Source organism: Paenibacillus sp. HGF5, assembly GCF_000204455.1.
Taxonomy (GTDB): Bacteria; Bacillota; Bacilli; order Paenibacillales; family Paenibacillaceae; genus Paenibacillus_AQ; species Paenibacillus_AQ lautus_A.
Window position 1 is genome coordinate 1 of the sequence record NZ_AEXS01000124.1, and the last position, 44985, is coordinate 44985.

The following is a 44985-nucleotide window of genomic DNA, read 5'->3' on the forward strand; positions in this document are numbered from 1 at the left end:
GGATTGAGAAATACATACGGTTTTATAACCGAGAGCGACCACAGCGGAAACTAAAGAAACTGACGCCGGTAGAGTACCGACGCCAGTTTGCAGCCTAGGTGTTTTTTTAATGTCTACTAAATGGGGTCTTGACCATCATGCGGATGTGGTTTTTTTGTCTAGATACTATCGCTTGCGGAATGCAGAGGTTTCGCTAATGCCCTCTCCTTCCGCTTACAAGTTCGGAATCTGCCAATCCACTTCCTGAAGCCCCATACTGCGTAGAAATTCGTTAGCGCGAGAAAACGGCTTGCTGCCAAAAAAGCCTCGATGCGCAGACAACGGACTCGGATGCGGCGAACGAATCAGTTTATGCTGCCGGTTCGTAATGAGCTCCGCCTTCTTCTGGGCGTGGCTTCCCCATAACAGGAACACGACAGGTTCCTTTTTCCGGTTGATCGTCTCAATAACCTTATCCGTAAAGCTTTCCCATCCCCTGTTTTTATGAGAATTCGCTTCATGGGCCCTTACGGTGAGCACCGTATTTAGAAGCAGTACCCCCTGCTTCGCCCATGTTATCAGATGGCCGTTATTGGGAATGAAGCAGCCCAGATCATCCTGAAGCTCCTTGTACATATTTTGCAAGGAAGGAGGCGTGCTGACGCCCTCTTTGACAGAGAAGCTTAGGCCGTGGGCCTGTCCCGGTCCATGATAAGGATCCTGGCCCAAAATGACCACCTTGGTGTCGGCCAGCGGTGTATAGTGCAGCGCGTTAAAAATATCGTATTTATCGGGAAAAATGGTCTTCGTCCGATATTCGTCAATAAGAAATTCCCGCAGCTGTAAGTAGTATGGCTTCGTAAACTCCTGCTCTAAATATGTCGCCCAGTCATTCTTCAATATCGCCATTTCGGGTTCTTTCCTCCTGCCATGGTCATAAAAATAAGATATAACTAGATTATATCATACGGATTATTTTCGGTATTTTCCTGACACCTAACCCTCACGAAGACGCAAAAAAGCGACCGATTACGGTCGCTTTTTCACCATTGATTCCCTAATCAAGTCATGATGACCGGCTCAATCTTGCCGTTGCCGATCCGCATCCGATCCATGCATAACTGGCGGTGTCCCGGCTCGGTGTCCCCAATGATTCGGCGGTGGTATACGATAAGCCATTCATCCCTCTCCTGCAAATGCAAGTAGCCATGGTGGCCGGGTCCTTCGGCAATCGGCTCCTGACGCTCCAGAATCGTGCCTTCATTCTTGAATGGACCGAGCGGACTGTCGCTTACGCCATAGGCTACGCGATAGGTTCCATTCGTCCATCCGCCCATGGACCACATCAGATAATAAAGTCCGTCCTTCTTAATCATACAAGGACCTTCCACGTATCCCTCCGGCGTAATGGAACGGAAAATTTCATTGCCTTCGTCGGCCAATGGGACGAATCCCGTCATCTCTTCGTTCATCCGCGCAACGTTGCAATGCCCCCATCCGCCATAATACAGATAGATCGTTCCATCTTCGTCCTTGAATAGATGCGCATCGATCGGCTGTGCCTGATGAATGAACTTATCCACGAGCGGCTTCCCCAAGTAGCCTCTGTACGGCCCCTCCGGACGGTCCGCAACGGCAATTTCCAAGCCGCCGGCTTCCTCGTTCGATTGGATATCGTTCGATGCAAACACGAGATAATATTTCTCTTGGTGCTCGATATGGGTCGGTGCCCAAACCGCCCTCCATATCCATGGGAAATCCGCCATTTCGATAATGCCTTCGTGTTTCTCCCAATGGATCAGATCGTCGGAACTGAATGCGTCCAGATTCATCTGCATCGTATATTCCGTGAAGGACCGCGTTGCATAAATCCAGTGCTTCCCCTCATACGTTCTGGCTTCGGGATCTGCATACCAGCCGGGTATGATCGGATTGTTGATGTTCAATGGTAGACACTCCTTTCCTGTGCTGGGCATGTCGAGTTCGAGCGAGAGGGCATCGCCCGCCGACCAATGGCGCTCGATTGAGCGATAGCCTCGTTCTACCATTGCTTCTACAACGGATAGCCAATCTCCTCCCGCTTGCAATCCTTGTAACTCGTTGAACTACCCTCCGAATCGTTCTCAATAACCCCGGGAATATTCCGGGCTTTCTTTGAGATGGACGATATCGTGGCCGGTTGGATTTTGGAAGGCACGAAGCCCGAAGGTCGGCGCAACGGCAAAGATATGGTCAAAGATATCCGCTTGAATCGATTCATACACACCCCAGTTGGTATCATTGCTGAACGCGTAGATTTCCAAGGGCAGTCCGTTATCTCCCGGCGCTAACTGCCTGACAATCAGCGTCATATCCTTATGGATTTTTGGATGATTCCGCAGGTATTGATGGATATACTCCCTGAACACGCCCACATTCGTAAGCTGTCTGCCGTTCACGTTGCTTTCCGTATTGATCTGATGCTCGATGTTGTATGCGTTAATTTCGTGTAATCGGGTCGTGACATAATCGGTAAGGTAGTGAATCTTCTGAAATTCCTCAATCATCTCCTTGGTGCAAAAGCAGATGCTGCTCGTATCGACATAGAAGCTTCGCTTAATTCTTCGGCCGCCGGATACCTGCATGCCTCTCCAGTTCTTGAACGAGTCCGAGATGAGGGCATAGCTGGGAATCATCGTGATCGTTTTATCGAAATTCATCACTTTTACCGTATTCAACGTAATGTCGATGACGTCGCCGTCCGCATTGTATTTCGGCATTTCAATCCAATCGCCGACACGCACCATATCATTGGATGATAATTGAACGCCTGCAACCAAGCCCAATATGGAGTCCTTGAAAACCAGCATCAGAACGGCCGATAGAGCACCAAGCCCACTGAGAATGATCAAAGGATTCTGCCCGATGAGGTTCGAGATCACCACAATGCCGCCGATGATGAACAGAACGATTTTCACCACCTGAATGTATCCCTTAATCGGCCTAATCTTGGAAACTTCAAATGAACGATAAATGTCATCAAAAGCATTAAGCAGCGCATTCAACACCGTGATGGTGACGATAATCATGTACGTCATGGCCGCTTTTTCAATCAGAATTTGGTACGCCGGAAAGATGGACGCCGAAAAATAAATAATGATTGCCGGCACAAGATGCGACAGCTTGTGGAACACTTTTTTCTCCACGATGATATTATCCCATGTGTACCGATTGTTGTTGACGATATGAATAATCGTCTTCAGCACGATTTTTTTGGTAATAAAATTAGCCAGTATGGAGATCACCGCGATAAAAACGACCATGATCATATTCGAGAGATATCCAATGGTTTGTTCGCTCATGCCATATCCGTCTAGTTGATTTCTGATAAAGTCCATTGTTTCCTCCTGACGCAGTTTAAGATTAGCCTATTATTATAGAGGAGATTCTAGTACTGCGCAAAGTTCAGAATCAGACATCGCTGGGTTGATTTGGAAGATGCTTGGTGTAAGACGGTCTGTTTGAAAAAGTCGATCAGATCTATTTCATTTCCTTTCCGTTACGGCTGATCAACCCCCGCAGGCGCTTCATGACAGACTGAACTTCGGTATCGGTCAACAAATAATACGTATTCACCATCCAGGTTTCTCTGTTTTTCAAATGAAAAATCAGCTTAGGAAATTTCGGAAGCAGCCACTCCCGAATGGAAGGGCCGCTATAACTGATACTTGCAATCTCCTCCCACGCTACGATCCGCTTTCCATCCGAAATGGAATTTTGATCGTAGGTTAGGAGCTGCGTGTCTGATTTCAGCGCCTTTGGCAAGCTGACAAACAGATAACCTCCAAAAAACGGAATCCCTATTATGGCTGATGTGATACAAAAAAACTTGCGAATAAAGGAAGTATCCATAAAAAAGGCCGCGTACAGCAGAAACAGGCAAGCCAGCACAAACAGTAAACTGCCAAGTGCTTTGCCCCATGCCACAGATTTCCGATAAGATATCGCGTTCATGATTTAGCGCCTTTCTAAAATTATTTGAACAGTCCTTTAATCCAGCTAACTCCACTTTCGACTGCTTTAGCTGTGTCGTGGTGATATCTCTATTGTATCAAAGAGCAGTTTTTTTGTTTTGCTAGATGAAAAAGAGGCCTTGTCTCAGTCATTTACGATGACTTTTGAGACAGCCCCTTTTAGTAAGTATGATGGCGAAGCGTGGCCTCGAAACCACAGTTCGCCGGATCGCATTTTGATTGAATTGAACATATGAAACTTACGGAGAGAGTATCCGTTTTTGACCGGTAAGCTCCTGAATCGGCTTAATGTTTTGAGTGAATTCCAGCGTGCCTAAATAGTTTCCTTCTTCATCCCTTACGGCAAAATAACGAATGTAGACAAATTTATCTTTAACCGGGATCCAGAAATCTTCTGTATCTTTGACACCTGCTTTGAAATCAGCAAGCAGCTGATTGACGACGTGAACGCTTTGCGGAGGATGGCAGTTCTGAACACTTCGGCCGATCACCGCTTTGGTACGAACGAAGATTCGTTCTTTGCCCTGTGAAAAATATCGAACGATATCATGTTCATCGATAAAGGTTAGGTCGACCGGTAAATGATTTAAGATGGATTCCATCTGTTTGACCGATAAAATGCCTGTACTCATTCGGATATATCCCTCTTGCAGCGGAGAAGACCCCAATCCCTGACCTGCCCCAGGTTCAGCTGCTCTTTCAGGAATCCATGGTTGATCCGGTGCAACCAAGCAATAACCGACTTCTTCGCTTTGGGCAGCAATTTGAAGCCATTCATCTTCCGTCAACTTCTCCAGAGCCATAGGCAGTAAAATATGTTCCTCTTTATAGATCATTTCTGTTACTTCGTTTAAGACGCGTTTGGCAAGGTCCACTACGCTCTGCGTATTGCCCTCATCATGAGCGAGTTTGGATTTCACTTCTTTTATTCCCATTCGGATACCGTCATCTACCGCCCACATCACCTTGGTCGGTCCATAAATTCCGTATTTTTCGAGAAATGGAAAGAGCAAATTTTCTTTGCGGCTGTAGTGTTTGTCTACGTCATAGAGGAGACTGAAATCCTCCAGCAATTTGAGGCGATTTGCCTCCCCTTGATCCTTCAGAAATTGATCCAGATGCAGCGCGATTTTGAAATTTGCCAGTCGATCGATTTCTTGGTTCTCCCTCTTAAACGTAAACACAGGATGTCCAGGCTGCTCTTCGGGTTTATGAGTTCTGTGAATGTCTTGGATGGAACCTTTGAATACGGCAGCATGCACGCTGCACAGTCGCTGTACTTCGGTTACCGGTATTCCTTCCTCCTGCATCAGCACTTGTTCCAGCTCCGAAATTTCATCAACCGATATTTCGCCCACAGCTTGATTGAATTTTGACTTCACTTCTTCCACGCTTTTTCCATGGTGCAGCTCTTTCATGATTTCCTTGAGCAAATGTATACGGGCCGTTCGATGAGCAGAAAGTCCTTCCTCACGGTTATTAATGAATTCACTCATGTTCATCACCTCTGTTTTGTTTCAATATATACAGATGAATTTCTATTCTGTTTACATCTCTAAACTAGCATCCTCATGCTCCATGACTTGTGATTAAAAGCACAAAGGGAATGAAAATTCATTGAACAAAGAAAGGACCCGTCTTCTTCGAAAAATTTTTGTCCGCTTGACGATATGGCCCGCACGACTGACGCGAAGCCCGCTCAGCCATAAATATGTAGCAACCCTTGTTTCCGAATTGTATTGAGCTGGCACACAAAAAAGCGACCGGTCACGGTCGCTTTTTAATTGAATGTATGGAGGGTAATCAAACCCCTATATTGAAAAATCCGGAACACAGGTGATGGCGATTACATAGATTTTCTAGACACTTCATACTTCTGAATCAGCAAAAATACGGCGCCGCCCCAGGTTTAATACCGGAGCGGCTAGCCCGCGTCTTTTCACACAATCGCCCCTTGGGCGTACAGCATCTCCCTGAGCTGCGATGCATCGACTTCCGCCGCGGTGATTCCCGCCTTGCAGGCCAGGGCCGCCGCCGTGCCCGCCGCTTCTCCCGTAGCCATGCAGCTTGGCGTCAAGCGCGTGGTCGCCAGTGCTTCATGCGTGGTGGAAATGCAGCGCCCTGCCGCGAGCAGATTTACTGGCCCTCGGGCCACCAGGCAGCGGTAAGGAATGCTGTAGGAACCGTCATTCTCGATGGTAGCCTCCATGATCCCTTTGCCTGACGGATCATGTAAGTCAACCGGATAACCGCTCCTCGCAATGCCGTCCTCAAAATGTCGTCCCGTCACCACGTCCTCCATCGTTAACCGATACAGACCGTCGATTCGGCGCGACTCCCTAATTCCGATCTGGGGGGCAACCGAGGAAATGGAGGCCTCGGCAAATCCGGGCACCCGCGATTTCAAAAATTCCGCCATCATCAGCACCTGCTTGCGCCCTTCCTCCTCCGCCAAAGTCAGTTCCTCAACATCGGTCGCGCTTAAGCCTTGTACCCGCGTACAGTTAATCAGTACCTCATCCTTCTCCGGTCCGATAAACAACAGAACCTGATCGCGGTTGATCGGGACCTCGGCAGCCTTCCACTCCTTATAAAAGCCGGAAACCCCCGTGAGCGGAATACGCTCCTTCTCTAGTTCGGCAAACGGCGTCTTGTGATAAAAGTTGTCGGGATCAGCAAGCATCGCCTTCCGAATCGCGTCCACGTCAACACCCCGCATCCGGAATTTCATCGTCATCGGCTGCGACAGCCCGTCGCTTTCGCGCCCCTGAAGTGTCGGCGCTCCCGCCAGATAAGCGACGTCCGCATCCCCGGACGCATCGACGAACATCTTCCCGTCCACCTTGATTCGCCCCGATTTACCAGTAAGGGTCACAGACTGGATGTATTCGCCTTCACGTTTGACTTCGTCAACGAAGCTGTGCGAGACGAGCTTCACCCCCGCTTCGCGCAGCATATCGACGGCAAGCACCTTATATATCTCTGGATGGTACGGCGTCAGCGTATGCACGAAACCGACGGTATCGCGAAGATGGCCGGGCGAGCCCCCGCGCTCCATCAGGCGCTCCACAATTTCCTGTGCAATGCCGCCGATGACCCGTTCCCCTTGCTGAGTATGAAACGTCATCCAAGGATAAACTCCGGCAGCCGTAGACATCCCGCCGACAAATCCGTACCGCTCAATCAAGATGACGCTTGCCCCCTGCCTGCCGGCGGCAATGGCGGCGGCAATGCCTGCCGGCCCTGCACCTATAACTACCACGTCCGCCTCCATGATCCGTGTCCTGCTGTCCATCTCTTTTCACTCCTCCTTTTAAGCGTTATTTACCCTATTCCTTGAGACCCGTCATGGATACCCCTTCGACAAACTGCTTCTGCGCAAAGAAAAACACAATGAGCAGTGGTAATGTCGCCATAACCGAAGCGCTCATCAGCAGATGCCACGATGTTCCCGACTCATCGGTAAACAGCGATAATCCCAGCGGCAAGGTCATCAGCTTACGGTCATTAATAAAGATGAGCGGATCAAAAAAATCGTTCCAGCTCGTCAAAAACGTGAAAATGATCAGCGTGGCGATCGCGGGTTTTGCTAACGGCAACATGATTGTGGAATAAATCCGCAGCCGCGAGCAGCCGTCGATCATCGCTGCCTCCTCCAGCTCCTTCGGAATCCCCAGAAAAAATTGCCGCATCACAAACACCCCGAACACACCGCCCGCGCCGAATATAGGCAAAATAATCAGCGGTAAATGCGTATTGATCCAACCCAGCTCACGCATAAACAGAAACATCGGAATGGCAATGACCTCGTTCGGAATCATCATCGTGCTCAGCAGCAGCAGAAACACCAGGCTTCTCCCCCAAAAAGGAATTCGTGCGAACGAATACCCCGCCATGGAAGAGAAAAGCACGGTGCCCACGGTAACCAGAAGGGCGATATATACGCTGTTGCCATAAAATAGATGGAACGGGATCGTCTCCAGCACTTCTGCATAATTCGCCCATCGTATCGGCGATGGAATCAGCTGCGGCGGAAAAACAAACACATCGGCCGGCTGTTTGAGCGAAGTAGAGACCATCCACACGAACGGGGTCATCATGACCACCGAAACGGCAAGCAGCAGCAGATAATGGAACAGGTTCCCGCCTGCCGGGTTGCCCCTTTTAGCAAATAGACTAGCTTTCATTCAGAACCCACCTTTTTCTCATCTGCCATTGTGCCAGCGTAAGCAGCAGGGTGATGATAAACAGCACATAAGCCAGCGCAGAAGCATATCCGAACTCGAACAGCTTAAAGGCTCGTTCCCAAATGTTGTAGACGAGCACCTTGGTGCTTCCGGAAGGCCCCCCTTGTGTCATCACGTAAATTTGTCCGAACACCTTCAGCGAACCGATAATGGTCATCATCAGGGTCAAAAAAATCGTCGGCGTGATCATGGGTACGGTAATTCGGAAAAAAATCCGCATTCTCCCTGCGCCATCGATCCTGGCCGCCTCGTAGAGCTGCGCCGGAACCTGCTGCAGTGCCGCAATGAACAACACCATATTCAAACCGACATTTTTCAGGAGACTGGTCACGATAACAACGGGCATGGCAAGCCGGGTATCGTACAGCCAGGCCGGGCCGGTAATGCCGATCATACGCAGCAGCTGGTTAATGAACCCGGAATCCGTGGCAAACATATACTTCCAAACAATCGACCAGACCACCAGCGAGGTCATAACCGGAATAAAGATCAATGTTCGGAAAAAGCCGGCTCCGCGAATATTTTTGGATAACGGGATTGCAAGCAGCAATGCCAAAATAATGTTCAGCGGAACAAGTCCGGCGGCAAAATAAAGCGTATTGCCCAGCACGCGCCAAAATTCTGCATCCCCCGCAATCGTGCGGTAGTTCTCGAATCCGATGAGCTTGGCCTCACCCAGCAGCGGCCAATCGGTAAAACTCATATAAAGCGCCATCATGAGCGGGACAAGCAGCAGCAGAACGAACCCCAGCACCATCGGCAGCACGAACAGCCAACCCGCCAAATGGTCACCGCGGTTTAAAGGCCTGGTCTTCCTTGCCTTCCTTCGGAATGGACGGCCGGGCCCTTCAGATTTTATCGTTTCAAGTGTGGTCATGTCGCTTTCCTCCTTGTGGGGCACCTCTACAGACGATCGATTGCATTCCGTAAAGCGGCAACCTCCCTAAGGATGCCTTCCGCTTCATTGCCCGTGACCACCGCTCCGACCAACAGCACCTTGACGCCGCTATCGGCCAAGGCCGGGATATCCTCCGGGCCGATTTTACGCTGCGTTGGCACAATGACCGGCAAACCGCCGTGTGCCGCCAGCCAGCGGTAATGAAGCAGATCGGCAAGGGTAAGCCTGGTACCATATTCATGGCCGGGAACGATGGAAGCCTCAAGCGCGCTGATGCCGAAGGTCCGGCCTCCTTCCACGACGCCCCGGTCGAACTCGCTATCGATCGCAAACGTTCTTGCCAATCCCGGGGCCTGCAGCAGAGAAGCAGGATGATGAAAGGCATAAATCGAGTAGAAATCGACGCCAAGCTCAGGGAGCCGGTTGATTTCCTCCGCGTTTACCTCTTCCACCGAGCCTCCGGGCACAATTCCAAGGGGGCCGTCAAAGCGGGAGCGAATGTCCTTGAAAATGTCGGCATAGCTGTCCAGCGTGCCGAAGCGATTGCCGCTGGCCCGGTGCCCTACGTTGATATGGACTTTCAAACCGTCGGCGCCCGAAGCCAAGGCTGCCTCTGCAAGCTTGATGTCATTGGCCGGGAGGCTGACGAACAGCTGCAGCCCCGGCGCTTCGTTTAATGCTTTATCCAAACGATTCATGCCCGTTCCTCCTAACGTAACTGCCTCTATTTGCTCAGCAGAGCATCCACCTTGCTTTTTACCTCATCCTGAATTTTCTGCGGTTCGCCCCGCCCGGCAAATAACTCGTCAAAGCCTGTCAAAATCTCCGTGTCGATGTTTTGCCAGCGGATATGTCCCGGCTGCACAACCGCTTTAGGCATTTCGTCGATGACCGCCTGCTTGATGTGCCCGGCATCCGGATTGCCCTCCACGCTCAGGAACTCATCCGAGTTCAACACCGATTGGCGCGGCGGCACAAAGAAGGCCGACGTTTTCTGTACACCCTCTTTGCCGGCAAGGAATTTCAACAGTTCCTTGGCTTCCTCCGGATGTTTTCCCTCTTTAAATAGCACGTAACCCGCCTGACCCATCATCGGAACGCTGCCTTTCGAGCCCGATGGCATTGGCGCAATGCTCCATTTGAAATTTTGGATCTCCCTGGCTTTGGATACAAAGCTATAGTTGTCGAAAATCATGCCGATTTGCCCGGATTCAAAATTAACCTGCTCTCCCGCCTTCGGGTGCGAGCCTTCCGTAAACATCATGCGCTTCAGCATGTCCAAGGTTTCAACCCCGTATTGATCATTCCAAGTGTATTCCGTCATCTCTGGATTAAAAGGTCCGCTCCCGTTTGACCAAGAATACGAAGCGAGAATAATCCATGTCTTCCAGTCGCGGAAAAAGTTAGCCCCGTAAACGTTCGATGAAGCAGCGCTCGTCTTGATCGTTTTTGCAGCTTCTTCGAACGTTTCCCACGTCCATTCACCTTTTTCCGCAAGCTCGTTCGGCGTACTTAAGCCCGCTTGCTTGAACAAATCTTCGTTGTAGAACACCACGCTGGGCGGAGTGGAAAACGGCAGTCCGTATAGCTTGTCGTCCTGGCGAAACAGTTCAAGCGTCGAAGGTATAATGTCATCGATGTCAAAAGCGTCATCCTGAACGATATCCGTGACATCGGCCAGAATGTCGTTGGCCATAAATTGCGGTACCATCCGCTCCGATACCCAGGCAATGTCGGGCAGCTCCTGGCCTGCCGCCAGTACGGACATTTTTTGCTGATAGTCCGCAAACGGGATCGTGTCAATTTGCACCTCAATATTCGGATGCTCCTGCGTGAAAGCGTCAGTCAGCCCTTTGTACAGCTCAAGCTGCGCTGGATTTCCCCATGTCGCGAATTTGAGCAGTACCTTCTCGCCACTGGCTTCGCCTGGCGTATTCTTCGGCTGTTCTTTTCCGGCGCAGCCCATGAGCCCCACACCAAGTGTTAATGCCAATAAACCGGTCAACCATTTTTTCATATACCGCTTCCCCCTCTGCATTGTTCAAGTTAAGGTTGTAATGAGGTTAATTATATTTACATATGGTCATATAAAAAATCACTAAACGTTCAGAAAAGGTACGATTTTTTAGGTTATTTCCGTTTTAGTCCATAAAAAAGAACTACATAACATAATTTGTTATGTAGTATTACACACTGTATTGCTCCCGGTAGGTTCCCGGCGTCATTCCGGTATGCTGTTTAAATACCAGCATAAAATGCTTCGGACTTTGATATCCCGATAAACGGGCGATATCGTAAACCTTCAGGTTCGTCGTCTCCAGCAGCTTGCAGGCTCGCCGGATGCGCGTTTCGGCGATATAATCGGACAAATTGCCGCCCCCTTCCTGCTTAAAGAGCTGGCTTAGATAGGAAGGATTTAAATGCACCATCTCCGCTAACGTCTGCAGACGCAAATCACCGTCGGGGTTTTCAGCGATATACGCCTTCAGCTTCCGGATCATCCTGCGCCCCTCGCTGGACGACGGCCCCCCGTCCGCCTCGCTATGCGGCTCAGCCCCGCCCGCATATCGATTTGAAGAATTCAAGGTTAGCCGAATCTTGTCTAAGGCAACCGTAAAATCCTTACGGTCTATGGGCTTCAGCAGGTAATCGGCGATCCCGAATTGCAGCGCTTTTTTGGCGTATACAAAATCACCATAGCCGCTGATAATGACAATCGGCATCTCATGGCCCGCGGTCCGCAGCTTTTCCACCATCTGAAGCCCGTCCATCTCCCGCATTCGAATATCCGTAATGAGCACATCCACCACATTGCGTTCCAGATAAGCCAGCGCTTCCTTGCCGTGAGCGGCTTCGTATACGACCTCAACATCAGGAGCTACACGGCCGATCAAATCGCGGATGCCTTTACGGATAATATCCTCGTCCTCCACTAACATGAGCTTGATCATGGATGACCTCCTACCTTTCTTGTTTCGCGAACGGCAGCGTCACGGTAAAAGCCGCACCTTGTCCCACGCTTCCATCGATTTCGAAGTCGCAGTCCCGGCCATAAATCAAACGCAACCGCTGATTAATATTTTTTAGCGCCACTCCATGACCGCGTAATGGCATTGCCGGAGTTTTTACTGCCACATCATCACCGGCCTCTTCCAATGAAGCTTGCAGAGCCGCCAATTCATCCTCCGACAAGCCCCGCCCGTCATCCCGAATGGTCAACAGCACCTCATCCTCAAATCGCGCCACCGTAACGTATACCGTGCCCCCTTGCTCGCGGTCTCCAATCCCGTGCATAATCGCATTTTCAATGAGCGGCTGGAGCAGCAGCTTCGGAACCAGGCAATCGTCCAACCCTTCTTCGATATCGAACATAGCCTGCAGCCTGGAACCATGGCGCATTTTTTGAATGCGAATATACGACTCCGCCGTCTCAAGCTCCTCGCCAAGCCGGATGAGGCTTCGGTCCTGCTCCACTGCGCTGCGGATCAGTCGTCCCAAAGCCGTGGCCATTTCCGAGACGTCCTCATTATTGCGCTGCCGGGCAAGCATGCTGATTGACTCCAGCGTATTATATATAAAATGGGGTTGGATCTGGCTTTGCAGTGCGGCTAGCTCCGCCTCTCTTTCCCTCATGCCGAGCACGTATACTTCATGGACGAGCCGGTCGATTTCCTCTACCATCCGGTTGAAGCCGGAACCAAGCCGACCGATTTCATCCTCAGTTACCGGCACACTCTGCTTGAAATCGCCGAGCTCCACAAGTCGCATTTTTCGTACCAGCGTCCCGAGAGGTTGGGTCAGCCGATAAGAGAAGTAGATGGCTAAGGCCCCGGCCAAAACGAGACATATCAGGCCGGCTAGAAGCGTAAAGTTGCGAAGTTCCTTGGTCTCCACAAGCAGGGATGCCACCGGAATATAGCTCACAATATTGATATCGGAATATCGGGAATAGTTGGAGACAACCAAATACTTGCTGCCCTCCATATGCAGAATCTCGCTGGCCGTTTCCGAACGCCCTGAAAGCCCGAGGATCCGGTCCGATAGCAGCTTGGAGGCTTCCGTTTCCCCATCTGCGGTCGCCGTGTAGAAAAGCTCTTCCCGGCTATTCTGCACGACGATGCCGCCGTTCTCTTCCAGCCTGACATTATCGACAAGCTGCTTGAACAAGGTCTGCTTCAAATCGATTTTGACTAACCCGAGCGTCCGGTTGGTATTGGGCTCACGGATCAGCCGGGCTACGGAAAAATAGCTTTGATTGCCGTCCAGATAGTAAGAAGGCCGATGAGGCGGAAGCAGCACCCAAGCCCCTCTCGCTTCCACCACGCCGGGGTACCAGGGCTGCCGCTCCACGTCCGTATATGCAGCGATCGCGCTAGGAGCCAGGCTTGAGAAGGTGTAACCGCTTCCGGCGAAAATCTGGATACTGTCAATCTCTGGCCTGTCGAAGGTCATGCTGGCGATATAAAGCTGCATTTTGGAGCGTTCTTCCACCGTAGGCTGCTGATGCAGGCTATCCTCCTCCCTGTACTTGCGCAAGATGGACAATACCCCCGAATCGTACAAAGGCATCAACGTCAATCTCTGCATCTCCATCAGGGTCCTGTCCAAATTCCGGTTGATCTGGTCCACCAATTGAGCGGTATAATCGGAGGTTCTTCGTTCAACGGAGTTGGAGAAACCCACGTAGGTAGCCACGCCCTGCAGGCTGAGCGGAATCGAAATGAGCAGCAGGAAGATCAGCAAAATTTTAGCACGAAGACTCCAGGACTTAAGCGGTTTGAACCTGAAAGACACGCTGGCCACCCCCTTCCGCCAGTCCCGTTTATTTTCACTTCATTGTACAGGAACATGGTGGGGATGACTACGGGATACGAAATCGAATTCCGAAGTTGGCTAAAGTTAGACTGTGAAACCGATTTCATAATTGTATAATTGTTATAACGATTGAATGCGCTGATAAGGAGTGAATCTTTATGAATAGGATGGTTGGGATGGATTTTACGGGAGATGTGGTTAATCATAAATATCAGTTTCCCGACTTAGCAGCTACCATTCAGATGCATGGTGTCCCAATAACCAAATCAACAGATAAAATATAAAAAGCGACCGAATCACGGTCGCTTTTTATATTCGTATGAGAGACGCGCGGGAGTACAAACCCTGTCCCGCTCTACTCCAACTCCATATAAAAGAGATTCGTCGTATGATCTTTTGTAATCGTATGCGTTCCTGGAGCAAGTGGCACACTGACCATACCATTCGTCATGGGATAACTCGTTCCATCAATCTTGATCTTGGTTCCGTCTGCCGAATTAAACACTAATGTTAATGTAGCGGTTTCCGTAGAGGTAAAGGTAATGCGGGTTGAACTCTCGATTTTCAAACATTGGGTTAGCGTTAAGCCGTTATACGCCGCAGTTCCCTTGGTTGTGGAGAGATTCCCTACAATATGAAAGAAATCGCTTGCCAATCCGGACGTTGTAAAGTTGTGAACTTGTTCTCCGGTGGACGGCTCTGGTTCTGGTTCAGGTTCCGGCTCCGCCCCGGTTGAATTCCCGCCTACGGATACAAGCCCGCTGGTGTAGCTGCTTATTTTAGCCATAAGAGCTGTATTGAGGGCATAGGATGTGTCGTCAACGGCATCATTGAATTCCCAAGTGAAGTCCCCGTTATTCAGGCGTCCGGCTTGTGCGGTAACGATCTGTTCCACATCGCTCACGTTATCGATGTCGGCGCTATCTACTCCCGTATCGACGGTTGTATCGAAGTTATTATAAGCCGTTCCTCCCACGAATGCTTTGTATGAGCTTGGTACGGTTTCAATTCTTGACGAAGCCAAGTATGCATCGAATGAGGTTGCATTTGCCGGAGCTGTTCCGGTATTGGAATTTGCATAAATCAGGCTATCCGCATCTACGATCCTATTGTTATAGGCCTTAATCACGCCTCCGTCTTCGCCCGAAAAGGTCCCTTCCCCTAAAGCATCCGTACCTTGCAAGGAACTCAACATCGGGTATTTGGCATGTCTAAAGTAATTGGATTCCACGAAGGCCGAAGCTCCCGTTGTCACACCCACCCCATATTTTGAGACTCCGTCATAGAAGTTATTGTAGATGTGAACCGATGCCAATCGGATTCGCGGATGGCGGGAGTCCGAGTGATCAAACCAGTTATGGTGGAAGGTGACAAAGAATTCCTCCGATTCGCTCAAACCGACCAAAGCCGCTTTTCCCGAATCCCAGTAGTGATTGTAAGAGATGGTAATATAGGTCGACCCTTTTTTCAGGTCCGTTGAACCATCGCCCTTGGCCTGGTCGGCATCTCCTCCTGCGGTTCCATAAAACAGATCGTTATTATGCACCCACACGTTGACGTTTCCTGTATCCATGGAAATTCCATCATCAGGGAACAACATGAGCCCGAGGTTTCTTACTTCCACATTCCCTACGTATCTAAGGAGCAATCCCCACTCATAAGCATAAGCGTCGTCTCCGATCCCTTCGATCGTCATATTCATTTCCGAGTAATTGTTTTTGCCTTTTACTTGAAGGTAGCCGCTGCTATTCAGCTGTCCGCTCATGTCGTCATCGGTAACTTTTCCAATAAACCGGATCGCAAGAGGGGTTGTATCATAGCCTTTTTGTCTTAGCGTCAAAATCTCGCCGATCCCCACGCCCGTTTGAACCCCGCCTGAGCTATTGATTTTCACATCAAGGGTTACGGTTCGTGCCGTCTCGGAGGTCACATAAATAACTTGTGCACCATCTTTAAGCGTACCGTCATCATTGTAGGCACCCGAGCCAGTCCCGTATGGCGAGTCTGAGGAAAAAGCAAATCCGGATCGATCATGCAGCGCTACGGATAGGTTATTCGAAACGACACTTACCGTTGAACCGTCCGTCAGCCTGGCTTCAACCCTCATTACATAGTTGCCGGGCGCAAGGCCTACGGCATCCGCTCTCCAATAGGAAGGGTATTGTCGGATCAGCTCATTATCCAGTTGTTGATAGCCGGAATCCGGCGCATTGGCGTGTTTCACGTAGACATTGTATCCCTCCGCATTACTCACGGGTGACCATTCTATATACGCCGTTTCATTCCAGCCCCCGCCGCCGATAATCGAAAGACCGGCAGCATGGACCGTTGTCTTATTCACCCATCCTCCCGCTATGAGAGATAGCGCCAGAGAAAACAACAACACCATGCCGGTTACCTTTGCAACGCTGTTCTTCATTTCATCTCCTCCTTTTTTTATTCACTTGTGCTTTTGTAACCGCTTGCAATAAATTGGAGCTTTCTTATCAGCCTCCTCGCTTATGGACCATGTTTGTCAAAACCAATCAATGTCCTTATTTAAAATCAACAAATTTTGGAATTCCATCCACAGCTTATCAGCTTCGAAAACAGTTCCGAAACAATCATTTTGTTATAACCTGCGCATTCCGCGATATTCTGAGTTAATGATTATAGGTCGTGGAAATGACACTTACTCTGGACAACCTCCATGCCGGGCTGGTCGTGAACGGCTGAAAGCTGCAGATACAAGGCGTAGAGCGGGCTATATTTCAGGCTTAAACCGGACGCAAAAACGAAAAAGCGACCGGTTAAGGTCAACTTCCCGGTTGTATGGCTTCTGCTGACTTCTCTCAGCGAGCTGTACTCTGTCTTTCGGGATCCTATATCCTACTCCACGTCTGTGATATCTCCCCGGGTAAGAGTGGTAACCTTCCCCTCATCCATCTGCCACATCTAGCATGATGGAATTCGGGCAGTACTGGACTTTACTTTGCATTGCAAGCTCGTCCGTCCCATCACGCCCTCTATGTGGATTTCTGTTCGTCAGACGGAGGATTTGCCTCCGGCCTCCTTCAGATTCGGCCTAACGGCCGACACCCTTGCTTTTTTGGCTAACAGTTCCTACTGCCAAGCCTGTAGCGGACTTTCACCGCCAAGCTCTCGCCCATGCCGGGCGCACAATGAAAAAGCCACCAACCCGAACACGGGCTGATGACTTGCGCATGATTTTATGAAGAGCCGTGGCTTGGCAGGATATACGGCATGCCGCATTAAAGCTTACCCGCTATGTAACGGCGTAAGCTTTTTTGTATTATTGTTATTCAGTTCGGCAGCAATTAGCCGCGTACAGATTCCATCATGATGATACCGCCATCCAGCACTATTAAAGTCCATCGATTTGCGTTATTTGAGGACACTGGTTCCGCTATTTCCTTGTTTATACCGATCTCGCAGCAATATGCGGACAAAAGATCCGTTATTCCGGGATTTTTCGCGGATTAATCCGTGATCATGATACAATAGCGGATCCTCTGTCCGCGTGAACTCCAGAATAGGCCGATTCCCGTAAAATAACGAATCCTCCGTCCTCGTGATCTTCTTAATGTGCGAATTTCAGCATTTAGCATGCCTCTTCCGTCCGCATAAAGCGAGAATGGGCCGATTCCCGTAAAATAACGGATCCTCTGTCCTCATGATCTTCTTAATGGGCGAATTTCAGCATATTGCAGGGCCTTCTCTGCCCGCATAAACATGAGAATGGGCCGATTCTGTAAATAAGGGATCTCCATCCACTTGCCCACGGAAAGCGATGCTTTCTTGTTCAGGCAGTTTAACGCCACCATTCGTGATCTCTTGTACCTGCGCCCAAGACGGCTTCGCCGTTCCAGCTGTAATTCCGGACCTCCCCGGCAATCTTCCACAGAGAAGGACAACTGTTATACATCCAGTCTAACGGCTCCGCTGCCGGAAGCGGACGGGAAGCAGCCTCAAAGGCCTGCCGCACCTCCCGCTTCTGCAGCAAGCTTAACTCCTTCTGGTCGACCGACACGAAGAGCGGCGTGCCGCTGTTTGCCAGCAGATCGAGCCACTGGCGATTGAATTCCCAAGGAACGCCGGAGGTGATGCCTACGCAATCCGCATCATGGCTGAACAAGGTTCCATGCTGAGGCATTCGGAAGGCCAGCGTATTCACGCCCATTCTGCGCGTTCTTTCCCACGATCTGCCGCTGGTATCATCTCCGGTGCGCTGAATTTCAAACAAGCCTGCCGCCAGATGCCCAATCGTATTGCAGCCGATAATCAGACTGTCTTTCGAAGCCTCAGCAATCGTCCGGTACAAGTCGAGGACGATTTCGGCGGTGGTGCGGGTGGTATCCCCCAAGGCGTACGGCAGTGCATGGGCTTTTCCCTTCATCTGAAACCCCCATTGCCCAAACAGATCGAAGGTCGAAAAATCATGCTTGATCAGCTCATAACCCCATTCATTCATCCGACTCATCGTGTCCGCGACATATTCCAGCACATCCGGGCAGCTCGGATCTAAGAAATGCCCGCCTTTCGTGTAACGGATCCAGGATTCCGGCACCTTCTCCTGCGTCAGCAGTGGACGACACCAGATGCCGGGTCTAACGCCAGCCTGCTTCATTTCATCCGCTAGTCCAGCCATGTCGGGAAAACCACGATTTCCTATCCATGGACCACCGTTACAGGTGCCGGAGCTGATCTGCCAGCCGTCATCGATGACCATGAACGGACGATTCGTTAAGCCCTCCGCCATGGCGGAAATAAACCGCGAATCTTCTACTATTCGATGGTGGGAGCTCTTGCCGTAGGCATAATACCAGTTGTTGCCCCCATACACCGGAACGCTCGGCAGCACCGGCTGCTCGCACATGGAGCTGCACAGCATCCGGGTCGTCTCATACGGCGTCATGTTCTCGCCTCCATGGACCTGCACGAGCTCGGCGAATTTGAGAATCCGCTTTCCAAGGGTGACGCCTTGACTGCCGCTGCTTACATCCGCCGTCAGCGTCACGCCATCGGCGTCCACCTGCCAGCAGCACATCGATCCCGCCCCGGTTTTCACTCCGAACCCGGCCGTCGATGAGCCGTCGTGAATCATGAAATACCATGGCATCGCGCGCTCCGGCTGCAGGCCGGACCAGCCCATGTCTCCGTAGCCGCGTTCCCAGTGATCTCCGAACAGCGTTACCGGTTTCGCGAAGCGGTGGTTCCAACGAATGCGGATGGTATGCACCGCCAGCTTTGTAGATTCCAGATAAAGTCCCATATCCGCTGCCGTTTCCCGCTGCTTCATGGTCACCGCGACGTGTCCCGCGCTCCACACCGAATCCGCCGCAGGCATCAGCTTCTCCCAGCCCTGTTCGGTCTCGGCCAGCACCAACGAAGGTGAATTGAATATATTAAAATCCAACCTCTTCACTTCCTTCCAAGCTTGTTAACGTGTTGACAAGGTTATCCCTTGATTCCTGTCATCGCAATGCCTTCAATGAAGTACTTCTGGGCGAAAAAGAAAAGGATGAGCACCGGAGCGCTGACCATGGTCGCAGCTGCCATCATCGCTCCCCAATCGCCGTCCCCGTACTGGTTCTGGAAAGAGCTGAGCCCTACCTGCACGGTACGAAGCTCGTCGCTATTCGTGACGATCAGCGGCCAGAAGAAATTGTTCCATGTCCCCATAAACGTGAATATCCCCAGCGTCGCTACAGCCGGCTTCAGAAGTGGTGTTACGATCGAAGCCAGTATACGCATATGACCTCCTCCTTCAATCAGGCCCGACTCAATCAGCTCTGTCGGGATGCCCGTAATGAACTGCCTCATCAGGAAGCAGCCGAAGGCGCTGGTAAGACCGGGAATGATCAGGCCTGCATACGTATCCACCCAGTTCATTTGCGAAAGAATCATAAATACCGGAATGATCGTTACCTGCGAGGGTACCATCATCGTCCCGATGTAAGCCAGGAAAAGCGTCTTTCTCCCCTTGAATTCCAGCTTGGAAAAGGCATATCCGCTCGCAACGGACGTGATCAGAACGCCTGCCACGGTACTCACTGTATAGAAAACAGTATTCAAAAAGTATCTATTCCAGGGTGCCATCTCCCAAGCCGTTTTGTAGTTGGACCAGGCAAATTCGGTAGGAATCCACTTGGGGGGATACACGAATACCTCTCCCGGCGTTTTGATTGAAGTCGTAATCATCCAAACTAATGGCAGCAGGGTGGTCACAACCGTCAAAAACAGGATCACGTACACGACAAGCATCCCGATTATGTGTGTTGGTCTTCTCATCCGTTAAACCTCCTGCAACTCAATCCTCTTTCTTCTGATACGAGTTCCACTGCCAGATCGTGATGGCGAACAGCAATATAAACAGCAGCACGCTCACCGCCGAAGCCCTGCCGATTTTGAAGAACTCAAACGCATATTGGTAGATATAGTAGGCAATCATATTCGTCTGGTTCATCGGTCCGCCGTTCGTCAAGGCATAAATTTCGCCGAAGGTCTGGAAGGAACCGCTGATCGACGTAATCAAAATAAAAAATGTGGCTGGTCTCAGCCCCGGAATCGTAATGCGGAAAAATTTCTGGACGGCATTCGCGCCGTCGATTTCCGCAGCTTCATATAAGGATCTGGATACGCCTTGCAGCGCAGCCAGGTAGATGACCATGTTATAGCCGAACGACTTCCAGATCGAGAAAATGATGACCGACAGCATCGCCGTATCCGGCGAGACAAGCCATTGAAAGGGATGGCTCGGGTTTCCGACCCCTATTTTCTCCAGAAAATAATTCAGGAGTCCGTAACTCGGTTCATAAATCCATATCCAAACCTGCGCCACGGCGATAATCGGCAGGATGGAAGGAAGAAAGAATGCCGCACGCATGAGCTTTCGGCCTTTGATTTTGCTGTTGAGCAGCACGGCCACCACGATCGCAATAGCCATGGAGAAGGCCACCGTAAATATCGTAAACACGGTCGTATTAACGATGGACTTAGTGAACACGGGATCCGCAAAGGATTGCGTGTAGTTATCCAGACCCACGAGCGTGAATTGATTCGCGAATAAATCGACCTCGGTAAAACTCAAATAAAACGAATAAAATATGGCGAACAGCGTAAATACCGCGATCCAGATGACATTTGGCGCGATCAGCATCCATGCGACCGCCGCATCCTTGCCGAACATACGCTTAAACCGTTTCATGTTTGCACCACCTCGCACGCGCTTAATCAGGAAAGAAGGAAGGAGACGGATGACGTATTATTACACCCAATCTCCCGCTCCTGAGCCTATTTAGATGAGGACCATGTTTTCAATAATGGCTTGCTTTCCTCATACGCTTTTTTCATGGCCTCTTCAGCCGTTTCTTTGTTATGCATGGCAGCTTCGATATGCGAAGTGATAACTTCGGTAATCTCCGTAAGAGTGAGCACGTTGAAAGGCTGGTATCTGCCGTACTGGTACCCGTCGATATGAACCTGAATATCCGGATTCTCTTTGACGAAGTCCTTCCAAACGGCGGCATCCGAACTGCTCTTGCGAATCGGAATCGAACCGTAACCGACCGCGAATTCAGCCGTTTTTTCCGGCGTGGACAACCAGGTCAGAAAATCCCAGGCCGCCTTTTCCTTTTCGGGAGTCGTTTTGAAAATGAAATTGTTCGTGCCGCCCAAAATCGTCGCCTTGCCTTTCGTTCCTTCCGGCAGCGGCGCAATGCCGTAATCCAGCTTTTCGTTGGCGTTCAGCGTTGGGATCGACCAAGGCCCCGATATGCTCATGGCGATCATGCCGGACTGGAATCCGTTCTGCGGCGGCGATAGGCTGGCCACTTTATGCTTGTTGATCAGGTCGGCGAAGAACTGGGTTGCGGCAATGCCGCCTTCTCCGTTAAACTGCAGCTCCGTACCTTCCGCATTGACATAGTCGCCCCCGGCCTGCCACATAAAGGGTGCCCAAGCGGCATCCAGCGCTCCGCCCTGCGTCGTCGGCAGGGACATTCCCCATCTCTTTTTAGCTGGATCCGTCAGCTTCTGTGCCGCTTCGACCAGCTCATCCCAAGTTTTCGGCGGGGTAAGGCCCGCTTCTTCAAACAGCTTCTTGTTGTAATAGAGCGCACGATTGTTCGTCTCGATCGGAATACCGTAGGTTACTCCGTCAAAACGCACGTTACCGTCAATCAGACCGTTCAGGAAATCATCCTCATTCCACTTATCCGGCTCGGCCTGGATGTATTCATCCAGCGGTTTGACGACATCCTTCAGCGGTCCGAGCCACATCGGCCACATCAGCATCCCGACTTCCGGCAATGCATTGCCTGCAGCCGCCGCGGTTAATTTGGTCACCATATTGTCCGTGTCCACGAATACGAGCTTTACCGTGGCGCTGGACTGCGATTCGTTATACTGCTTAACGATATTTTCTAAAAATTTCGCGCTCTCTCCGGATGCACCATGCCAGGCCGTAATCGTCACTCTTTTACCTGCAGCCGGCTGATCCGTACCGGAAGCTCCCTCTTTGCCCGAAGATCCGGAGCACGCCGATAATAGGGCCAATAGCATAGCTGCAATCAGCGTTAATGCAAGTCCTTTGAAGTTTTTGATCACTCGAAGACCCTCCCATTCGTAAATCTCGCGCAACTCTTTTTTCGATGCGCTGTTCTGCAGTGCAGCGCATGAATAAAGCGTTGATTAAAAACTGATTTTACTGTAGATTAACGGTACCGTATCTACTTTTGACAGAAAACCCAGTATTGTAAGCACTTACATTGAATGTGATGAGTTCATGATATACAAAATCCCTCGGCTGGAACACCGACGAATCTTAGCATTAGGGTGGAAAAATCTTAGGTGCTTTAGGTACAGGAGGTTAGGCTTTGATTGGAAAAACGCATTTTTTCAATTATTTATACCGCAGGACGGTCGCTTACATCGTCTGTTCCGTCATCGTGATTACCGTTCCCCTGCTCATCATGCTTTCGGTCTACTCCAGGAACGAGATCATGAAATACAATAACGAAGCCATCAGCCTCATTAACGATCAACTGGATTCGTTCTTTCGGTCGGTGGAAAACACGCAAAACATCATTACGACCGACAACAGCGTCGTTCTGCCGCTTACGCTCTATTACGCGGTTCCCAATTACGATTCCAGCGCTGCCACCCATGCGTTCCGCAGCATGTCCACCACGCTGAAGAACATGACCATGTTTCAGGACGGACTGCAGTTTTGCGTCGTGGGTCAAAAAGGACATTTGCCCGTCAATTCAACGAAAGAAGACATTAACGATAACTTTATCCCGAGGGACGCCGGTTGGTACGAGACATTCGAACAAAATCCGGAGAAGAGCCAGATTTTCTTCAATAATGAGCGTGATTACTATATCTCGGCCGAAAAAGCCATCTCCATCATCAAACCGATTCCCGACATCCAGACCCGAAAGCCGATCGCTTATGTCATCATGGATATTACCTACCCGGATTTCAGGGATATGGTCGAACGGATTCATCCATCGATTCCGATCCGGATTCACGATCCGTCTGGAGAGATCTTGTTCAGCAATATGGCCCCTGAGAGTCAGCCGTCCTCGTCAGACAGCAAGTTGTTCAGCCGCCAGATTTCGCCGTTTACGGGCATCACGATCGAGAGCTACGTGCCGGAGCAGCTTTTTATCAAGCAGATTAGCATGATCATCGTGGTCATTCTGGCGATCATGGCTGTGTATCTGTTCATTATTTTCATCATTTCGCTTGTTTCCATGAAGCGGTTTACACGCCCAATCTATTTGCTGATGAAAGCCATGAAGCAGGTGTCCAGAGGCAATTTGGAAGTTACCGCAGACTATCAGGGAAACATCATCGAGCTTCATGACCTCAAAAATTCCTTCAATATTCTCGTTGCCGGCACCAAGGACCTCCTGAAGGAAAACTACGAAATGAATCTTTTGAAGACGCAGGCGGAGCTGGATGCCCTGCAGCAAAAAATCAATCCGCATTTTCTATATAATGCCCTGGAGACCATCTCCAGCCAGGCGATCATCGACGGCTCCAAAACCGCCAGCATCATGTGCCAAAAGCTCGGAGCTCTGTTTACCTACAGCCTTCAGCCTCAGGACATCGTGACGCTGGAGCAGGAAATCAGGCATCTGAAAGATTATGTGTATATCGCCGAGATCAGCTCTTTTTATCCGCATATCCACGTGGACATGAGCCTCCATCCAGATACGCTGCACCAGCTCATACCCAAAATGGCGCTTCAGCCCCTGCTCGAAAACTGCTTCAAGCATGGGTTCGGCAAACAGCCGGGCAATTCCCCCTTGATCCAGATCCAGAGCGGCATTCAGGATGGCTATGTCCGCATCGCAGTGAGCGATAACGGCAAGGGGATGTCCTCCGATGAACAGATCCGTTTGAGAGAAAGCCTGAGACAGGTGGAGAAAAGAACGCTGGCTTCTCCAGACACCTCCATCGGGCTGCGACATGTCCATTCCCGACTCGCTTTATTCTATGGGGATTCCTACGTTATGGACTTTCAATCCGCCCCTTTACAGGGAATGCGAATGGTATTATTAGTTCCGATCCGAAAGGAAGATGCTTATGTATAAAGTCATAATCGCGGACGATAACCCTATTATTTGCAAAGCCCTGGAGAGTCGCATTCCATGGGACGAGCTTGGCCTGGAGCTTTGCGGCGTTTGCCATGACGGCAGCGATGTTCCGGATCTGATTAGAAGCCAAGCGCCGCATATCATGATCACGGATATCAAAATGCCCATCCTGGACGGAATCGCGCTTATCGAGCAGCTGCGCTCCCACAGGTATCCCCTGCAAATCATCATCATCTCCGGCTATAACGATTTTATATATCTGAAGAAAGCTATCGATTATGACGTGGCAGGTTATTTGTTGAAGCCGATTCAGGACGAAGAGCTATTGAACAGTTTGCAAAAAGTGATCGGAAATTTAAAAGAGCAGGAAACATTCTCGCAAATGAGCCGCTCGGCCCGTATCCTTGAGATGCTTGAATCCAAGCGGATCGCCAGCGGGCTATTGTCTGCCATCATTCGGGGGGCTGATTCCTGCATACAATCAGGTGAAGCTTTAGCTGATCTTTCTTTTCCTTCCTCCTACCAATGGCTCCTGTTTCAACTGCCGCTTCAAGAGGATGGGAGATTATGCGAATTCTCCATCGAAGATATCCTGGAGTTTGAAGATGCCCTCCGTCATTCTTATCGTCTGGCATGCCATCTATTCCTTCCATCGGACACCATGCTCGCTGTCATTTCTCCATATGAACATTCCGATTCGGTTACGGACCTGGTTTCGCAGCTACTTCGGGAAGACGGTATTCGATCTTCGTATGCGGCCAGCAAGCCCTTTCGGTCGCTGTCCGGCATGCAGCTGGAGCTAATGGAAACGATCAGCGGTTTATACGGGCAGCTGTATCCCGGCCGATTCACGGCAGCCCCTGCAGGGCATGCCCCTTTCTTGACCCTGAAGGATCAGCAGGCCATCGGCATGCATCTCTCCTTGCATGATTACAAAGGCGCACTCGCTTATGTTACCGAACAGCTCGATCAATGCCTCGCCTCAGCTCCGACACCTGGTCAACTCGATACCTTCATCAAAACCGTGATCAAGTGGTATTCGGATTATGACGCTGCCTATTATGACATGCAGGAGCAGATGGATGCAGCACTGCTGGCCGCGCTTGCCTTTTCCTCGAGACAGGACATGCTGGACGCGGTGGCCCCAATGGCAGAACCGGCCTCCGATTCGGGAAGCAAAGCGACGTACGTCATCCAGTATATCGAGAATCATCTGAATCAGCCCTTGACCTTGAACATGCTGAGCAAAATCTTTCATCATAACAGCATCTACCTTGGACAGCTGATCAAAAAAGAAACGGGAATGCCGTTTAATCAGCTGGTGAACAAGCTGCGCGTCGAGCGGGCCGAAGAGATGCTCCGCCGCAATCCCGATGTGAAACTGGCGGATTTGGCCTATCAGCTGGGCTTCTCGGACAGTAAATACTTTTCCAAGGTTTTCAAGAAAATTACGGGAAGACCGCCAAGCCAAAGTGCGGAGTCCGAAATGTAGAAAGGGTGCCACACCGATCTTCGGACCCTTGGAACACCCCTTTTTGCCAAGACCGAAACCGTAACACGCTTAAATACTAGCGGGGGTACTCCTAAAAAATTATAAATAGGCAAATGAACCTCAACCGATGGGTTCATTTGCCTATTTAAAAATGGAGAAAACCCGCTCAGTGAGCGGGTTCTATGCATGGAGGCGTCGCGGCTGTGTAAAACCACAATTCACCGCCAAGTATTCCATTTCGTTACTCGTCTATCAAACACCAAGTACTAGGTTTGTATAAAAGAGAGCTTCTAAAGCTCTCTATGGGCTGGCTGCATCATCCCTTGAGTGGGGTGATCCTCTGGGTACTCGTAATATTGCGACTGAACGGGCGCATGGATTTGTGCTTCCATCGGCGGCACTGACGGCTGCTGATAGGGCTCATCCACATACATGATTCTACGCAGAATTTGCATAAGCCCATTCACAACGCGCAGCGCAACCCAGAACAGGATAAGGCCAACGCCTACGTACAGCAGGTATTGCTGATTATAGGTCCAATCGATATGAAAATAACTGAACAAGCTATTCTCCAAAATATCAAGCTGCAATTCATTCATCAAAATGATATGCACGACCGGAAGAGCAATCAATCCGAGTCCCAGTGAAATCACCGTTACCATAATAACAAAGAATACGATGCCTGTAACAAATCTTAGTAATACGAGCAGCAGATTTCGAATAAAGAGCGCTCCGTCAAATCCGCTAACCATTCGTTTCAACCAATTCTGCCCAGCTTCAGACTGGTGATTGTAGGTATACGATACAGTAGGATTAGGTAAACCTAAAATTTGTCTAATCATGCTTTGTTCAAAAATCACAATCCCATTCAACAGCTTAGCTACTCCAAAAAACAGCGGTATTCCGATAAATATCGGAGTCAAACCGATGGATAATGTAAGTCCCGTTATCGCTACTGTAAAATAAATAATCCCTAACGGGAGAGATAGCAATAAATAGAGAATCGTTGCATAGGTTTTCGGATTAAAAAGCACCCAATTCACCTTGCCTGCCCGCGACATTGCAGTCGCTTCTGTTGCCTTCATATTCAAACACCCCTTATGGCTTTCATAAGTCACGCTCCGAGTTATAAATCCATTATATCCGCGTTATTTGGCTGACATAACCGTCTTAGGGGGTATCTGAACCTAGACTTTAGGCTAGGAATGGGCCTGGCTCTGATGAACTTATTGAAGCGAAGACACTATGACCAACTCGCCGAACGACATTTAAACACAATATTAACTATAGTGAAAAATCGGTAACGCCCTTCTTATAGGCATACTTCAGAGTATAGGTTTCTTCTTCTTTTCCATAGGGCATGGTAGCCATTTTTATGCGGGTATAATCAAGCCGACTCTCTTTTATCACTCTTTTTACCAAGGCTATACCCCGTTCTTCCTCCGTAACAACACAAAATATATTAAGCGCATACTTCTTCGGGTCGGAAATGCATGTCCCCATATCAAAGCCGTCGACATGGCCTAAATCGGCATCCGCTAGAGATAATTCTAAATATTCCATTACTTTTTCTCTTAACCAGTGGTCGCGCTGGCTGCCTTTTGCACTTTTCAGAGGATACTGTACCACTAACCAGAATTTTTCGCTCATTCCAATTCACCAGCCAATCTTCAGTTAATGTGGACATTTCGGGTTATTATACCACAAATGGAAAAGTCACCAACCCGAACATCGGCTGATGACTTTTGCATACATTTTATGGACAATTCATACTTCTAAATCAGCAAATAATCTTTGAGTGGGGAATGGAACCTCTGTCCTTTCAATTTTTGTAGGTGGCTTCAAGTTCCTTTAAATCCTCGTCAGAAATGTCTTGGTAAGCCCCGTCTTGTTGGGGAAAAGCCAAACTCGCGATGATGTCTGCCTTGAACGTCAATCCTCCATTCCCGTTGTCTCGCTCCGGCGAGATCCTGACCAGAACCATTCCGGACGAATACCCATCCTGTTTACGAACGACGGTGACCCATGAGGTTCCAATTTCGGCGAGATCAGCAGGAGGATCCCCGCAGAGAGGGCTCCAGTAAAATTGCTCTCCCGCTTTCCTTGAGGTTCCCGTCTTGCTCATGCTTTCAAGCCTGCCTTTGATTTCCGCGCATAAGTAGTCGGTATCGCCTGATATGTCATACGTGATTTCATCACTGCCGCTCAGTTCAAACGGAATGCCCCGAGTGACGCTGATAGCCGGTGACCATCCTTTATTCCAAAGTATGGCGATCATTTCTTCCGCAGGTACGTTTACAACCTCCGGCTTCACATCTTCCTCCGTCTTCGGAGCGCACCCGGCGCCAAGCAGAATCAATCCCAGGCCCGCACAGATGAACAGTAATTTAAGTCCGCCGACTTTGATTATGTTGGACATCAACCCGGCACCTCCTGTGTACGAATAAGGGTAAAATCAACTTCAAATCACCGATAAATTGAAAAGGAAATTCCTTTGAATCCAAAACCTCCAAGAAAAACAATTCCATTCCTTAGGATTATCTCTTGACGCAGGCGACTACTGGAAAAGAATCGCCTTTTTCACTCAAATTGAAAAATCAATCTTGTCAGGCTGTGGACCGACGTTTTTAGGCCAATAGATGATGTAATAAATGGAGCTATTGTAGGTGATGTCTCCTTGATAACTTACATTATTGTAGGAATATTCATTTGTCCAAGTTTTATACCCAGGCGAAGAATAATTCCATCTCAAAGGATTCGTCCCTCCTGGCTTATGAGTCCAATCCGAAGCCGTCGTCGTTCCTTTCATGAAATGGTAATCGACGCTTCCTTTTCGGATTGCCACCACACGTTCATAATTAGCCAACGATGATGGTTTAGTCGCTGTCTTATAACCCCAATATCCAAGGGCCTCCAGATCATCAACGACTAAATCTGCCATACTTGCAATCGATAGATTCATGTTGAAGCTCTGATTGGAATGATAGCCCGGATTTTGAAAGACATGCACGCCTATGGAATACCCGTAGCAATTATATCCTGTATAGCTGTTCGACCATGTTCCTATTACCGTACTATCTTTTAACGTATAGTTCGCTATAGCAGATATGCTTTCTTGCCCGGACACATCCAGGATTCTCTTGGCCAGCTCCGCTAACTCCGTATAGTTATACGGTATGCGGTCTACGGTCGTTACTCCTCGTTGAATATCAGCTACGATCGTTTTTACGGCATTTACCGTATACTCGTCCTGTTCAAATGCTTCAGGCAATACGAGTCCATTTTCTAAAAGGGCGTCTAACTGTTCTTCACCGCTTAAATACGACAGCTTTTCGATTGCAACCGGATCACTATCGGCGTTGGCCTGGGCTGCCGGTATAAAGGAAATGAATAGTATGACGAGCGCTAATAACCCAGAAAGTGTTTTTAAACTTTTTTTCACAAGCGTTCCTCCTAATATTGAATTGAAATTTGCTTTATTTTCCTATGTATTGACTGATTTGAGAGCCGCGCACCAAAGTCCTCTTGTTTTAAATAGCAAAAAACTGTTGTATTATTCCATAATATGGGTCACCTCCTGTTATTTAGTATATACTATTTTAGATAAATTGGAATATTTTCCCTCGAAAATCTATTATTTGAACTCATATCAAATTAAAAGATTGCCCAATGATAAAAAGACGTTCTTCTTTTAACTTATACAGAACCATAAATACAACGAGAAAAAACCCGCTCAATGAGCGGGTTTTTATGGGGTATGAAGGGAGAAGGTATAGTATCACATCGGCTTCTACGAGCAGTTTTGATGTCACCCAAGAAACTCCCCGGTACATGGGCAATGAAGAGCGAGAGCATATTTAGTATTTTGAGAGCTCGGAGACATTGCCTCTTCACAGCAAGAAAAGCGACCGATAACGGTCGCTTTTCTGATGGTATGTATGGAGGCGAACCGTGGCTATGCAAATCCACAATTCGCCGCAGTGTATTGATTAGGTTACGGTATGCTAAGCAGCGGATCATAAAAAAGAGAGCTTCTAAAGCTCTCTATGGGCTGGCTGCATCATCCCTTGAATGGGGTGATCCGCTTACCTCCATACCTCGGAGTTCTCCTTAGTCCAACCATCCCTTGCTACGTGCGATATCGATTGCCTCGATCCGTGTATTCGCCCCAAGCTTCCCAATCGCCTCTGACATATAGTTACGTACCGTTCCATAGGATAGAAACAGCTGTGCTCCAATATCTTGAAGAACTAAGCCTTGGGCAGCCAACTTCATGACTTCACGCTCCCTGGGTGATAATGGACATGGATCATCCCATACCGCGAGCGATAATTCTGAATTGATGACACGTTTCCCATCATAGACCCGACGAATCGCATCAGCCAGTTCCTCACTGCCCGTATCTTTAAGAAGATATCCATAAACTCCTGCCTGCATAGCCCGCTGGAAATATCCAGGACGCGCGAATGTCGTCAAGATGATGACACGACAAGCTGACTTATTTTTTTGAATTAATTCCGCAATATCTAACCCCGTTTTCAGCGGCATCTCAATATCCAGAACAGCTACATCGGGTTCATATTGCTGAATCATGGATATCACTTCTTCCCCATTTTCAGCTTGACCGACTACTTCAATATCATCTTCTAACGAGAGTAACGTTGCCAGTGCTCCCCTTAATAACTTTTGATCTTCTGCCAAAACAATACGAATCATTTAAGCACTACCTACCTTTTCATTTCGTATTACCCTAGGTATATGTAAGGTGACTTCCGTCCCCTTGCCTGAGGATGAGGACAGCGACATACGCCCGTCGATCATAACCAACCGTTGCCGTAATCCGGCGAGGCCATTACTGCTAGTATAGAATTGATCCATATCTGCCCCAATACCGTCATCACGTACCGATACACGAACTTCCCCTTCCTGAATGTCGAGAAGAACGTTGCAACTTGTTGCTCGGCTATGTCGAACCACATTCGTAATCGTCTCGCGAAAACACATCGCCAAAATCGTCTCCTGCAAGGGTGTTAACGGAAGCGGATTGTTCACTAATGCGTCTTCCGTCCCTACATTAGAAGGTCTGGGATCTGAAACCGATTGATATTGAAATAAAAGCGGTATGCCCGCTGCTGAACATAACGATACAGCATGCTTATATTCATCAGCGAGATATGTAACTTTCATCTCCGTAACCAATTCACGCATTTGTTTCAAGGCTGCGCGTGCCGTTTCTCGTATTTCACGAGCCTCTTCTATCGCTCTCTCGGGATGGCGATTGACCAATTTCTCCACGACTTCCCCTTTTAGTGCGATTAATGACAGCGTATGTCCCAACGTATCATGTAATTCACGTGCGATCCGCTGGCGCTCCTCCTGCTGTGCCATTCGTTCAGCAGTTTCTGCCCGCAACCGCGCAGACTTCTGTTGAAACCTGGTCGAGGTTCGTATAATATACGGCAGAATACAGATGCCAAACATAGGCACCAGCCCTATCCATACTAGGCTGCCCATCCGATCCAAGTAAGGAACAGCGATAAATCCCATAGCTACAGTGAAAACGATCGTTATAGAGAGTAATATCGGCAGCTTTTGTTTGCTCAGCGGAGCAGCTATCATAAAACCTATAAACGTATACATAGGGTGAAATACAGCTGCTAAAATTAGAAGTATACCCACCTGAACGATCAATATTGGCGTGGCCCACTTTAAATAAAAGTAGGATTGTCGAAACGAAAGAACGAATATGCCTAACAGAACAAAGCCAAGCCACTGTATACTTGATGGCTCATAAAGTAAAAAGTACATGGGTATCATTACATTTGTTAACAAAATATAAGGAGCGACTCCTTCCGATTTTGGAAAGAGACGCCACTTTTCCCTATTCAATTAGACCGCATCCCGTCGATTATATATATAGATTGATAGTAGCATAAAGAGGAGACCGCATCCTGTCAAAATTATGAAATCCATACTTGCCGGAGTTTTTCCAGCAATCATATTCCATGCCCCATTGGCGTAACGGTGAGATGGAAGCCATTCCCCGATAGAGCCCATCCAACTTGGCAAAGTACTAAGCGGCATCCATAGCCCCCCCACAATGGCAAGCCCCATCTGTAATACATTTCCGATGGCAACGGAGGTATTCGCATTTTTAAGCGTTCCTAACAAGGCACCAAGCGCCAGAAAAGATATGCTCCCAATCCATAACCATAATCCGCATAAAATCCATTGCCCGGCTGTCAATTGTATATCATGAACAAGGCCAGCAGATAAAAATATTACAACAATGACGATCAAGTGAACAGCCATTTGCGATACAATTTTGCTGCCAATCCAGACTGCAGGAGATAGTGGAGTTAGCTTCAACAAGCGTACCCACCCATCTTGGTGCTCGAACGATAGACGGATACCGAATTGAGATACGGCTGTACCAATCAAACTGAATGCAGTCATCGACATCAATGAAAAGACACCCCAAGTTGTTGATTGAATCGATTTATCTACCCCATTCATACTTGCAAATAAAAAGTAGAAAGCAAGCGGCATCGCAATGGAGAAGAGTAAGAAAAATGGACTGCGGATAATTCGTATACTTTCTGCTTTGGTTTGGGCAACAAACATATGTAACATGGCTATTTTCCTCCTAAAAATGTTTATTATTTATTTGAGCCTGTAAGACTTCGGAATGTATCTTCTAAGCTGGCTGATTGTATATCAATATCGGAAATTCCCCATTCAGACTGCATCAGTGTAAATAACAATACATCGGTCTCTTGGGCATACAGACGAATTCGCTCGCCATTGCACTCTGCCTTTTCCACACCAGGTAATGTGAGCCATTCCTGCTCAGCTGGCGCGTTCGCCGCTCGAAATGAAACGGTTCTAAGTGCTGTTTGAGCCTTTAAACGTTCTGGAGTCCCTTCCGCAACAACCTGTCCACTGGCGATGACTGCGATGTGATCTGCGACAGCATCAGCTTCATCTAAATGATGTGTGGTTAAGAGCACCGTACGTCCGTCATTTGACAGCGCTTGGATGGTGTCCCAAAAGCGACCACGAGCCTCGATATCCATTCCGACGGTGGGTTCATCCAGCAGGAGAAGCTCTGGATTTCCCGCCAAGCTTTGGGCGAAGGCTAATCTACGGCGTTGTCCTCCAGACAGGGAGGATGCGCGTCGTTTCTGATCCGCGTGCAGACCCGAAATGTCTAACAATCGCTCTAGCGACATCGGATTACGATAATAACTGCGGAACAATTGAAGCACTTCTTTGACCGTAAGTCCATCTGCTGCTTTAACATCCTGCAAAAGCGCCCCAACGCGCTGCCGTAATTCTTTTGTTCCAGACGGGACCCCTAAGACTCTGACTTCTCCTGATGTTGGCTTGATCATTCCGAGTATCATAGAAATGGTTGTTGTCTTGCCTGCCCCATTCGGTCCGAGCAATGCTGATATTTGACCTTTCTCAAATGATAGATTCATATGATCAACGGCGCAGTAATCGCCGAATTTCTTTACTAGATTTATACATTCAATCGCCTTTGTCATTTTGTCCTAACCTCCGCTAATTTCTTCTTTCGTTACTTGATGTCCTCATTATATTGGAAAAGCGCGAGAATCAATTAGTGTGGGTTGTCACAAGCCGGTTATGACAAATGTCAGAAAAAAAGAAAGCAAAAAAAGAAGGACCTCTAGGTCCTTCTTATGCATAACTGCATTTGACACTCTTTGAGTGAGGTGTCTTGCTTTGCAAACTTATGGCTAAGGATTTTGCATTTTTAAACGTACACAGCAAAACCACAACTTCATGTGGTTGTGGTTTTACATGGTCAGAACGAGAGATGGAAGTAGATTTCCCGAATCTGCTATCCATCACCTCAATCTTCCGCCTTTGGCGAAGATGCTTATTCTAGCACTGGTTAATATTTGTTCGTTATAATGGACTGCACCTTAGAATGGATACAAAAAAGCCGAAGATTTTACTGTAGATATGGTTAATCATCAATTCGATCGTTAAAAACGGGTGCAATCATTGAAGCTCATTAGATCACGATTCCCGAATCATAAATCTACGCTTTACTTACGTGTCCCTTTTTCATTAGACGATGTTTGTATTTAGCTTTAAAGATACGCCAGTAGAGCTTCATAAGATTTGGAACAAGGTTCGCGTTTTCTTTGAGATAGGATAATGCATAACGGTCTCCTCGTTTAGTGTTGCATTCGCTGCATGAAGCGATCAGGTTATGCGGAAGATCCGAGCCGCCTTTGCTTGCAGGGATAACATGGTCCACTGTCGTGGCGTATCGTCCGCACCACAAACAAGTGTGATGATCTCGTTTCAGTGCGGCTTTTCGATAGTTCCGAAATAAGAACGGATTATAAAGTAGTTGGATCGTCTGCTCATCAATCCAGACAGCTCGCGATCGCTCAACTTCCCGCCAAGCCCGATGGGGCAAACATGGCGTTAGTTGTTGACCATCCATATTGAGTACCGTTATCAGTGGTTCCTCTCCATCATGACTATGATTCATCGATTTCACTCCACCTGTAAGACATGTTCTAGCCTATAGTATTAATATAAAACAAAAACACCATCCTCATACGGATGGTGTTCATCATGGTGGAGGCGAGGGGAGTCGAACCCTTGTCCGAAGATAACGTCATAACTGGTTTTAGCTTATTCATGATATTCGAACTCATGTCGTTTTCCGGTTGCAGCATAGATGAGATTTCGAACTTATTTCCGTTAGCATCCTCGCGTACTCGTTTATTATTCTTGATATAGTAAATGGATGCCCATGGCTTCTTGCGTGCATGTTGATTCGCTTTTTTTCAGAATTTCTTGGAGCTGCTCTCGATTGGCAACCATCCTGAGTCCCCTCCAGTTTTCTAATTACGCTTATTATATCATAAACAGAAGAGCCACCAACCAGGTCACTGGCTGATGGCTCTATCATTGTTATGTATGGAGGCGAGGGGAGTCGAACCCCTGTCCGAAGATAACGACAACACAAGCTTCTACGGGTGTAGTGACAGATTTAATGTCACCCTAGGAACTCCCTGTCACCGGATTCCCTTCAGGTCAGCCTGATTGTCTTCTTCAGCTAGCCCCAGGCGGAGACTAGACAGCGTATCCCACTAAAGTTGAGCCCTCATCCCGGTACATGGGCGATACAGAGCGAGAGCACGCTCACAGGTTATTAAGCTGCGAAAGCGTAGTTGTTTTGTTGTTTGCCGTTTAATTGGCTTTAGCGTTGATGAAGTGGACGCGTCCCCACTACCCGCTACTCATGCCCGAACTATCCCCGTCGAATCCAAAAACGCCCCCTTAAGTTGGAGAAATGCCGGTGCTTCGCACCTTAGCGTTCCTGCCAAAAAGGGCTATCGGATTAAATCAAAGAATATTCAGCCATAGCAGTCGATTGATGCCGCACACTCTTTCCCTCCAAGAAAGAAGAATGCGCCAACTGTATGCCGATTGTCAAAGATCTTATTGATCTCTTACATCACTTAGTATATCACATTCGACATCAAAATGATATATACATTGCAGGTAACACAGCTAAAAGCTGCCATCCCACTGTTAACATTAAACATTATGCTGATTTCTTAAACAGCATACCACGAATAACCGTGATTACCGTGCAATCTTCTGCTTCTCGCGCAGCGCACGCTGGATATCGCGTTGTGCGTCCTTCTTGGCGGCATCGGCACGCTTGTCGTACTGACGCTTACCTTTACCAAGGCCCAGCAACAACTTCGCATAGCCGTTACGGATATAAATCTTCAACGGTACAATCGCGTAGCCATCCTGCTTGGACAGGCCCAGCAGCTTGCGGATCTGCTCCTTATGCAGCAGCAGCTTCCGTGTCCGCGTAGGGTCCGTCGGGTTGTTGCGGTTCCCCTGCTCGAACGGGCTGATATGCATGTTATGAATATGAATCTCGCCATTCCGAATGGTAGCGAACGCATCTCCAATATTGGCACGGCCGTTCCGTATGGATTTGATCTCCGTTCCGGTCAACACCATCCCGGCTTCATACGTATCCTCGATGAAATAATCATGGGAAGCTTTTTTGTTCTGGGCCAGAACCTTCCCGTCACTTTTCTTACCCATGGTCTCACCCCTTGTCATCAACAATGATAATGGAAAAAGGACTTCCGGCAGACCGCCAATTGCAATCTCACCAGAAGTCCATTGTATCAAACGTCCGCCTCCAAAAGCAAGGCGGGGCAAGCGACTCCCTCGATGGATCAGGAGAGCATTCTTACTTTTTCTTCTTGCGTACAAAAGCGGCCGTGCCGTTTCCGCCTTTGCTCTTCCGTTTACGACCACCGCCGCCTCCGCCGGAGTTCCCTCCAACGTTGCCGCCTGGAGTTGGACCTTCGCCGATGAAAATGCCGCTGCCCGACGTCTTCTTGCGTCGGTTCTTCCCACCGGCACCGCCAGAGCTGCGTGCATTGCGGTCAAAGCCGAGAGCGCCGCCCCCAGCGGAGCTGTATCCGCCTTTGCCGGAGCCAAAGGCGAAGTTCGACGCCTGCTGCTCGCCTGCGCCTGCGCCAGCACTCGCACCTGTCGGCGCCTCGCCGCCGCGCTTGCCGCGGCCGCCCTGGCCTCCGGCGCTGTCACTGCGGCGCCCGCCTGGCGCGCCGCCTTCAGCCGCGCCGCGTTTGCCGCCGCGGCCCTTACCCCCGCGGGCTGCGCCATCGCGGGCACCAAATCCGCGGCCGCCATTGCCGCCGCGGTCGCCTTCGCCGCGCCCTTGGCGGCGCGGCTTCATGTCCACCATCTCAAAATCGATGGTGTGATCGTCCATGTTCACCTTCGCCACGCGAACCTTCACATCATCACCGATGCGGTATACCTTCGAGGTCCGCTCCCCGATCAGCGCCATATGGCCCTCATCGAAGTGATAATAATCGTCGGTCATCGCGCTGAGACGAATCAAGCCTTCGACCGTATTCTCCAGCTCAATGAACATGCCGAAGCTAGTCACGCTGCTGATAATGCCTTCGAACTCTTCGCCGACCTTATCCAGCATGAACTCGGCTTTCTTGAGCGCTTCCGTATCGCGCTCCGCATCCACGGCCACACGCTCACGCTCCGAGGATTGCTGGGCGATGTCAGCCATCCGGCCCGCCAGCTGCTCATGGCGCTTCTCATTAAGCGCGCCGCCGCTCTCCAGCACTTCCCGGATGACCCGGTGAATGACCAGATCGGGATAACGCCGAATCGGAGACGTAAAGTGAGAATAATATTCGGCCGCAAGACCGAAGTGGCCCGTGCTTTCCGCGTCATATTTCGCCTGCTTCATCGATCGGAGCATCATCGTGCTGAGCACCGTTTGCTCCTTCGTGCCTTGAATGGCTTCCAACAGGTTTTGCAGCGCACGCGGATGGATTGAGTTGCCCCGTCCCTTCACCTGATGCCCGAAATTGGCCGCGAACGCCATAAAGTTCTGCAGCTTCTCCTGATCCGGATCCTCATGGATCCGGTAGATGAACGGTACCTTCAGCCAGTGGAAATGCTCAGCTACGGTTTCGTTGGCCGCCAGCATGAATTCTTCAATGATCTGCTCCGCGATGGAGCGTTCTCTTTTGACGATATCCACGGCTTTGCCATTCTCGTCCACAATGACCTTGGATTCCACAAAATCAAAATCCACCGCGCCCCGGCGCATCCGGCGGTTCCGCAGCTTCAGCGCGAGCTCGCGCATCAAGCGGAAATCCTCCACGAGGTCACTATAGCGCTCGATCAGCTCCGGATCCTCATCCACCAGGATTTTTCTCACATTGTTATACGTCATCCGTTCTTTCGTACGGATAACACTCGTAAAGATATCGTGCTTCACGACTTTCATCTGATCGTTGAATTCCATCTCACAGGACATCGTCAGACGATCCACCTGCGGATTCAAGCTGCATATGCCGTTAGACAGGCGGTGCGGCAGCATCGGAATCACCCGATCCACCAAATACACGCTGCAGCCGCGATTGTAAGCTTCCTTATCCAGCTCGGAACGCTCGCGGACGTAATAGCTGACATCGGCAATATGGACGCCTAGACGGTAATTCCCGTTCGGCAGACGTTCCACATTTACCGCATCATCGAGATCCTTGGCATCTTCGCCGTCAATTGTCACAATGTTCAAGCCGCGCAAATCACGGCGTCCCTGCTGCACGATCTCATCTTCCGTAATGGAATCCGGCGCTGCATCCGCCTCAGCCAGCACTTCCTCCGGAAAACCTTCCGGCAGCTGATGCTTGCGGATAATGGACAGAATGTCGACACCCGGATCATCCTTGTGACCCAGAATCTCCACCACTTCGCCCTCTGCCGCAGCTCTTCCTTCCGGATAGCTCACCAGCTTCACCACGACCTTCACGCCATCAACGGCTCCGTTCATCGCATGCTTCGGAATAAAAATATCCCGGTTGATCCGCTTGTCATCCGGCAGCACGAAGCCATAGGCTTCATGGTTCTGGAATACACCCACGACTTGGGTGACGGCGCGCGTCACGATACGGACCACTTCGCCTTCCATTTTGCCGCCGTCGTTCTGTTTGGAACTGATCCGGATAAGCACGATATCTCCATTCATCGCACTCTTCAAGTCATTGGCATGAATGTACACATCCGGGTGCTCGCGATCATCGGGAATCAGAAAGGCAAAACCCTTCGCATGTGCCTGCAGACGTCCGCGCAGCAAATTCATCCGTTCCGGCACGCCATAACGCTCGGTGCTGGTCAGAATGATTTTTCCGGATTGCTCAAGCTCATTCAGCAGCTTCAGGAATTCTCTGAATTCATGGGCATCCTTAATGGCAAAATGCTGCTCCAATTCCTGGTACGTCATCGGTTTGTATGCAGTTTCCCGCATAAAATTCAGTAATATTTCTTCAGTTATCATCATTATCACCTCGGGGAACCTGCAATTTCATCGTTCCGCTATCCATTCTTTACCTTCATATACTCATACCCTAGTATACACGAATTTAATCCCCGGTATCCTTCCGAACACCGCCCTTACCTATGTATTCCGAAATTCAGGCAATAAAAAACCCCCGCTCTTCCAAGAGTGAAAAAGCGAGGGTAACATTAATTGTTATTTCAACATAGCAACAACGATGGCCAAAATCATAAATCCTGCTGCAAGACCTACCGTTGTACGCTGCAGTACGAGATCCATACCGCGAGCCTTCGTTTTACCAAAAAGATGTTCCGCACCGCCGGAGATGGCACCGGCAAGACCTGCGCTTTTCCCTTTTTGGAGAAGAACGACAGTAATCAACCCGATGGAGAAAATAACAAGCAACACTTCAAAAAATACAACCATGACTTCCACCTCCTACGTATGTAAACATCTGAATTTATTATCTGAAGAGACATTCTAGATTCTACATGAAAAACAGCATTTTTATTATACCACAGCTTTATCGACCTGACAAGGAGTAAGGGTGAATCACTCCAACCAGAATCATATCATCCTGTTTCTCGGTTATAAGTCACAGCACCTAAATCAATCAGTGTGCATTCCGGATCGTTAGAACAACTTTTCGTCTGACAGAACCTTACCAGCCTGATCCTTAGCTTGAACTGAAAGGCTTAGTGGAGTATCTTCCCAGATATAATACCATAGAGCAAAATCGCTTTCTCTTACTAAATTACCTTTTTGCCCATTTACCTCTATTGTCGTTATTTGAGGGTTGGTAATTGTCCCGTAAACAACGCTAAATTGTTCGGACTCAGCAACTTCATATGTAAAACCTTTATTTGAAGCAATCGGTATACCTCCTACTATGTTCGCTTTTATCATTCTATTGTTCTCTAATACACCTAATCCAAGTCCAGGGTAAGTGTTATATACTGTATTTGTATAAAAGGCATAAATATTTTTGTTTTTCATGTCATAATGAACCAATTCTTTAAACGTATTATCTTGAATAGTAAGCTGTTCAACAATCTTTGTTTCAATAGATTTGCTGTCGAAAATAATGAATTGAAGAAAGATACCGAACACGAATAATAAGGTCAATAATGAGATGATTACTTTTATTCTCAAAGTGATTCACCTTTTTCTTCTGTATTCCCTTTAGAGTAGCTGCAGCTCACCAAAAAAATAAATGGCCTGCCCCTCCAGCGTTGGCAGACCACCTGTTTCATAGCAGCCAAGGCTGCTTTATTTCACTCGGAACGATCCTGTGCTGATCGCGACCAGCTCGCCCTTATCGTTCGTTATTCTGCATTCCGTCGTGACCGAACGGTGCGTCTGATGCACGATGCTTGCCGTAACCGTAAGGACCCCGGCCCTGGCCGGCATGACAAAATGCACGTTCAGATTGCTTGTCACCGTCGATTCGCCGGGACGCTCCAGCATGACGGCAATGCCCATGGCGTTATCCATCAGTGAGGAGAGCACGCCGCCATGCACGATGCCCATCATATTCATATGATGAGGCTGCGCATCCAGCGTGACAACAACCGCCTCCGAGCTGGCTGACGCAAGCTTGCAGCCGAGATATCCCCAAAAGGTGGGCTCCGCCGCTTTGGTCATGGCCTCGATGTACGCCTCCCGGTCGAATGCCGGCTGTTCGGCCTTCGCGTCGGGGTTGACATTGGTATGATTCATTAGGCCGCCTCCTTTTTACTTCTGACGTTGTTAGATACTGTATCCATTCCTGCGGGAGAACATGAATCGTAGGTCGTGCCTGCCGCGACTGTTCTTTCGCTTCAGCCCGTTCTGCCTTCCTCTTCCTCCTCCAGCAGCTTGCGGCGCAGCACCTTGCCTACCATCGTCTTCGGCAGCGAATCGCGGAAGACATATTCACGCGGCACTTTATAGGCCGCCAGCTGGCTGCGGCAAAACTTCTCCAGGCCCGAAGGGTCCGGAGACGCGCCATCCTTCAGTACAATATAAGCTCTCACGGTTTCGCCGCGATAATCGTCCTTCGTTCCGACCACGACGGCTTCCTTCACGGACGGATGCTCATACAGCACTTCCTCGATCTCCCGAGGATAAATATTGAAACCGCTTGCAATGATCATGTCTTTCTTGCGGTCGATGATCGTAAAATACCCCTCTTCGTCCATCGTGGCCATGTCGCCCGTGAACAGCCAGCCGTTGCGGAGCGTATCAAACGTCTCCTCCGGCCGGTTCCAATACCCCATCATCACCTGCGGTCCCTTCACGATCAGCTCGCCAGGCTCGCCGACCGGCATTTCTTCGCCCGTCTCCGGATCCACGACCTTCGCGTCCGTATCCGGAACGGGGACGCCGATGGTGCCGATCTTCCGCCTCCCCCATATCGGATTCACATGGGTAACCGGGGACGCCTCGGTCAGGCCGTAGCCTTCGATCAGCCGACCTTTGGTCAACTCCTCGAACTTATCCTGCACCTCGACCGGAAGCCCGGCAGAGCCGCTAACGCAGGCATTGATCGACGACAGATCGTATTCCTTGATCCGCGGGTGATTTATCAGCGCGATATACATGGTCGGGGCGCCTGGGAAGAGTGTCGGCTTCATTTTTTTGATCAGGTTCAGAATCATCGTCACTTCGAACTTCGGTACCAATATCAGCATGCCGGCACGGTAGATCGCCTGGTTCAGCAGTACGGTCAACCCGAATACGTGAAAACAGGGCAAAACCGCTAAATAGCGCTCCTTCCCATCCTCCACCTGAAAGCACCAGTTCGCAGACTGCACAGTATTGGCGATCAGATTCATATGCGTCAACATGACGCCTTTGGGAACGCCGGTCGTGCCGCCTGTATATTGGAGCAGGGCCAAATCCTTCTCCGCTTTCACGGATTCGCAGACGGGATCATTCGGCGCGCCAGCAAGCAGCTTTTTGAAAGCATGGACGCGGCTTCCATAGTCGACGACCGGAAGAGGGCCCTCCTTCTTGGCTTTGAACGGGTAGAGGAGATTCTTGGGGAATGGCAGATAATCCGCCACAGATGTGACGATCATATGCTCCAGTTCCGTCTCCTCGATGACTTTTTCAACGCGGGATACAAACATATCCATCGTAATGATGATCTTGGCACCGGAATCCTTCATTTGATGCGCAATTTCCCGCTCCATATAGAGCGGGTTGGTCATGACGGCCACGGCCCCTGCGAGCAGCACGCCATAATAGGAAATAACGACCTGCGGGCAGTTGGGCAGCATAATCGCTACCCGGTCGCCCTTCTTGATCCCTTTGCTGCGGAGCGCATTCGCCATCCGGTATGACGAATCCAGCAGACTCCTGTAGTTGATCGTCTTTCCCATGAAATACAGGGCCGGACGATTCGGAAACTTCTGCGCCGACGTTACGAGAAATAATGCTAAATTCTGTTTCGGATAATCAAAAGCGGGGGCTACTTCGGGCGGATAAAACGGCAGCCAAGGCTTTGTATCCATACAAAACCAACCCTTTCCTAAGGAATGCTCCTTCTTTCCTACTCCAAGAAAAATCTCTCTCTTTTGCGGTTACTTGCATCGTATTGGCGTTGACGCTTAGTTACACCGTGTACCGCTCGTTCTTGACCACGCGGGCTGCGATGCTGCGCTTGAGGGCCACCGTATCGACCGGCGTGCAGCGCGTCAGCTTCTTGAGCACCGACAGCTGCATCCGCAGCATGTCGCCGGTTTCCACCGAAGCCAGCGTTTCTTTGGCGAGTGCTTCAATGCGCTGGAACGCCTCGTAAGCAAACACCTGCGTCATCTCGATCATGCTCGCTGCTTTTTCCTCCGAGGTGCGTTCGATTTGCTTGCGGGTGCGCAGCAATGCGCTTTCGAGGGCATAAATATCAATCATCATATCCGCCAGGTTGGACAAGGCCTCCTGCTCCTTCTCCAGCTTCGCGCCGAACTTCTGAACGGCCAGACCGCCGGCGAGGAGGAAAATCTTCTTGCTCATGTCCAGGAAATGCGCTTCCTGCTCCAGCGTTCCTTCAAAGGTTTGGCCCGGTACCAGCTGGAGCAGTTCCCCTTGCAGGCCTTGCGCTTTTTGCAGGAGCGCGATTTCGCCTTTCATCGCCTTCTTCACGAGCGTGCCCGGAATGAGGAGCCGGTTGATCTCGTTCGTGCCTTCGAAGATGCGGTTGATGCGGGAGTCCCGATAGATGCGTTCCACTTTATACTCTTGGATGTACCCATAGCCCCCGTGAATCTGCACCGCTTCGTCTGCCACGTTATCCAGTCCTTCCGAACAGAACACCTTGTTGATCGAGCATTCGATGGCATAGTCGGAAATCGCGGCCGCCGAGTGGATGCCTGCATCCTCGCTGTTGTAATCGATGTCCTGCATCGCTTCGTCCAGCAGTCCTGCCGTACGGTACACCATGCTCTCCATCACGAAAGCGGTGATGTTCATCTTGGCCAGCTTCTTGCGCATGAGCGGGAACTGCGAAATGGGCGTATCGAACTGTTTGCGGGTGTTAGCATATTTCGCGCTCAGCTCGATCGATTCCTTCGCTGCACCGACAGTACCAGCCGCCAATTTGTACCTGCCGATGTTCAGGATGTTGAAGGCGATCCGGTGGCCCTTGCCGATCTCGCCGAGCAGGTTCTCCTTCGGTACCTTCACGTCTTCGAAGAAGAGCGGACGCGTCGACGAGCCCTTGATGCCCATCTTCTTCTCCTCCGGCCCGAGCGTGAAGCCTTCCATCTCCTTCTCAACGATGAACGCGGTGAAGTGCTCTCCGTCAATCTTGGCGTAGACGATAAAGATATCCGCAAATCCGGCGTTAGTTATATATAGCTTCGATCCGTTCAAAATATAATACTCCCCGTCGTCGGACAGGCGTGCCGTCGTTTTGGCGCCCAGCGCATCCGAGCCAGAGGTCGGCTCCGTCAAGCAATAAGCCGCGATTTTCGCGCCGGTCGAAAGATCCGGCAGGTACTTCTGCTTCTGCTCGGTCGTGCCGAAGAACACGATCGGCAGCGTACCGATCCCAACATGAGCCCCGAAGGAAAGCGCGAAGGACGATCCCTTCGCCAAGTTTTCGTTAATAATCGTAGAGCTGACCTTATCCAGTCCGATCCCGCCGAACGGCTCCGGCACATCGGCTCCGAGCAGGCCCAGCTCGCCTGCTTTGCGAAGCAGGTCTACCGTCATCTCGTAATTCAGCTTCTCCAGCTCTTCATCGTGCGGCACCACTTCGCCGTCGATAAAATCGCGCACCGTCTCGCCGATCATGCGATGCTCTTCCGTAAAATCCTCTGGTGTCAGGATGCGCTGCATATCGGGATTGTCGATGACAAAGCTGCCGCCTTTGATTTTCGGTTCTTTGGTTTGGTTATCGCTCATGATTGGTTTCCCCTTTCGGAATTGGAATAAGGTGAAGTGCTATGGTGGCCTTGGTGTTGCTAGGTTGCGAACTTACTGGTTAATCATAGATGGTGTATGTGTTACTGCGGCGCAATATTGGCGCTCCGCGTGCGGATTGTACTTCCGATCGCTGTTGAGTTTGGATTTCAAGGAATGGATCTATCAATAGTAGAAATCCAAACTCAAAGGCGACCGCTGCCGCTTCTCCAGTACAATTCCGCCCTCTCCGCTGGGCTAGAGCACTCAGGCCCTGAGCCATGCCAACAGTTATCCTTGCACTCCACCTGTGGTTGGAGTGAGTGGTGCCGTGTCCGGTCCGTGTACGGAGCGGACACGGGTATATCGTGCGCACTGCTCCCTGTGCGCACGGTGCGTGGTCCGGGGCATGCTTGGATTGGCTGTCGACCCTGGTGACCTTGGCGGGCCCAATTCCCTCCTCGGGACCAGCTCCGCCTCTCCCCAATCAAGAAGGAGGCTGCTTCCCTGGGTCTGACAACTGACAGGATTGGTTTTTATTTCAATAACTAACGAGTCACGACTACTAAGGAAGAGGCAATTACGCCCCGGCGGCATGCACCTCGAACACTCCCGCTGCGCCCATGCCGCCGCCGA

At 49.7% G+C, this 44985-nt stretch carries 36 protein-coding genes and 1 other RNA gene; 3 read left to right on the forward strand and 34 right to left on the reverse strand.

Annotation, left to right across the window (positions count from 1 at the left end):
• The first annotated feature begins 14 nt into the window (after positions 1–14).
• Positions 15–98 carry an IS3 family transposase gene (locus HMPREF9412_RS19155; RefSeq protein WP_254664074.1) on the forward strand — a complete coding sequence of 28 codons (84 nt, stop codon included), beginning with the start codon at positions 15–17 and terminating at the stop codon, positions 96–98.
• 115 nt (positions 99–213) lie between these two features.
• Here the strand turns inward: HMPREF9412_RS19155 and HMPREF9412_RS19160 are convergent, their stop codons facing one another.
• The 17 genes from HMPREF9412_RS19160 to HMPREF9412_RS19240 all read right to left on the reverse strand — a co-directional run bounded on the left by HMPREF9412_RS19160 (position 214) and on the right by HMPREF9412_RS19240 (position 22559).
• Complete coding sequence (locus HMPREF9412_RS19160; protein WP_009593389.1) at positions 214–888, reverse strand: uracil-DNA glycosylase; 675 nt, start codon at positions 886–888, stop codon at positions 214–216.
• Positions 889–1040: 152 nt separating this feature from the next.
• Positions 1041–1925 (reverse strand): glycoside hydrolase family 43 protein, encoded by an 885-nt coding sequence (locus HMPREF9412_RS19165; RefSeq protein WP_009593371.1) that lies wholly within the window; start codon positions 1923–1925, stop codon positions 1041–1043.
• Positions 1926–2102: 177 nt separating this feature from the next.
• A complete protein-coding gene (locus HMPREF9412_RS19170) occupies positions 2103–3356 on the reverse strand; it encodes a mechanosensitive ion channel family protein (protein ID WP_009593390.1) in 1254 nt (417 codons plus the stop codon).
• A 142-nt stretch (positions 3357–3498) separates the two neighbouring features.
• Positions 3499–3972, reverse strand: a complete 474-nt coding sequence (locus tag HMPREF9412_RS19175) for a DUF5381 family protein (protein WP_009593378.1) — start codon at positions 3970–3972, stop codon at positions 3499–3501.
• Between the two features lie 259 nt (positions 3973–4231).
• The gene (locus HMPREF9412_RS19180; protein WP_009593388.1) at positions 4232–5488 is read right to left on the reverse strand and encodes a DUF438 domain-containing protein; all 1257 of its coding nucleotides are present in this window, start codon (positions 5486–5488) and stop codon (positions 4232–4234) included.
• 443 nt (positions 5489–5931) lie between these two features.
• Positions 5932–7287, reverse strand: a complete 1356-nt coding sequence (locus HMPREF9412_RS19185; RefSeq protein ID WP_009593366.1) for an FAD-dependent oxidoreductase — start codon at positions 7285–7287, stop codon at positions 5932–5934.
• Positions 7288–7321: 34 nt separating this feature from the next.
• The gene (locus HMPREF9412_RS19190; RefSeq protein ID WP_009593372.1) at positions 7322–8179 is read right to left on the reverse strand and encodes a carbohydrate ABC transporter permease; all 858 of its coding nucleotides are present in this window, start codon (positions 8177–8179) and stop codon (positions 7322–7324) included.
• Positions 8169–9116, reverse strand: a complete 948-nt coding sequence (locus tag HMPREF9412_RS19195; protein WP_009593360.1) for a carbohydrate ABC transporter permease — start codon at positions 9114–9116, stop codon at positions 8169–8171. The genes HMPREF9412_RS19190 and HMPREF9412_RS19195 overlap by 11 nt, the downstream gene beginning before the upstream one ends.
• A gap of 26 nt (positions 9117–9142) precedes the next feature.
• Positions 9143–9835, reverse strand: a complete 693-nt coding sequence (locus HMPREF9412_RS19200; RefSeq protein WP_009593376.1) for a hypothetical protein — start codon at positions 9833–9835, stop codon at positions 9143–9145.
• Positions 9836–9861: 26 nt separating this feature from the next.
• The gene (locus HMPREF9412_RS19205; RefSeq protein WP_009593384.1) at positions 9862–11154 is read right to left on the reverse strand and encodes an ABC transporter substrate-binding protein; all 1293 of its coding nucleotides are present in this window, start codon (positions 11152–11154) and stop codon (positions 9862–9864) included.
• Positions 11155–11323: 169 nt separating this feature from the next.
• Complete coding sequence (locus HMPREF9412_RS19210; RefSeq protein ID WP_009593382.1) at positions 11324–12088, reverse strand: response regulator transcription factor; 765 nt, start codon at positions 12086–12088, stop codon at positions 11324–11326.
• A 10-nt stretch (positions 12089–12098) separates the two neighbouring features.
• Complete coding sequence (locus tag HMPREF9412_RS19215) at positions 12099–13931, reverse strand: cache domain-containing sensor histidine kinase (RefSeq protein ID WP_009593365.1); 1833 nt, start codon at positions 13929–13931, stop codon at positions 12099–12101.
• Positions 13932–14307: 376 nt separating this feature from the next.
• On the reverse strand, positions 14308–16371 hold the full coding sequence (locus HMPREF9412_RS19220; RefSeq protein ID WP_009593396.1) for a pectate lyase family protein: 2064 nt from the start codon (positions 16369–16371) through the stop codon (positions 14308–14310).
• A gap of 1392 nt (positions 16372–17763) precedes the next feature.
• The gene (locus tag HMPREF9412_RS19225) at positions 17764–19368 is read right to left on the reverse strand and encodes a hypothetical protein (RefSeq protein WP_009593370.1); all 1605 of its coding nucleotides are present in this window, start codon (positions 19366–19368) and stop codon (positions 17764–17766) included.
• 41 nt (positions 19369–19409) lie between these two features.
• Positions 19410–20243 (reverse strand): carbohydrate ABC transporter permease, encoded by an 834-nt coding sequence (locus HMPREF9412_RS19230; RefSeq protein WP_009593380.1) that lies wholly within the window; start codon positions 20241–20243, stop codon positions 19410–19412.
• A 19-nt stretch (positions 20244–20262) separates the two neighbouring features.
• Positions 20263–21159, reverse strand: a complete 897-nt coding sequence (locus HMPREF9412_RS19235; RefSeq protein ID WP_009593395.1) for a carbohydrate ABC transporter permease — start codon at positions 21157–21159, stop codon at positions 20263–20265.
• An 86-nt stretch (positions 21160–21245) separates the two neighbouring features.
• Positions 21246–22559, reverse strand: coding sequence for an ABC transporter substrate-binding protein (locus HMPREF9412_RS19240; RefSeq protein ID WP_009593392.1), 1314 nt, complete (start codon positions 22557–22559; stop codon positions 21246–21248).
• 269 nt (positions 22560–22828) lie between these two features.
• On the opposite strand from HMPREF9412_RS19240, the gene HMPREF9412_RS19245 reads away from it, so the two are divergent.
• Together HMPREF9412_RS19245 and HMPREF9412_RS19250 are read left to right on the forward strand one after the other, a co-directional pair.
• On the forward strand, positions 22829–24556 hold the full coding sequence (locus HMPREF9412_RS19245) for a cache domain-containing sensor histidine kinase (protein ID WP_009593362.1): 1728 nt from the start codon (positions 22829–22831) through the stop codon (positions 24554–24556).
• Positions 24549–26051: a response regulator transcription factor gene (locus HMPREF9412_RS19250; protein ID WP_009593394.1), complete on the forward strand. Its 1503-nt coding sequence runs from the start codon at positions 24549–24551 to the stop codon at positions 26049–26051. The genes HMPREF9412_RS19245 and HMPREF9412_RS19250 overlap by 8 nt, the downstream gene beginning before the upstream one ends.
• A gap of 290 nt (positions 26052–26341) precedes the next feature.
• Here the strand turns inward: HMPREF9412_RS19250 and HMPREF9412_RS19255 are convergent, their stop codons facing one another.
• The 17 genes from HMPREF9412_RS19255 to HMPREF9412_RS19330 all read right to left on the reverse strand — a co-directional run bounded on the left by HMPREF9412_RS19255 (position 26342) and on the right by HMPREF9412_RS19330 (position 44352).
• The gene (locus HMPREF9412_RS19255; RefSeq protein ID WP_009593383.1) at positions 26342–27136 is read right to left on the reverse strand and encodes a sensor domain-containing protein; all 795 of its coding nucleotides are present in this window, start codon (positions 27134–27136) and stop codon (positions 26342–26344) included.
• Positions 27137–27335: 199 nt separating this feature from the next.
• Positions 27336–27701, reverse strand: coding sequence for a hypothetical protein (locus HMPREF9412_RS19260; protein ID WP_036672764.1), 366 nt, complete (start codon positions 27699–27701; stop codon positions 27336–27338).
• A gap of 172 nt (positions 27702–27873) precedes the next feature.
• Positions 27874–28470: a hypothetical protein gene (locus tag HMPREF9412_RS19265; protein ID WP_009593373.1), complete on the reverse strand. Its 597-nt coding sequence runs from the start codon at positions 28468–28470 to the stop codon at positions 27874–27876.
• 165 nt (positions 28471–28635) lie between these two features.
• Positions 28636–29493, reverse strand: coding sequence for a hypothetical protein (locus HMPREF9412_RS19270; protein ID WP_009593361.1), 858 nt, complete (start codon positions 29491–29493; stop codon positions 28636–28638).
• 668 nt (positions 29494–30161) lie between these two features.
• Positions 30162–30767, reverse strand: coding sequence for a response regulator transcription factor (locus tag HMPREF9412_RS19275; protein WP_009593364.1), 606 nt, complete (start codon positions 30765–30767; stop codon positions 30162–30164).
• Positions 30768–31940 (reverse strand): sensor histidine kinase, encoded by a 1173-nt coding sequence (locus HMPREF9412_RS19280; protein WP_009593369.1) that lies wholly within the window; start codon positions 31938–31940, stop codon positions 30768–30770.
• The gene (locus tag HMPREF9412_RS19285) at positions 31941–32684 is read right to left on the reverse strand and encodes an ABC transporter permease (RefSeq protein WP_009593358.1); all 744 of its coding nucleotides are present in this window, start codon (positions 32682–32684) and stop codon (positions 31941–31943) included.
• A 26-nt stretch (positions 32685–32710) separates the two neighbouring features.
• Entirely contained in the window at positions 32711–33601 is an 891-nt protein-coding gene (locus HMPREF9412_RS19290) for an ABC transporter ATP-binding protein (protein ID WP_009593397.1), read from the reverse strand.
• A gap of 521 nt (positions 33602–34122) precedes the next feature.
• On the reverse strand, positions 34123–34584 hold the full coding sequence (locus HMPREF9412_RS19295; protein ID WP_036672767.1) for an HNH endonuclease: 462 nt from the start codon (positions 34582–34584) through the stop codon (positions 34123–34125).
• Between the two features lie 432 nt (positions 34585–35016).
• Positions 35017–35381: a transfer-messenger RNA gene (gene ssrA, locus HMPREF9412_RS32145) on the reverse strand.
• A 309-nt stretch (positions 35382–35690) separates the two neighbouring features.
• Positions 35691–36170: an SsrA-binding protein SmpB gene (gene smpB / locus HMPREF9412_RS19300; RefSeq protein ID WP_009593386.1), complete on the reverse strand. Its 480-nt coding sequence runs from the start codon at positions 36168–36170 to the stop codon at positions 35691–35693.
• Positions 36171–36321: 151 nt separating this feature from the next.
• Complete coding sequence (rnr, locus tag HMPREF9412_RS19305; protein WP_009593379.1) at positions 36322–38964, reverse strand: ribonuclease R; 2643 nt, start codon at positions 38962–38964, stop codon at positions 36322–36324.
• A 195-nt stretch (positions 38965–39159) separates the two neighbouring features.
• Positions 39160–39390 (reverse strand): preprotein translocase subunit SecG, encoded by a 231-nt coding sequence (gene secG, locus HMPREF9412_RS19310; protein ID WP_009593367.1) that lies wholly within the window; start codon positions 39388–39390, stop codon positions 39160–39162.
• Positions 39391–39597: 207 nt separating this feature from the next.
• Positions 39598–40116 carry a hypothetical protein gene (locus HMPREF9412_RS19315; protein ID WP_009593391.1) on the reverse strand — a complete coding sequence of 173 codons (519 nt, stop codon included), beginning with the start codon at positions 40114–40116 and terminating at the stop codon, positions 39598–39600.
• Positions 40117–40233: 117 nt separating this feature from the next.
• Positions 40234–40683, reverse strand: coding sequence for a PaaI family thioesterase (locus HMPREF9412_RS19320; protein WP_009593381.1), 450 nt, complete (start codon positions 40681–40683; stop codon positions 40234–40236).
• A gap of 101 nt (positions 40684–40784) precedes the next feature.
• Complete coding sequence (locus HMPREF9412_RS19325) at positions 40785–42461, reverse strand: long-chain-fatty-acid--CoA ligase (RefSeq protein WP_009593385.1); 1677 nt, start codon at positions 42459–42461, stop codon at positions 40785–40787.
• A 100-nt stretch (positions 42462–42561) separates the two neighbouring features.
• Positions 42562–44352 carry an acyl-CoA dehydrogenase family protein gene (locus HMPREF9412_RS19330; protein WP_009593387.1) on the reverse strand — a complete coding sequence of 597 codons (1791 nt, stop codon included), beginning with the start codon at positions 44350–44352 and terminating at the stop codon, positions 42562–42564.
• Positions 44353–44985: the final 633 nt, after the last annotated feature.

Bases quoted from the DNA above. Each gene is read 5' to 3' on its own strand.
- secG (WP_009593367.1), bottom strand. From the start codon at position 39,390: ATGGTTGTATTTTTTGAAGTGTTGCTTGTTATTTTCTCCATCGGGTTG.
- HMPREF9412_RS19210 (WP_009593382.1), bottom strand. From the start codon at position 12,088: ATGATCAAGCTCATGTTAGTGGAGGACGAGGATATTATCCGTAAAGGC.
- HMPREF9412_RS19185 (WP_009593366.1), bottom strand. From the start codon at position 7,287: ATGGACAGCAGGACACGGATCATGGAGGCGGACGTGGTAGTTATAGGT.
- HMPREF9412_RS19325 (WP_009593385.1), bottom strand. From the start codon at position 42,461: ATGGATACAAAGCCTTGGCTGCCGTTTTATCCGCCCGAAGTAGCCCCC.
- HMPREF9412_RS19275 (WP_009593364.1), bottom strand. From the start codon at position 30,767: ATGATTCGTATTGTTTTGGCAGAAGATCAAAAGTTATTAAGGGGAGCA.
- HMPREF9412_RS19220 (WP_009593396.1), bottom strand. From the start codon at position 16,371: ATGAAGAACAGCGTTGCAAAGGTAACCGGCATGGTGTTGTTGTTTTCT.
- HMPREF9412_RS19160 (WP_009593389.1), bottom strand. From the start codon at position 888: ATGGCGATATTGAAGAATGACTGGGCGACATATTTAGAGCAGGAGTTT.
- HMPREF9412_RS19250 (WP_009593394.1), top strand. From the start codon at position 24,549: ATGTATAAAGTCATAATCGCGGACGATAACCCTATTATTTGCAAAGCC.
- smpB (WP_009593386.1), bottom strand. From the start codon at position 36,170: ATGGGTAAGAAAAGTGACGGGAAGGTTCTGGCCCAGAACAAAAAAGCT.
- HMPREF9412_RS19260 (WP_036672764.1), bottom strand. From the start codon at position 27,701: ATGAGCGAAAAATTCTGGTTAGTGGTACAGTATCCTCTGAAAAGTGCA.
- rnr (WP_009593379.1), bottom strand. From the start codon at position 38,964: ATGATAACTGAAGAAATATTACTGAATTTTATGCGGGAAACTGCATAC.
- HMPREF9412_RS19320 (WP_009593381.1), bottom strand. From the start codon at position 40,683: ATGAATCATACCAATGTCAACCCCGACGCGAAGGCCGAACAGCCGGCA.
- HMPREF9412_RS19200 (WP_009593376.1), bottom strand. From the start codon at position 9,835: ATGAATCGTTTGGATAAAGCATTAAACGAAGCGCCGGGGCTGCAGCTG.
- HMPREF9412_RS19285 (WP_009593358.1), bottom strand. From the start codon at position 32,684: ATGTTACATATGTTTGTTGCCCAAACCAAAGCAGAAAGTATACGAATT.
- HMPREF9412_RS19205 (WP_009593384.1), bottom strand. From the start codon at position 11,154: ATGAAAAAATGGTTGACCGGTTTATTGGCATTAACACTTGGTGTGGGG.
- HMPREF9412_RS19170 (WP_009593390.1), bottom strand. From the start codon at position 3,356: ATGGACTTTATCAGAAATCAACTAGACGGATATGGCATGAGCGAACAA.
- HMPREF9412_RS19235 (WP_009593395.1), bottom strand. From the start codon at position 21,159: ATGAAACGGTTTAAGCGTATGTTCGGCAAGGATGCGGCGGTCGCATGG.
- HMPREF9412_RS19195 (WP_009593360.1), bottom strand. From the start codon at position 9,116: ATGACCACACTTGAAACGATAAAATCTGAAGGGCCCGGCCGTCCATTC.
- HMPREF9412_RS19180 (WP_009593388.1), bottom strand. From the start codon at position 5,488: ATGAGTGAATTCATTAATAACCGTGAGGAAGGACTTTCTGCTCATCGA.
- HMPREF9412_RS19190 (WP_009593372.1), bottom strand. From the start codon at position 8,179: ATGAAAGCTAGTCTATTTGCTAAAAGGGGCAACCCGGCAGGCGGGAAC.
- HMPREF9412_RS19330 (WP_009593387.1), bottom strand. From the start codon at position 44,352: ATGAGCGATAACCAAACCAAAGAACCGAAAATCAAAGGCGGCAGCTTT.
- HMPREF9412_RS19290 (WP_009593397.1), bottom strand. From the start codon at position 33,601: ATGACAAAGGCGATTGAATGTATAAATCTAGTAAAGAAATTCGGCGAT.
- HMPREF9412_RS19265 (WP_009593373.1), bottom strand. From the start codon at position 28,470: ATGTCCAACATAATCAAAGTCGGCGGACTTAAATTACTGTTCATCTGT.
- HMPREF9412_RS19230 (WP_009593380.1), bottom strand. From the start codon at position 20,243: ATGAGAAGACCAACACACATAATCGGGATGCTTGTCGTGTACGTGATC.
- HMPREF9412_RS19255 (WP_009593383.1), bottom strand. From the start codon at position 27,136: ATGAAGGCAACAGAAGCGACTGCAATGTCGCGGGCAGGCAAGGTGAAT.
- HMPREF9412_RS19295 (WP_036672767.1), bottom strand. From the start codon at position 34,584: ATGAATCATAGTCATGATGGAGAGGAACCACTGATAACGGTACTCAAT.
- HMPREF9412_RS19175 (WP_009593378.1), bottom strand. From the start codon at position 3,972: ATGAACGCGATATCTTATCGGAAATCTGTGGCATGGGGCAAAGCACTT.